Below are 56,784 nucleotides of genomic sequence, written 5' to 3'. Positions count from 1 at the left end.
GAGATCAGTCTGCGCCGGCGCCGCCACCCGGTCTCGGGAGACGACGTGTACGAGGTGAAACTCGGCGACGAGTTCCTGATGTCCAGCCTCTTCACCACCGGCGAGATCGCGCTCACGGAACTCGCCCTGGCGAAACTGCCGCACACCGAACTGGACGTAGCCGTCGGCGGACTCGGACTCGGCTACACCGCCCAGGCTGCCCTGGACGACCCCCGGGTGCGCTCGCTGACCGTGATCGAAGCACTCGCCGAAGTCATCGACTGGCACCAACGGCACCTCGTGCCCCTAGGGTCCCAGCTGACCGCGGACGCCCGCTGCCGCCTGGTGCACGGCGACTTCTTCGCGCTCGCCGCCGACCTCCGCGGTCTGGATCTCAAGGAACCGGGCCGCCGCTTCCACGCCATCCTGCTGGACGTCGACCACTCACCGCGCCATGTGCTCCACCCCCGGCACGCGGCGCTCTACCAGCCTGCCGGGCTCCGCGCTCTCGCCGAACACCTCCACCCCGGCGGGGTGTTCGCTCTGTGGTCGAACGACCCGCCCGACGAGCAGTTCACCTCCGCACTCACGGAGGTCTTCGCACAAGCAGCGGCCCATATCGTCGACTTCGACAACCCCCTGCAAGGCTGCACCTCGGCCAACACCGTCTACCTGGCCGGCACAGCACCGGACACGCCGTAGGACGACGACTCGACCGGATCCGGCGATGCGGCGCACCCGCTCACGTACGGCAGAACAGCCGCTCCACGTGGTAGCCCAGCACCTCCATGGCGGACACCGGGGTGCGCCGACCGACCAGGACACTCGTACCGAGGCCGTGGCTGAGGGCGAGCAGGCGTACGGACTCGATGCTCGGGTCCGCGCGTGCGTCGAGGACACCATCCGTCTGCGCCTGCCGCAGCAGATCGGCGAGCCGCCCCTCCAGGCGCTCCGGGCCCTCGGCGAGAGGCTCGGCGGCGAGTTCGGGGTCGGTCATGGCCAGCATCGCGCAGGAGGTCCACAGGATGTGGAATGCGCGGCTCGCCTCGTCGGTGGGCAGCGCCTCGGCGAGCAGGGCCTCGACAAGAGCACGGGGTGACGGCGGGCTCGGCAGGGCGGCCAGGCGGGCTGCCCAGCGCTCGTGACTTTGCTGTTCCAGATGCCGCAGCGCGGCGAGCATCAGCTGAGCCTTGGTCTCGAAGTAGTACTGCACCAGCCGCACCGACACTCCGGCCTCGGCCGCGACCGCGCGCATGGTCACGGCGTGCACGCCGTCACGGGTGGCGACGCGGACCAGACCCTCGATGATCTGAGCCCGCCGCTGCGCATGGTCAGCGGTCCTCGGCACGCTCTCCCTCACTTCCCCACACCATTTTGATACGCCGTACCATAACGCTGCCGGATCCGATGGAGGTAGCCGCACGCGCCGGATGAGGGAGCTGGATGACGTGAAGGAGCACAGGACGGCACTGAAAGGCATCCCGGAAGTCCCTGGCATCGGACGGCGCCGCGCGAGCTCGGTGCTCGGCCTGGCCTGCGCCGCTCAATTCATGGTGGTACTGGACGTCTCCGTGGTGAACGTCGCCCTGCCGTCGATCCGCTCCGCTCTGGGTTTCGCCCCCGTGGACCTGCCGTGGGTCGTCAACGCGTACGGGCTCGCCTTCGCAGGTCTGTTGCTGCTGGGTGGCCGCATCGCCGATGTCCTGGGCGACCGGCGGGCCTTCGTGCTGGGGCTGGCGCTGTTCTCGGCGGCGAGCCTGGCGGGCGGACTCGCCGCATCGCCGGGCTCGCTGGTAGCGGCCCGCACGGTGCAGGGTGCGGGGGCCGCGCTGCTCGCCCCGGCCACACTGACCGTGCTGACCGGGACGTTTCCCGAAGGGCCGGTCCGGACACGGGCATTGGCCGTCTGGACAGCGGTCGGTGTCGCGGGTGGCGCGGCGGGCAATCTAGTCGGCGGCGCGCTGACCGAGCACCTGTCGTGGCGCTGGATCCTGCTGGTCAACGTGCCGACCGGAGCGGCGGGTGTGCTGCTGGGCGCGCGGCTCCTGCCGGACGGACGGGACGGCAGAGCCGGGCCACGCCTCGACCTCCCGGGGGCCGCGCTCGCCACCGCTGGAATCGCATTGATCGTGCGCAGTGTCAGGCGGTCGAGGCCAGGCGCAGCGGGGCCAGGGAGTCGAGGCGTGGCCTCAGTCGATGTCGAAGAGGGGACCGGTGATGGTCAGCCCCAGGTCATCCCCGGCATAGGAGAAGAAGGCGAGCAGCATCAGCCCCGCCCCGCCCAGCGCGAGGTCCTTGAGGAAGTGGATCATCTCCATTTGCCGCGCCTGAACCTCGTCCTCTTTCCAGAACGCGTGCATCAGCAGCGCGGTCGAGAACACGAAGGCCGCCAGCAACAGCGCCCCGAGATCCGCCCAGATCCCCAGCGCCACGCTGAGTCCACCGGCCAGGATCAGGACCCCGGAGCCGATCGTCGCGGGCACCGCGGCCGGCAGGCCCCTGGACTGGGTGTACGCGGCCATCATCGCGGTCCGGGTGAGGTGATTGACCGCGGACAAGAGGAAGAGGGACGCGAACAAGATGCGCCCAACGAGCACCAGGACATCCATCAGTGGCCTCCAGCCTTGGCCTGCTGTCGATACATGACAATCTTCCCCATAGGTGACGCAACTGGCATGAGCGGCCTGATCGCGGTCGCTGGAGACCCTTTTGCCCTCACGAGGGCGTCACGGAAGGCAGGGCAGGCGCGCAAGCAGCCGGTGGCGGATGTCCAGGACCAGAGGGGGTGCCGGAAGATCAACCGTTGGGGGACTCCTGATCGGCCGACCAGCCCCGTAATGAAACTCAGTAGGGGTCGTTTTCGCCTGCCCCCTCGTCTTCGACCTTGTTGCCGTCCGCGTTGAGCACGTACCACTCGGCGCCGAACTGGTCGAGCCCCTGGCCGGTCGTGTCGCCGGGCTTCCTGTCGCCCTGGAAGTAGTACAGCGGATGTCCGTTGTAGGTGACTTCGGTACTTCCGTCGTCGCGGGTGGTCGTGCCGAGCAGGTCCGCCTTAACGCCTTCACCGGCTTTAGGGGGGCCGGAGGTGGTCAGCGGAGGCCACGCCTGCGCGCAGGCGTCGTTACAGGTCGACTTCTCCGACGTGTCGGCCTCGAACAGGTACAGCGTCCTGCCCTCACCGTCGACCAGGATCCGGCCGAGTTCGCTCGAACGTACGGCCACCGTCGCCTGCCCTGCGGGCGTGCGGGTGCCCGGTGCGCGGGTCGTGGGAGTTGCCGTACCCGTGGGCGTCGTCCCGGTCGGAGTCGGGACTGCTGGCGGAACGGTTGGTTGGTCGTCGTCCCCGCACGCGCTCAATGCGGCGGCGAGCAGTACGGCGCAAACGCCCGCCGCAGTCGTTCTGGCGATGTGATGCATCGAAAGGCTCCTGCTGACGGGAGGTGCCCGGGCGGATTGGATCGGACCGCTGTTTCCCAGCGGACCGGGCGCGGCCCGGCAGTCAACCTGACGGGCGGCCGCCTTCCTCATCCCTACGGTCACGCGCCGGGTGCGGCAATTCGGACAGTCCGTCCGGCGTACACCGTCACCGAGGATCACCGTTCTGGTCAGCGTCATCGCCACCCGCAACAGCCAGCACCTCCACCTCTGGCAGCACGTACTCGGCGAACGACTTGTCTCGCGCCGTGCCCGCGTCCGGCCAGTCCGCTCTACGTCGCCACGGGCACCACCCGGGCACCGGGCCTCGATATCGCCGCCCCGTGGAACGACGGCATCTTCGTGTGGGTGTCCCGGTCGCTGCGCGGACCGTGGCGGTTGGCCGACACGACCGGAATCCGCCCGGGCGCAGCCAAGGGCAAGGTGTGGTCGCCCGAGTTCGTGGGCGAGAACCGGCCCGGGCGCACGGTCGTCGCCCCCTGGCAGCAGTACTGGCACGACGACGAGTTCGGCAAGCGCGGCCAGGTGTGGGCGCCGGAGGTGCACTACGTCCGCGGCCGCTGGTACATCGTCGCGTGCATGGGTGACCACTCCCGCAAGGTCGGCTCGTTCCTGCTGGTGAGCGAGGGCGGGGTCGCGGGCCCGTACCGGCTCGCCAAGAGCAACCTCGCCAAGCCGTTCGGCGAATCGTTCACCGGCGGGCCGTCGTTCATCGCGCCCGGCGCGTACCACCACATCGACGGCAGCGTCTACGCCGAGGGCGACGACGCCTGGCTCGTGCTGCACAACGACCTGTACGCCAAGTTCCGTGACGACATGGAGGGCATCGTCCCCACCACGGACCTCCCGGAGTTCGGGCAGTCGCCCTACTCTCCGGAGCCGTACCTCGAAGGCGCGTACGTCTTCAAGCACGGCGGCAAGTACTACCTCCTCCACGCCGCCTGGAACCGTTCGTCCGTCGCCCCGGACGGCAGCACGCGCTACGCCTACGACCCGCCGGGCACCGGCCGCACGCAATACTCCCGGCGGTGGACCGCGGGCGTCGGCGCGGGCCACAACAACTTCTTCGCCGACCACGCGGGTGGCCTCTGGGCCACGTTCTTCCGCAACCCGACCGCCGGATACTGGTCCCACCCGTCCCGTATCGCGAACGCCGCCGTCCCTGGCGTCGTACGCCTGGAGTGGACGGGCCCGGAGGGCAACCGCCTCTACGTCCGGCGCAGGCAGAACCAACCGGCCGACAGCTGACACGGTCTCGCATAACCCGTCCAGGTGCTCAAGATCTATGAGAATGGGGTGACGTACGTGCTGGAACGAGATGTGCCGAACGCCGAGCGCCGGGCGCATCGCCCGGGCCCCAGCCGGCGGTGGCGCCCTGCTGCTCGCGGGGTGCCGATCGGACGGAGCCGGAGTGCGTGCGGGACCGGTGTGACCGCGTCCACGCTGGCACGCCGCTGTTTCGGGTGCGCAGCGCCTCCTTGGTCTGGCGGCGGGAGCGTCCGGCCCGTCCTGCGAGCCAGGCCACGGCATGCGCAACAAGGGCTGGAACGAACGCGTCCGAGTCGCCTACGAGCACGGCCGTGACCCATGTGAACGGCAACACAGCCATTTCCGGGGCGCGCCCGCGGCGGGCGGCTGCGCACCACCAGGATCGGGGGGCGTTGGCTCCTTCCGCGCCGGACAGGACGGCCGTCACCATCACCGGGGCTCCGGTTCACGAGCACAGCGGGGCACGTACCGGCGTCAGGCCAACCACCTGGCCGAGGCGGAGATGCTGCTGAACCGGGCGAAGTACCAGCCGGTGGGACAGGGGTCTGCCGTCCGCCGCCTCCCATGAGAAGCAGATGGTCGAGTTCCCCGTCGTACGGCCGTGGCCTGGGGCTCCGCCTGGTCATGTGGTGATTCCTTCCTCATCCGCCGGGAAGCTGTCTGCCGCCACCGGCCGGGGTACGGGCACGGGAGCAGGGGTGGATGGTGCGCGGCAGGTGTAGGCAGCGGCATCGAAGCGATTCAGTGAGCGGATGAGCCGGCCGGTGGACCAGGGCCAGCAGAAGGTGTTCCGACCGCTGGAGTGGAAGTAGTAGCTGGAGCAGCCGCCCGCGTTGTACACGGTGGTCCGCAGTGCTTCCTGGACCGCGGTGTTGTAGGCGGCCTGGACAGCTGGTCTGACGTCCATGGAGGCATGGCCTTCGCGGCGCAGGTGCCTCAGTGCGGCACCCAGGTAGGCGAGCTGGGCTTCGAGAACGCTGATGGCGGAGGTGGAGCCGGAAAGGAGGTTGGGGCCCAGGAGGAGAAAGAGGTTGGGGAACCCACTGACGCTGGTGCCGAGGTATGCCTGAGGGCCGTCCCCGGCCCAGGTCTCGTGCAACGTCCGGCCTGCCGTGCCGTGCACGCTGCGGGCCAGCGGCAGCTCACCGACGCGGAAGCCGGTGGCGCTGATCACCACGTCGGCCTCGATCGCGGTGCCGTCGGCACCGATGAGGTGCCGGCCGCGTACGGAGGACAGAGCGGTGGGGTGGAGGTGGACATGGGGCTGGGCCAGGGCTGGGTAGAACGTGCTCGACGTCAGCAGACGCTTGCAGCCCAGGCGGTAGTCGGGCGTCAGCGACCCGCGCAACTCCGGGTCACGGACCGTGCGACGCAGATGAGCCCGGGCCACGGCCTGGAGAGGCGCTTCCAGCCGTGGGTGGCGGAGAACGTAGCCGATGCCCTCCTGCAGGCCGTACTGGCCGGCCCGCAGGGTGCGCCGTATGCCTGGGATGCGGTCCAAACACCAGTTGAGGGCTGGGGAAACCGGCACGTCGGGCTTGGGCAGCAGCCACTGTGCGGTGCGCTGGAAGAGGTGTACGGTCGCCGCCCGGGCCTGGATGGCCGGGACGACCTGGACAGCGGAGGCGCCACTGCCGACGACGGCCACGCGTCGGCCGGTGAGGTCCACGGCGTGGTTCCACTCAGCGGTGTGGAACGCCGGCCCGGGGAACTCGTCCAGGCCCGGCACATCGAGCCGCCGTGGCTCATGCCACGGTCCGGTGGCCAGGACCAGAACCCTGGCGCGGTACTCGCCGTCGGTGCTCTGCACAAGCCAGCGCCCGATGTCCTGGTCCCACCGGGCCTCCACGACACGGACACCGCACCGCAGCACCTCACCGACTCCGTACCGGTCCGCGGTCGTCCGCAGGTAGTCGTGGATCTCCAGCTGCCCGGCGAAGATCCTGCTCCACCGTGGGTTGGGGGTGAAGGAGTAGGAGTACAGCGAGGATGGGACATCGCAGGCGCACCCCGGGTAGGTGTTCTCCCGCCAGGTTCCCCCGAGCTGCGACGCCTTCTCCAGCACCACAAGGTCACGCCAGCCCTCCTGGCGCAGCCGGATGGCGGCGCCGATGCCGGAGAACCCGGCGCCGACCACCACCACCTGCACCTCCCCGCCGCCTCGCGGCCGGGCATCACGTACAGGCTCAGGCAGAAACGACACAGTCCCCCCATGGTGCCGAGAACCGCGAGGCCCTCCCCGGGACCCTGCGGCAGGCCCAGTGTGGGGGAAGCCGGAAGGGCCCCGTCAGGGCGTGAAACCGGCGCACGAGCGGAGTGGTGAGCGACCCGGAGGACGTGCGGCGAGGAAACGCTCCGGCCCAGGACGCGGTTCACCACGGCGGTGCCTCGGCAAGCTGAACGGCTACCTTCGTCCGGCTGATCAGGCTCAGGCGCCTTGCTGCAAGCGCCGCAGCGAAGCCACCAGTTGGTCCACTTCCTCGGATGTGTTGTAGAGCGCGAGAGACGCACGTGCCGCGCTCTCCAGGCCGTAGTGGGCCAGCGCCGGCTGGGCACAGTGGTGGCCGGCGCGGATCGCAATGCCGTCCCGGTCCAGCCAGTCGGCAATCTCCGCCGGGTCGTGGCCCGCGAGGATGAAGGTGAGGACGGCGATCCGGTCGGGTGCGGAGCCCAGCACCTCAAGTCCCGGGACCGTGGACAGGGCCCGCTGCGCATACGCCATCAGTGCGGACTCGTACGCGGCGATGGCGTCCCGGTCGAAGGACGTCAGCCAGTTGAGCGCGGACAGCATGCCGACCACCCCGGAGATATGCCCGGTACCGGCCTCCAGGAGGTGGGGTACGGGGGCGAAGGTGGTACGGCCGAACTCCACCGACTCGATCATGTTGCCGCCGCCCTGCCACGGCGCCATCTCCCGCAGTATCTCCGGCTTCGCGTACAGGGCGCCGATGCCCGTGGGAGCGAACAGCTTGTGGCCGGAGAAGACGTAGAAGTCGGCGTCCAGATCCCGCACATCGACGGGGAAGTGCGCCACCGCCTGCGCCCCGTCCACCAGCACCTTCGCCCCGTAGCGGTGCGCGAGCGCGGTCATCTCCCGCACCGGCGGGACGGTGCCGAGCACGTTCGAGGCATGGCTGATCGCGACCAGTTGGGTCCGCATGGACAGCAGATCGGCGTACTTGTCGAGGTCGATCTGCCCGTCCGGCCGCAGCGGTACGGGGACCACTCGGGCCCGGGTCTCCTTGGCGACCAGCTGCCAGGGAACGATATTCGAATGGTGTTCCAGGACCGGCACCAGAATGTCGTCCCCGGGGCCGAGGTTGGCCCGTCCCCAGCTCTGGGCGACGAGGTTGATCGCCTCGGTGGTGCCGCGTACGAAGACGATGTCGTCCGGGGACTCGGCCCCCAGGAACTGGGCGACCGCCGCCCGGCCCGTTTCGTACGCCTCGGTGGCCTCCCGGGCCATGGTGTGCGCGCCGCGGTGGATATTGGAGTTGGCCGCGCCGTAGAAGCCCGCCACCGCCTCGATCACCTGACGCGGCTTCTGGGTCGTGGCCCCGTTGTCCAGCCAGACCAGCGGGTGCCCGTTCACGGTCCGGTGCAGGATCGGAAAGTCCCTGCGGGCCATCTCGGGTGAGAAGGCGAGGGGTTGACCGGTGGGGAGACCCGAGGTCGGCACGGCCTCTGCGGCCGGCAGGGCGGTGGAGGCCGGTAGACCCCTTGGGGGCACTGCCGCCTCCGAGGTCGTCGGCATAGCGGGCGTCGCCGGTCCCGCCGGCACCGCCGTCGACGGCACGCCCCCCGTAACGTCAGGAGTAGTCATAGTAGTTGGACACCTCGACGTTCTGGAGCACCGCGGTCGCGTCCTCCACCAGCACCGCCGCGTTGAAGTACGCCGTCATCAGGTACGACGTGATGCCCTTCTGGTCGACGCCCATGTTCCGCATCGACAGCCCGGGTTCGACCTCGTCGTTGACCTTCGCGGGACGCAGACCTACCACGCCCTGCTCGGCCTCGCCCACACGCATCAGCAGGATCTCGGTGGTGCCGATGCCCCCGCCACCGGAGAACCGCACCTTGTCGGAGGGCAGCAGCGGGACTCCCCGCCAGGTCAGCAGCGGGCTGCCGAACCGGTTGTCGATGACCGGGGGCACACCCCGCCGCGTACACTCCCGGCCGAACGCGGCAATGGCCTTGGGGTGCGCGAGGAAGTAGCCGGGATGCTTCCAGACCCTCGACAGCAGCTCATCCAGATCGTCGGGCGTGGGGGAACCGGTGCGCGACTGCACCCTCTGTCCCGGGGCGACGTTGCTGAAGAGGCCGAACTGCGGGTGGTTGAGCAGTGAGGCTTCCTGCCGCTCGCGCAGCGCGTGGATGGTGAGGTTGGACTGGGCCCGGGTCTGGTCGATGGGGCCGTTGTAGAGGTCCGAGACGCGGGTGTGGACCCGCAGCACGGTTTGCGCGAGGGTCATGTGGTACTCACGGGGCGTGTCCTCGTAGTCGACGAACGTCCCTGGGAGGTCGGGTTCGCCGTCGTGTCCGGCGCTGAGATCGACCGGCACCTCGACGCCCGCCATCACCTCACCCGTGGTGAGGTAGGCGTCCAGCGCTTCCTGGAGAGCGGCGTCGCGTTCGCACAGCCCGGTAAGGACGCTACGTTCGACACACAGGGCCACGCCGGGAGTGAGCGCCTTGACGCGGTACGGCATGGGCTCGGCACGTGTCCAGGCGCCGAGGTCGAAGAACTGGCCGTCGCCGATCACTTCGAGCAGCGCGTCCTCGCCGTAGCGGCCGCTCGACCGCTTCTCGGCGCGGCCCTGGACGAGCACCCACAGGCGGTCGTGTGTGTCACCGTCCTGGGTGAGCATTTCTCCGGACTCGAAGGTGACCTCCGTGAAGGCGCCGGCCAGTTCGGCGAGCAGCGCGTCGTCCGCCTCCCGCAGGTATGGCAGTTCCCTCAGGTCGCCGGGGATGATGCGCGGCGAACCGCCGTCGGTGTGCGTGCTGATTCGGTCGTCGCCGAGGACGTACGTCCGGCGGCGGTTGACGCGGAAGACACCGGATTCGACGTCCACCCAGGGCAGGGCGCGCAGGAGATAGCGCGGGGTGATGCCGCGCATCTGCGGAGTGGTCTTGGTGGTCGTCGCGAGTTGCCGTGCCGCATCCGGGCCGAGACTCATCCGATCGTTCACAGGTCCTCCTCGGAGACAGGCATGCCGATTGAGCGGCTCACGGCCGAATGGCATGCGGGGGAACTGCTCCCGATCATGTTGACGTAACGCGCCGCCCGCAATAGGCCGGCTTCGGGTGACGGCCTGAATTGCCTGTTTCACCGCGCACACGCATTCCGTATATGAGTGCGACTATCGTGCGTTGCAGCTGCTCTACCACCCGTGGAATTTCCGGAAGAGGTTCCTCCTGCGGCCGAGGGATCATCCCGCCACGCCCCATATGCGGCCAAATTGACTCTCATAACACGCCTTGGGATTTCTGAAAGGCTCACTTATGTCGCGCTTTTGAGGCTGCTTTTCGCATGAGTACGCAACCCCGGAGACCCGGCGCACGGATGTGAACTGTGGGCGCACACAGACCAATTCGGGGCGTGCATGTGATGCGTGCGCCTTAGCGCGGTCGTCAAGATTCGACGCCTTGGCACCTTCCCGGTCACCTGCCGTAGACCCCACGAGGACCTGCGCCGGATGGTGTCCCGTCGAGTGGTGCAGTCACTGGCCGAGCTGATTCGACTTTGGTTCTGGGAGGGCTTGGCGGTCGTCCTCGCTCGGTTTGGGGTTGAGGAGTTCGGCCAGGACCGCGGCGGCGAGCCGGTCGAGGGCGGCGGGGTTGGGGAAGACCTCGCCGATGTCGGCCCGCCGTTTGATTTCTCGGTTCAGCCGCTCCAGCGGGTTGGTGGACCAGATCTTGTTCCAGTGGGCCGGTGGGAAGTCCGCGAATGCGGTGATGTCTGTGGCCGCGTCCAGAAGCATGGTCTTGACCTGGGGGAACTGCCGTCCGAGCATGTCGGCCACCACGTTCCCCGCGAGGCCGCAACACCCTCCCGGGCAAGGTCAGTTACGAGCCGGTGGAGGACTACCTCCTGCAGCCCTCCGCCGACGACTGCAGCAAGGGTGAACGACTCCGCCCAACGGCCCTGCAGTCCCGCTCAACGGGGATGCTCGACGTCGGCCGCCCAGGCAGCGCCGCCCCGAAGGGACAGCACGAGATCCGAATCGCGTCACCGGCACACCAGGCACAGCGTCACCGCGGCTCAAGGCCGCAAGTGGCCCTGTCGTGCTACGTCCTGTCGTCAAATGCCCCGCCACATCAGGAAGGGTGCGAGGGTAAGGGGCTTGGTATGACGAGGGCGGCGGTGCTTCCTCATGTCTCACCGTGAATACTGTTCCGAATTGCCATCACGCCAGGAGGAACATGACCGTCACCAGGCTCTTGAGACCCACCCTCGCCGCCACGCTTCTGGCCTCGGTCACCGCCTGCGGCGCGTCGTCCGTGCCGGACGTCTCGGCGAGCACCGCGACCGGCTCGCGGCCCGCCGAGACGCGTCGCTCGGCAAACCCCGAGCCGGTCACCGCCACCATGCCGGATGTCATCGGCGGCAACGCCGGGCGTGCATACGAGCAGATGGGCTCCAAACTCGACATGACCTTCAAGGACGCGAGCGGACAGGGCCGTCCGGTGGACGACCCGGCGGCGTGGAAGATCTGCAACTCGCAGCCGGGACCGAACCAGCAGATCACCGATTACCCGGTGGTCTTCGGCGTGGTGAGGGTTTCGGAGAGCTGCAAGGATGCGGTGCCGGAGTGACATGTCCGAGGACTTCGGCGTCCCGCCGCGACCGCCGAGCACACCGGCGGTGCCCGGCAGGTGCAGCGCCTGCGCACTCGCCCCCGCCCACCACAGAAACGCTGTGAGCAGCAACACCTGAGGCCGTCCTCGCACATCAGGCGCTCGACCCGCTTGCGGCCGACGTGCAACCGCCCGGCGTCCGACTGGCATGTTCGCTGTCGGGGCCCGTTAGAGTCCTGCTCTCCGGCCGACACCACTCCCCGTGCAAGGCAGGGCCGCAGCGTCGGCTCGCGGGCACAGCGTCGGCGATGGGCCTCTCGTCGAGCCCTCGCCGGAAGCCGGAAACTCAGCATGGCGATCGCCACAACACATCCGGACGAGAAGCCGTGGGACACGGTCGCCGACCGCCGTTCGACCCCGGCACCGTGCGGGAGCGCCTCACCGAGCCGGGCGCACAACCGGCTCACTTCGTTCGTCCCGCGCACTCCGGATCGCTGCCCTGTTCGATTGAAGGGGCATCATAGCGATCGGTACCCCCGCTTACTCCCCGAGCCTCTTCCCGAACTCGCCAGTTCATGGATGAGCCGACCACTCCCCCGCGCTCGTCGCCGAACACCCGCCCTTCCCTGGCCGTCCCGAACGCTTTCAGGCGCGCCCGAAGGAGGGCGACCAGGACGGGCGGGATGGGGGCCGGCCGGTCCGTGTCCGCCTCCCGCTGCTTCAGGCACCGGCGGTCGTGCCGCTCCCCGGAATCGGTCCACTGCTTGCCGGAGACGGGGCGGGTCTCCCGCAGCGTCAACGTGCCCCAACCCGTCTCCGGCAGGTCACAGTCCGACAGCCGCGGTCCGACCACCTCAGCGGGCCGCAGCGCCGCGTAGGAGATGACCGCGCAGAAAGCCACCAGGCGCCGACCACGGCAGCGGTCGAACGATCCGACGCAGGGCACAGCGGTGAGCAACTGCCGCGCCTGCACAGCGTTCACGAGTACGCGTCGGTCCACCACATCGTTGGAGCCGACACTCGGCCGGCCGGTCCGCTGTGGTGAGCCAGTCGTACGGCCTTGAGCTCGGCCGGCGGGTCCTCCCCCGCGTTCGCGGGCACGATCCCCCACCGGAACGGGCCACACGCCTCGGCGGCCCGAAAGCCCCGCCACTAGGGCCCTTCTGATGGATCTCCGCAGGAGAAGGAGCGGCGTTCGGTGCGTGCGCTCGGCGTGCGGTGCGGAGGGTCATGTGGCGGAGCCACCTGGCCCTCCGCACCGTGCGGCGAGCGTGCGTGCCGGGCGTCGCGACGCTGCGGAGATCCATCAGAAGGGCCCTAGGGCACCAAGGCGCGGTGGACACCCCCCTCCACCACGGACCCCCGACCTGTTTTGCATAATGCAAAGGTAAGGAAGGGAAACGATGACCGCGACACCGGCAGCAATGGACGGGGAACGAGTGCCCAGCGCCACAATGACCGGGTTCACGCCAGCACCGAGACTCGGGGGACTGCGCACCGCTCCGTGGGGCCTGATGGCACTGGCCGTCGTGGTCGGCGCCGGGGCCGGTGCGGGCTCGGTCGTCTTCCGCTGGTGCATCAAGGCCTTCACCCAGCTCTTTTCCGGCCACGCCGACTACGCCGCCTCCCCCGGCGCCGACAACCCTCATGCACCCTGGCTCGGCCCGTACTTCGTGCTCCTCGCCCCGCTGATCGGCGGTCTCCTGTACGGGCCGCTGGTGAACCGGTTCGCCAAGGAGGCGCGCGGGCACGGGGTGCCCGAGGTGATGCTGGCCGTCGCCCAGCGCGGCGGGCGGATCAGCCCGAAGGTCGCCGTGGTCAAGACGCTCGCCTCCGCGCTGACCATCGGCTCCGGCGGCTCGGTGGGCCGGGAGGGGCCGATCGTGCAGATCGGCTCGGCGCTCGGCTCGACGCTGGGCCGCGTGACGAAGATGACCGAGGGGCGGCTGAAGCTGCTGGTCGCGTGCGGTGCGGCGGGCGGCATCGCCGCGACCTTCAACGCCCCGCTGGCCGGGGTGTTCTTCGCCATGGAGCTGATCCTGGACACCTTCAGCGCGGAGGCGTTCGGCGCGACGGTACTGGCCAGCGTCACCGCGAGCGTCATCGGACGCGCCGCCTTCGGCGACGTGGCCTTTCTGCACCTGCCGGACTTCCACGTCGACCATCTCGCCCAGTACGGCCTGTTCGCCGTCCTGGGCGTCGTCGCCGCCGTGGCCGGGGTGGGCTTCTCGCGGTTCCTGTACCTGATCGAGGACGCCTGCGACTGGGCCTGGCGCGGTCCGGAGTGGCTGCGCCCGGCGGTCGGCGGACTCGCACTCGGCCTGGTGCTGCTCGCTTTGCCGGAAATGTACGGCGTCGGCTACCCGGTACTGCAGAAGGCGACCGAAGGCGGGTACGCGATCGGCTTCCTGCTCCTGCTGCTCGTGGGCAAGATGCTGGCGACCAGCCTGACCATCGGCATCGGCGGCTCCGGCGGGGTCTTCGCACCCAGCCTGTTCATCGGGGCGATGCTTGGCTCGGTGTACGGGACCGGCGTCCACCACCTGCTGCCACAGTCGGCCGGCGCGGTGGGGGCGTACGCGCTGGTCGGCATGGGCGCCGTGTTCGCCGGGGCGTCCCAGGCACCGATCACCGCCGTGGTGATCCTCTTCGAGCTCACCGGCGAGTACTCGATCATCCTCCCCCTGATGCTCGCGATCGTGCTGGCCACCGCCGTCAGCCGCCTGCTGTCCCACGACACCGTCTACACGCTCAAGCTGCGCCGCCGCGGCGTCGATCTCGAAGGCCCTGCCCGTGGGGCGCCCATCGGCGCTCAGCACGTCGGCGCCGTCATGGAACCGCTGCCCTCCCCCCTGCCCGCGTCCACGACCCTGGCGGACGCCGCCGAACTGCTGAGCCTGTCGGGCCACGGAGCACTCCCCGTGCTCGACGACGGCGGGCATTACCTCGGCGTCATCACCGCCCAGGCGGTCGCCGAGGCGCTCGCGGAACAGCCGGAGGACGCACCGACACTGGCTGGGCAGCTCGCCGAACCGCCCGCTCCCATCACCGCGGACCAGCCTCTCGCCCAGGCCCTGCACGCCCTGCTGTCGGCGGCGGGAACCGGGGTGCCGGTGCTGGATCACAAACAGGGCAAGCCGGTCGGCTGGCTCAGCCACCAAAGCGCACTGCGCGCCGTGCATGCGGCCGCCTAGATGGCGTCGCGGCCCGGCCCTGGAGGACCCAATTTGCACTATGCAACAATGGAGCGGGTGTCCTCTCACGAACACGGGGAAGCGTGTCCGAATCCGACAGCGGCCCCGGCGGTTCAGGCGTCGCGGGCGACCGGGAGGTCCGCCGCCCAGCCCAGTGGGTGCGGCGCCGCATCATCCAGTCCCGGCGCGAGGGGTTCTGCGCCGCCTCCCGGAAAGCACCGAGCACGACGGGCGCGTCTCCACCGCGGCCAGGCCCTTGCCCTCCACATCCCGAACCTCAATCCCGCCCATGGCCACGAGAACCTGCTGCAACTCACCGAGGAAGGTCGGCGGACGGTCGAAGACGTCACCGCCCGGCGTCGCGCCGAGATGCGGACCGAGTGCGCCGGCGCCCCTGAGGCGGCAGGTCGAATCCATGCCCTGCCCACACCGGCCGCCACCCGCCACCGGCGGGTCACACGAGGGCCGCGCGCCGCGCCGCCTCCTGCCTGACCGCCACCGGCGTGGCCGCGACCCTCTCCTCCCGGCGTGGGGCGACCACGCCGCCCCACCACCGGCCGAGCGCACATCCGAACGCCTACCGCTACGCGGTCGAACGCCGCGCTGTTCCCCTCGATCAGGCCATGCTGGTGGCCGTCCACCCATGGGACGTCGACGGCGCCCGGCGGGCAGGGCCGGCCGGCACCTGGCTCCGGCGCGGTGCCCCCGTCTGCCCGGAGTCGCTCACCGAGCCGGCCCTGGCCGCGGAAGACCTCACAGAACTCGCGCGTCTCCTCAGCTGAACGACCACGACGCGGCGGCACTCCGCCCGCCCGGGAGCGAACTGTGGCCGGCTCTCCGGCACACGCACCGCGCGGCGCTGCAGGCGAGCATGCCGCGCAGCGGATCACCGTTTCGGTGAGCGCGCTTACAGTTCCCGTCCGGCCGGGGGACCTACGGTCGGACCATGGTGCTGCGGATCGCGCTCGGTGCGGTGTACACGGCGATGGCCCTCGGCCAGCTCACCTCCTTCCGGCGCATGCCCGACATCCTGTCCGCGTACGGGGTGGTGACCGGTGGTGCCGCGCCTCAAGGACACCGCAGGCCGAGTCACCGAACCGTAAGGCCAACGTCCTCGGGGACAGCGCATAGGCTGCGTATGTTTCCGTGCGGTGATCTGGCGCCGGGGCGGGACGCGTACGACGCTGGGTCCCGGGGACGTTTCAGCAGATGAGGAGCTGACAGTGCGCGCACGTGATCTGGCGGTGGAATACGAGTCGGTGAGCGTCGACAGCGACGCCCTGGACGCGGCCCGGTTGATGGCCGAGCACCAGCTGCCCGGGCTGCTCGTCCTCGATGAGCGCGGGGAGCCGAAGGCCATCCTGCCGGCCTCTCAGATGATCAAGGTGCTGGTTCCCGCCTACGTCATCGAGGACCCCACGCTCGCCGCGGTGGTCGATGAGCGGCACGCCGACCGGCTGTGCGAGGCCCTGTCCGGCCGCCGTGTCGGTGACTGCCTCTCGCGTACGGCGGTCCCGCCGCCGATCGCCGACCCGGACGACACCGCCCTGGAGGTCGCCGCGTTGATGGCACAGGTGCGCAGCCCGCTGGTGGCGGTGGCCGAGAAGGACAAGGCCGGCACGCATCTGCTGGGCGTCATCACCGCCTCGCATCTGCTGCATGAACTCCTGGGCAGGACCGGCACCTTGAGTACGCCCGGCGCCTGATCCGCGCGCGTAGCTCGGCCGGCTCGCGGGTCAGCGGTCGAGCACCGGACCGGCCGAGGTAGCGGCGGCCCACGTCAACCCCGTTCGTGTCGGGCAGCCCGAGCCCGAGGTCGGCGCAAGGCCATCAGTTCCTGGCCAGTTCCCTGAGCGCGATGTTGAGTTCCAGGACGTTGACGCGCGGCTGGTCCAGGAAGCCGAGCGTGCGGCCCTGGGTGTGGTCCTTCACCAGCTTCTCCACCTGGGCGACGGTCAGGCCGTTCGCCTCGGCCACACGCCTGACCTGGATTTCGGCGTACTGCGGCGAGATGTCCGGGTCGATCGCGGAGGCCGAGCCGGTGACCGCGTCCTTGGGCACCTCGGACTCGGGGACGCCGTTGAACTCGGCGACCTGCTTCTTCGCCGCCTTGACGTGCTCGACGAGGGTGGGGTCACTCGCGCCGAGCTGGCTGGAGCCGGTGGCCAGCGGATCGTAGCCGCTGTGGGACGGCCGTCCCTGGAACCACTTGGGGTCCGGCTTGTCGGTGCCCTTGATGTTCCAGCTCTGGCCGATCAGCGAGGAGCCGACCTCCTTGCCGTCGACCTCGGCCATCGAGCCGTTGGCCTTGTCGTGGAAGGCGAGTTGGCCGATGCCGGTGACCAGGAGCGGGTAGAGGACGCCCGTCACCACGGTGAGGACCAGCAGCATGCGCAGGGCCGCCCACAGCATCCGCGCGGTGTTCGTAACGGAAGTGTTCATGTCCTTCACCCGATCCCGGGAATCAGCGAGATGAGCAGATCGATGATCTTGATGCCGAGGAACGGGACGACCAGCCCGCCCAGACCGTAGATCCCGAGGTTGCGGCGGAGCATCCGGTCGGCGCTCATCGGCCGGTAGCGCACGCCCTTCAGGGCGAGCGGCACCAGGGCCACGATGATCAGCGCGTTGAAGACGACCGCGGAGAGGATCGCCGATTCCGGCGACGACAGGTTCATGATGTTGAGCTTGTCGAGCGACGGATAGGCGACCGCGAACATCGCCGGGATGATCGCGAAATACTTCGCGACGTCGTTGGCGATGGAGAACGTCGTCAACGCGCCCCGGGTGATGAGGAGTTGCTTGCCGATCTCGACGATCTCGATGAGCTTGGTGGGGTTGGAGTCGAGGTCGACCATGTTGCCGGCCTCCTTGGCGGCCGACGTACCCGTGTTCATCGCCACGCCTACGTCCGCCTGGGCCAGCGCGGGCGCGTCGTTCGTACCGTCACCGGTCATCGCGACCAGTTTGCCGCCCGCCTGCTCCCGCTTGATCAGCGCCATCTTGTCCTCGGGAGTCGCCTCCGCGAGGAAGTCGTCGACCCCCGCCTCCTCGGCGATCGCCTTTGCCGTCAGCGGGTTGTCGCCCGTGATCATGATCGTCTTGATGCCCATGCGGCGCAGCTCCTCGAACCGCTCGCGCATGCCGTCCTTGACCACGTCCTTGAGGTGGATGACCCCCAGGATTCGGGTGCCCTGGTCGTCCTGGATTGCGACCAGCAGCGGCGTACCGCCCGCCTCCGAGATGCGGTTGGCGATCTCGTCGGCGTCCTCGGCGACCGTGCCGCCCTGCTCGCGCACCCAGGCGACGACCGAACCGGCCGCGCCCTTGCGGATCTTGCGCTCGTCGACGTCCACCCCGGACATACGGGTCTGGGCGGTGAAGGCGATCCACTCGGCGTGCGTCAGCTCGCCCTGGTGCCGCTCGCGCAGCCCGTACTTCTCCTTCGCCAGTACGACGACGGAGCGGCCCTCGGGCGTCTGGTCGGCCAGCGACGACAGCTGTGCGGCATCGGCCAGTTCGGCCTCTGTGGTGCCCCCGACGGGCACGAACTCGGCGGCCTGCCGGTTGCCCAGTGTGATGGTGCCGGTCTTGTCGAGCAGCAGGGTCGAGACGTCGCCCGCTGCCTCGACCGCCCTGCCGGACATGGCGAGCACGTTGCGCTGCACCAGCCGGTCCATGCCCGCGATGCCGATCGCCGACAGCAGGGCGCCGATCGTGGTCGGGATCAGGCAGACCAGCAGCGCGGTGAGCACGATCAGCGAGGTCTGCTTGTCGGCGCCCGCGTAGATCGCGAACGGCTTCAGGGTGACGACCGCCAGCAGGAAGACGATGGTGAGCGAGGCCAGCAGGATGTTCAGCGCGATCTCGTTCGGCGTCTTCTGCCGGGCCGCGCCCTCGACCAGGTTGATCATCCGGTCGATGAAGGTCTCGCCCGGCTTCGTGGTGATCTTGATGACGATCCGGTCCGACAGCACCTTCGTGCCACCGGTGACCGCGGACCGGTCACCGCCGGACTCGCGGATGACCGGAGCCGACTCACCGGTGATCGCCGACTCGTCGACGGAGGCGACGCCCTCGACGACGTCACCGTCGCCGGGGATGATGTCGCCGGCCTCGCACACGACGAGGTCGCCGACCCTCAGCTCCGTACCGGGCACGCGCTCTTCGGAGCCCCCGACGAGCCGGCGCGCCACGGTGTCGGTCTTGGCCTTGCGCAGGGTGTCCGCCTGCGCCTTGCCGCGGCCCTCGGCCACGGCCTCGGCCAGGTTGGCGAAAACGGTGGTCAGCCACAGCCAGGCGGCGATCGCCCAGCCGAACCAGTCCCCCGGTTCCTTGACGGCCAGCACCGTGGTGACCACCGAGCCGACCAGCACCACGAACATGACGGGCGACTTGACCATCACCCGCGGGTCGAGCTTGCGGAAGGCGTCGGGCAGTGACTTGACGAGCTGCTTGGGGTCGAACAGGCCGGCGCCGACGCGGCCTTCGGCCGGCTTGTGCCCGGTCGGTACGTCCTGGTGCGGTGCCCGGGTCGGGGTAACCGTGGACATCGGGTCCCCTTGCTTCTCGGTGTCGGTGGTCATGCCGCCAGCCCTTCGGCGAGCGGTCCCAGCGCGAGTGCCGGGAAGAACGTCAGACCGGTGACGATCATGATGGCGCCGACCAACAGGCCGGTGAACAGCGGCTTTTCGGTGCGCAGGGTGCCCGCGGTGACGGGGACGGGCTTCTGCTCGGCGAGCGAGCCTGCCAGGGCCAGCACGAACACCATCGGCAGGAACCGGCCCAGGGCCATGCACAGGCCCAGCGTCGTGTTGAAGAAGTCCGTGTTGGCGCCGAAGCCCGCGAAGGCGGAGCCGTTGTTGTTGGACGCCGAGGTGTAGGCGTAGAGCACCTCGGAGAAGCCGTGCGCCCCGATGTTCGTCATGGCGGCCTTGCCGTCCGGCAGGGCCATGGCCACCGCGGTGCCGATCAGCACCAGGGCGGGGGTGATGAGGATGTAGCAGGCGGCCAGCTTGATCTCGCGGGTGCCGATCTTCTTGCCCAGGTACTCGGGCGTACGGCCGACCATCAGACCGGCGATGAACACGGCGATGATCGCCATGACCAGCATGCCGTAGAGGCCGGAGCCCACCCCGCCGGGCGCGATCTCGCCCAGCATCATGCCCAGCAACAGGACTCCGCCGGACAGCCCGCTGAAGGAGTCGTGGAAGGAGTTCACCGAGCCGGTCGACGTCATGGTCGTCGACACCGCGAACAGTGAGGACGGGCCTTCACCGAACCGCTGTTCCTTGCCCTCCATCGCGCCGCCCGCCAGTTGCGAGGCGGTGCCCGGGTGGGCGTACTCGATCCAGGTCACCGCGACCACACCGAGGAACCAGATGATCCCCATGGCGGCGACGATGGCGTACCCCTGCTTGACGTTGCCGACCATCTTCCCGAAGGTGCGCGGCAGCGAGAACGGGATCACCAGCAGCAGGAAGATCTCCAGCAGGTTGGTGAAGCCGTTGGGGTTCTCGAACGGGTGCGAACTGTTGGCGTTGAAGAAGCCGCCGCCGTTCGTCCCCAGGTCCTTGATGGCCTCCTGGGAGGCGACCGCGCCGGGGCTGATGGCCTGCTTGTCGCCGGTCAGCGTGGTGATGGTGTGGATGTCGCCGAAGTTCTGGATGGCACCGGCCGCGATCAGCAGCACGGCCGCGACCACGGAGATGGGGAGCAGGATGCGGACGACACCCCGCACCAGGTCGGCCCAGAAGTTGCCCAGGTCCCCGGTACGGGAGCGAGCGAAGCCACGCACCAGCGCCACCGCGACCGCCATGCCCACGGCCGCCGACACGAAGTTCTGCACGGCCAGCCCGGCGGTCTGGGTGACGTGGCTCATCGCCGCCTCACCCGAGTACGACTGCCAGTTGGTGTTCGACACGAACGACACGGCTGTGTTGAACGCCTGGTCCGGGCTGATCGGCTTGAAGCCGAGGGACAGCGGCAGCTTGTCCTGCACCCGCTGCAGCACGTAGAGGAACAGCACGCTCACCGCGGAGAAGGCCAGCACGCCGCGCAGGTAGGCGGGCCAGCGCAGCTCCGCGTCCGGGTTGGCGCCGACCGAGCGGTAGATCCACCGCTCGACCCTGAGGTGCTTGTCGGAGGAGTAGACGGCGGCCATGTAGTCGCCGAGGGGGCGGTGCACCAGGGCGAGCGCGCCTATGAGTGCGGTCACCAGGAGCACGTCGGCAAGGACGGGGCTCATGGGCGTGCTCAGAACCTCTCCGGGAAGATCAGGGCGAGGACGAGATAGCCCAGCAGGGCGACGGCCACGACCAGGCCGGCTGTGTTCTCGGCGGTCACAGCTTCGCCACCCCCTTGGCGACGAGAACCACCAGCGCGAACACCGCGATCGTGGTGACGACGAAGGCCACGTCGGCCATCGCAAGCTCCTGGGTGAGGTACGGAGAACGGACCTCTAGAGGGAAGCGCCTTTTCCGGCGGCTGCGGCCGTCCTTGACGGCTCCCTTACGGCACCCCGGACACCTTTGACGCGCTCCATACGCCTCAGCTGAGCTCGGCGAAGGTCTCCACCGCGTAGGTCTTGCCGGTGACCACGAGGACGTCGCCCTTCTGGACGACCGTGTCGGCGGTGGCGTACGTGAAGTCCTCACCCGGGCGTTTGATGCCGACGACCGTGATGCCGTACTTGCCGCGGACCTGGCTCTGGGCGAGCGGGACGCCGGTGATGGTGTCGGGGGCGACGGTCTTGACCAGGGCGTAGTCGTCGTCGAACTCGATGAAGTCCAGCATCCGGCCGGTGACCAGGTGGGCGACGCGTTCGCCCATCTCGTGCTCGGGCAGGACGACGTGGTGGACGCCGAGGCGTTCGAGGATCTGGCCGTGCTGGCGGCTGATGGCCTTGGCCCAGATGTTGGGCACCTCGGCCTCCAGCAGGTTGGAGCTGACCAGGATGCTGGCCTCGATGTCGGTGCCGATACCGACGACGGCGCTGGTGAACTCGTGGACGCCGAGCTGGTGCAGCACCCCGGGGTCGGTGCAGTCGGCGACCGCCGAGTGGGTCAGGCCGTCGCTGTACTTCTGCACCAGGCGGGCGTCGGTGTCGATGCCGAGGACGTCCCAGCCGCGGCGCATCAGTTCGTTGGCCAGCGAGCTGCCGAAGCGGCCGAGGCCGATGACCGCGACCCGCTGGTCGCCGGCGTGCCGGGCATGCTGGTCGGCCGGGCGCTTGCGGCGGCGTCGGCGAAGGAAACGCAGGTAGTCAGCCAATGACGGGTCGCTCCTCGGGAAGTTCGTAGCGGCGTTTGCGCTCACGCAGGGCCAGCGCCGAGACCAGTGTGACCGGGCCGAGGCGGCCGATGAACATCAGCAGGACGAGGACGAGCTGCCCGGCGTCGGGGAAGTCGGCGGTGATGCCGGTGGACAGGCCGACGGTGGCGAAGGCGGAGACGACCTCGAAGAGGACGCCCTCGAAGGGCAGCGTGGTCATGCTCAGCAGGGCGAGCGTGGCGGTCATGACCAGGCCGACGCCGAGCAGCGCCACGGTCAGGGCCTGGCGCAGGACGTGCGGGGCGAGCCTGCGGCCCAGGACGGCGGAGTTGGGTTCGCCGCGTACCTCGGCGATGATCGCGACGGCCAGCACCGCGAACGTGGTGACCTTGATGCCGCCGGCGGTGCCCGCGCTGCCGCCGCCGATGAACATGAGCATGCAGGTCATCAGGAGCGTGGAGGCGTGCATCGCTCCGATGTCGAGGGAGTTGAAGCCCGCGGTCCGGGTCATCGCGGAGTGGAAGAACCCGTTCAGGAGCTTCTCGGGCCAGTCGTGCAGACCCAGGGTGCGGGAGTTGGTCCACTCCAGCAGGCAGGTCAGCAGGGTGCCGACGGCGAGCAGGCAGACGGTGGTGATCAGGGTCAGCCTGGTGTGCAGGGTCCAGTTGCGGCGGCCGGTGGTGCGGCGGCGGCGCCGGTGGCGGAGCAGTTCCAGGAGCACGGGGAAGCCGAGGCCGCCGAGGATCACGGCCACGGCGATCGGCAGGGCGACCCACGGGTCGTGGGCATAGCGGGTGAGGCTGTCGGCGTGCAGACCGAAGCCGGCGTTGTTGAACGCCGACACGGCGTGGAAGTAGCCGAGATGGACGGCGTCGCCGATGGGGGTGTCGTAGCCGAAGCGGAAGCGCAGGGCGAGGACGGCGCCGACCGCGAGTTCCACGATCAGGGTGGTGCCGGCCACGCCGAGCAGCACCCGGCGGACGTCCCCGATGCCCAGGCTCTTGGTCTCCGCCTGCGCGGTGAGCTGCATCCGCAGGCGCAGCCTGCCGGAGACCAGCAGGGCGAGCAGGGACGCCATCGTCATGATGCCGAAGCCGCCCACCTGGATCAGCGCGAGGATCACACCCTCGCCGAAGCCGCTCCAGTACGTGCCGGTGTCCACGACGGCCAGGCCCGTCACGCAGACGGCCGAGGTGGACGTGAACAGGGCGGGCACCAGCCCGGTGGCCGTACCGTTCTCGGCGGCGATCGGCAGCGCGAGCAGTGCGGTCCCGAGGGCGACGGCGGCGGCGAAGGCCACCACGACGGTGCGTGCGGGGTGCGCGGTGAACAGCGAATGGCGCGCCTGCGCGGTACGTCCTGCCACCGGCTGCCTCTCCTGGGTACGTCGATTCGTCAAGGATTGGTATGAACTTCGCCAGGAGCCCGTCAAACCTGGGCGGCCGTCACACTACCCCGCTGGGACGCGCGTCAGGTGTTCCTGTCGCGGCTCCCGAAGCGGAGTGTGCTCAGGGTGACGAGGACGGCCGCACGACCAGGCGCTATGCCGGATCGGACCGGCCCGCACATTGCCGGAGTCCGGCAATGTTCGGGCCCTCGGAGTGCGCGCCAAGAGCCTGTCAGTGCCGCGTCAAGGACGTGTAGGGTTCCTCGCGGTGTGCCGGGAAGCCTGGTCGGCGGTCTTGAGAGAACTCTCTTCGCTGATCGGGGGTCGTTGTCATGGTGCTCGTCGTGGTCTTCGGGGTGGCACTGCTCATAGCGGTGCTGTTGTCGGGCCTCGCGGCCCGGACCGTGTTGTCGACGTCGTTTCTCTTCCTGGTCGGTGGCGCGCTCGTCAGCGACGGGTTCCTCGGGCTGATCCACATCACACCGGACAGCGAGATCGTGTCCGTGACAGCCGATCTTGCCCTGTTCGCGGTGCTGTTCACCGACGGTATGCACGTCTCCTTCCCGAAGCTGCGGGACAACTGGCGCAACCCGGCCCGCGCGCTCGGGCTCGGCTTGCCGCTCGCGTTCGTCGGGATGGCCCTGATCACGCACTTCCTGGTGGGCCTGGACTGGACGACGTCCTTCCTCGTCGGCGCCGTCCTCGCGCCCACCGACCCGGTGTTCGCCTCCGCGATCGTCGGACGCAAGGAAGTCCCGTCGAAGCTGCGGCAGTTGCTGAACGTGGAGAGCGGCATCAACGACGGGCTCGCCCTGCCGGTCGTTCTCATCCTGATCGCCGCGGCCGGGCCGACCTCCGGACACGCCGAGGCTTCACTGGGGATGATCGCGCTGGAACTGGTCCTCGGACTGGTCTTCGGCGTCGTCCTGCCGTACGTCGTGATCGAGCTCGTACGGTTCCGGCTGCTGGGCGCCGAGCCCAAACTCCAGCCGCTGCTGCCACTCGCGATCGGCGTGATCCTGTACGCGGTCTGCCACCTCACGCACGCCAACCCCTACCTCGCCGCGTTCTCCGCGGGCGCGGTGCTCACGGCCCGCTCCATCGAGGCGAGGGAGGTGTTCGAGCCGCTCGGCGAGGCGCTGGCGGAGCTCGCCAAGTTCGCGGCCCTGCTGGTGTTCGGCGCGCTGCTGACGCCACAGCTGTTCGGTGACCTGTCCTTCGGCGGTTACGTGGTTGTGGTCCTCGCGATCGTGCTGATCCGCCCGGCCTCGCTGCTGCTGTCGTTGGTCGGTACCCGGTTCACCCGTCAGGAGAAGCTGGTCGCGGCCTGGTTCGGCCCGAAGGGCTTCGCGTCGGTGGTCTACGGGCTGCTGGTGCTGCAGGCCGGGATCCCGCAGGGTGAGGAGGCGTTCACGCTCATCGCCGTGTGCATCGCCGCCTCGATCATCGCGCACAGCTCCACCGACGTGCCGATCGCCCGCCTCTTCCACGTCGACGACCTGGCCGGCGTACCCGACGGCGACACCACACCTCGTACCGCGAAGGAGGCCGGCCGTGTCGGCGCGTGACCTCGCCGAGCCCTACCCCTACGTGACCACCGACGAGGACGCCACGCACGCGGCCCGGCGGCCGGCGCTGGAGGATCCGCTGGTCGCGGCCGTGACCCGCGCCCAAGGTTCAGACCCCCTGCGGTCGGGCCGGACGCGAGCGTCACGCAGATCGCGGCCCTCGTGACGCACACCCACAGCCCACCGGTCGCCGTCGTCGAACGCGACGGCGACCAGGCATGGGGGCGGGCGCCGTGACGGCCGCCCGCCTGATCGAACGACTTACCGGAGGATCGTGAACGGCTGGCAGAGCTGGGCGGCCATCATCGTCTTCGTCGCGACGTACGGCCTGATCATCAGCGAGAAGATCCACCGCGTGGGCGCTGCCCTCGGCGGCGCGGCACTGATGCTGGCGATCGGCGCGACCGACGACAAGTCCGCCTTCTTCTCCGAGCACAGCGGCATCGACTGGAACGTCATCTTCCTGCTCATGGGCATGATGATGATCGTCGGCGTACTCAAGAAGACGGGCATGTTCGAGTACCTGGCCATCTGGGCCGTGAAGCGGGCGCGGGCCAGACCTTTCCGGGTGATGGTGATGCTGATCGTCATCACCGCCGTGGCCTCCGCGCTGCTCGACAACGTCACCACGGTCCTGCTCATCGCCCCGGTGACGCTGCTGGTGTGCGAGCGGCTCGCCCTGCCCGCCGCCCCCTTCCTGATCGCCGAGGTGATGGCCTCCAACATCGGCGGCACCGCGACCCTCGTCGGCGACCCGCCCAACATCATCATCGCCAGCCGCGCCGGCCTGACCTTCAACGACTTCCTCGTCCACCTCGCCCCGCTGTCCGCCTTCCTGACCGTGGTGCTCGTCGTCCTGTGCCGCTTGATGTTCCGCAAGTCCTTCGTCTACGACGAGAAGCGCGCCGAGGAGGTCATGGCGCTGGAGGAGCGCGAGGCCATCCGCGACCCCCGGCTGCTTGTCCAGGGCCTGGTGGTGCTCGTCCTGGTCATCGCCGGATTCGTGCTCCACCCGGTCCTGCACTACGAGCCCAGCGTCGTCGCCCTGCTCGGCGCGGGCCTGCTCATCGCGGCCTCCAGCGCGGAGACCGGCGACGTCCTCGCCGAGGTCGAGTGGCCCACCCTCGCCTTCTTCGCCGGACTGTTCATCATGATCGGCGGCCTGATCGAGACCGGCGTCATCAGCGAGATCTCCCGGTCGCTCGCCGACGCCATCGGCGACAACGAACTCGGCGGCTCGATGCTGATGCTGAGCGCCTCGGCCGTGCTGTCCGGCATCGTGGACAACATCCCCTACGTCGCCACCATGGCCCCGATCACCGCCGACCTGGTACAGCACATGGGCGGCGGGAGTGACCACGTCATGTGGTGGGCCCTGGCCCTCGGCGCGGACCTCGGCGGCAACGCCACCGCCATCGGCGCCAGCGCCAACGTCGTCGTCCTCGGCATCGCCGAACGCAACCGCCGGCCCATCACCTTCTGGCAGTTCACCAAGTACGGCCTGGTCGTCACCGTCGTCACCGTGACGCTCTCGGTGCTGTATGTGTGGCTGCGCTACTTCGCCCTCGCGTGAGGGCCTTCGGCCCGTACGGCATGGCGATCGCCACCAGGGCGTACCCCAGTCCTGCCAAGAGACCCGGGCCCACGGTCCGGCTCAACGGTGCTCGGGGTTGTCCGCCCCCGGCCGGCAGCCGGCGTCCCACTCCGAGCGCTGGTTGCCGTAGGCCGGGATGCCCCCGGCGCGTTTGAGCATGGCTGCGAGGTGCATCAGGTTCCAGGTCATGAAGCTGGTGTTGCGGTTGGTGAAGTCGTTCTCCGGGCCGCCCGAATCGGGGTCCAGGTACGAGGGACCGGGGCCCGCGGCGCCGATCCAGCCCGCGTCCGCCTGCGGCGGGACGGTGTAGCCGAGGTGCTGCAGGCTGTAGAGGACGTTCATGGCGCAGTGCTTGACACCGTCCTCGTTACCGGTGATCAGACAGCCGCCGACCCGCCCGTAATAGGCGTACTGTCCCTCGGGGTTCAGCAGGCTGGAGCAGCTGTACGGGCGCTCGATGACCTGCTTGGTGACCGAGCTGTTGTCACCCAGCCAGATGGGCCCGGCCAGCACCAGGATGTCCGCGGCCATCACCTGTTCGTACAGTGCGGGCCAGGCGTCCGTGGCGAAGCCGTGCTCGGTCATGTCCGGGTAGACGCCCGGCGCGATGTCCTGGTCGACCGCGCGGACGAGCTCCGTGGTCACCCCACGCGCGTCCATGATGGCCCGGCTCTTGTCGATGAGTCCTTGGGTGTGGCTGAGCTGGGGGGACGGCTTGAGCGTGCAGTTGATGAAGAGTGCGCGCAGGTCGTCGAAGCGGTAGCCGTCCTCAGTCGACGGGGCGGGCGATGCTGCCATGGCGGGCTCCGGGGTGGAGAGCGGACAGGGCCGAGGGCGGGGAGACGGAATCCCCCGCCGCTCCGGCGGCAGCCTCTCGTGGAATTCGCGCGCTGTCCCGCTGCGACGCACCGGCACGACGGTGCTTTCCCCTGGCAACCGGCAGGTCGTCGTGCGCTCGCCTCCTGCCGCGGGGATCCTGGACGCGGCAGCAGGGTCCCGCGTTCCGGCCTGCGGAGGACAAAGCAGCACGATGACGATCGACGTGTCCGGCGTCGGCAAGGACCTGCGCGACATCGAGCACAGGCTCACCAGACCCTGGGAGGAAGCTTCATGGCGTACGACGAAGGACTGGCTGAACGAGTCAGACAACGGCTGGGCGCTGATCCGGATGTCACGGAGAAGCGCATGTTCGGGGGGATCGCCTTCCTGCACCGCGGCAACATGGCCGTGGGCGTGAGCGGCGACGATCTCATGGTGCGGGTCGGCCCCGACAACACCGACGCGGCCCTGGCCCGGCCCGGCACACGTGTCTTCGACATGACCGGCCGCCCGATGCGCGGCTGGATCCTCGTCGCCGGGGCCACTCTCACGGAGGATGACGCCCTCGGCGCGTGGATCGACGAGGGACGCGCCTTCGCCGAGAGCCTGCCGCCCAAGTAGTCACCGGGAGCGCCGCACCGGGATGCGTCACCCTTCAGTACCGTGATCGCCGGCTTGACGGCGGGGAAGCACGCCGCCCTCGCCGGTGGGGGCGCTACTGCCGGTCCCCCAGGCGAGCAGCGCGAAGCCCAGGGCGAAGCCGAGCATCGTCCATACGCCGCGTGGCCAGAAGATGTGACTGTCGACGAAGGACCAGCCGGCCGCGAGGAGCACTGTGGTGCCGGGCAGGATTCGGGCGCCGTACTTCGGGAACAGCGCGACCGCCGTGGCCACGATGGCGCCGATGAGGGCGTAGGCACCGGCCTGCCCGAGTGCCTCACCCGTGTCGTAGAGCGGGCGCTTGAGCGGCCCGAGGCTCGCTGTCTCGCCGGCGTGCTCGACCGCGGTTCCGGCCCCGATGCCGGCGACCGCGTCGAGACCGGTGTAGAAGGCCGCGTAGACGAAGGAACCCGCCCAGGCCACCACGGTGGCGAAGCCCACGAGGCCGAGCCGGGGCCGATGCCACAGAGGGACCAGGAGACCGACCGTGAGCAGGGGAAAGACCGGCAGCAGCGCTATGTGCAACTGCACCCAGTCCGCGGCCGTCGATCGGGACAGCCCGTGCGGATGCGCGATGCCCGCCGCGGCCAGCACGAGTGGGGCGGCGGTGACGAGGGCGATGCTTCGGATGGTCAACACGCCTGCGAGCGTAGGGGCGTGAGGCCACCGGATGCGGCCGCGTAAGGGTTCCGTAAGACCTTTGCCGTCCTCAGGCCGATGACGCGCGGAAGCCCCGCCTCTCTGTCACCCGGACTCTCTTACGAGAGTCTGACGCGAGCATCGTTCCGCATCGGCACACCGCTCCCTCTGGCCACTCTGGTGCCGTCCACAGCCGTGGACCGCACTTGGCAGCCACAGAGGAACGGGACGTGACCATGCACAGCAGCCCCAGGGACCACCGCCGCACGGGTCGGCCCGCCGGGATACGCGGCGGGCACCGGGCGAAGTCCAGGACACGGCGCATCGTGATCGGCGGCGGGGCCCTCGCCTCCGCGGCGGCGATCACCGTGGCCGTGACCGTGGCCTCGGCAAGCCAGTACTCCGAGAGCACTGCCGGGGCCGACCACGCCGTCTTCGTTCAGGGCAACGAGCTGGACGGCAACACCATTCATGTGTTCGCGCGGGACGACGACGGCAGGCTGAGTCCCTCGGGGACCTACGCGACCGGCGGCGAGGGCGGCGACCAGGTCGACGCGCCCACTGACTCGCTCGCCTCCCAGGGCTCGCTCGTCTACGACGACACTTCAGGCATGCTGCTGGCCGTCAACGCGGGCAGCGGCACGGTGACCTCCTTCCGCGTCGAGGGACAGCAGCTGAAGGACCGGCGCGTCGTGGACTCCGGCGGCGAGTTCCCCGCCAGTGTCGCGGTGCACGGCACGATCGCGTACGTCATGAACGCGGGCGGCGAGGGCAGCGTCCAGGGCTTCAAGATCACCAGCAAGGGGCTGAAGCCGCTGAAGGGGTCCCATCGTTCCCTGGGCCTGGACAACGAGGACGTACCGCTGTTCTCCAGCTCGCCCGGCGAGGTCGAGTTCACCCCGGACGGCCGCAACCTGGTCGTCACCACCAAGTCCAACAACACGGTCGAGGTCTTCCCGATGAAACGGAACGGCCTCCCGGCCGTCGCCGAACCGGTCATCAACAAGTCCGCGGGAGGCGTGCCCTTCGCGATCAGCTTCGACAAGGCGGGCAAGCGCATGCTGGTCGCCGAGGCCGAGAAGTCCACCGTCACCACGTACCAGGTGAAGCACGACGGCAAGCTGAAGGTCGTTCAGGAGCCGCTGGCCAACGGCCAGGAGACCCTGTGCTGGCTGGAGCGCGCGGGCAACTACTTCTACGGCGGCAACACCGGCAACTCCACGGTCACCGGCTACCGCATGGACAAGCGAGGCAAGTTGGCCCTGACCAACGAGGTGGGCATCGCCACCCCGCCCTCAGCCAACTCGCAGGGTGTGATCGACCTCGCCGTGACCGAGGACGAGAAGTTCGTCTACGTCCAGAACGCCGTCTCCGGCACCGTCGACGGCTTCCGCGTCGAAGCCGACGGCGCCCTCACCAAGGTCACGACAGCCGACGGCCTGCCCGCCTTCGACGAGTCCGGAATGGAGGGCATCGCCGCCGTCTGACACGGAGACGACCGTCGCGGAGGGCCCTTTCGAGGCACGGAGGAGTTCCGCGGCGGTCCGGAGGAATCGGCAAGCCATGGCTTCAGCAGGATGCCCGAGAGCCATACTTGCCATGCGGGGACCATCCCGTGAGGGCTCGACACGGGAAAGGCGGCAGTCCGGTGAGCAGCGACAGCCAGGGCATGGGGAAGGCCGAGGTGCGGCTCAAGTGGGACCCGAGTCCCTGGAATCGGCAACCTCATCATCTCGACATCATCGCCGCGACCTACTCGGCGGACGACTTCTATGGGCAGCCGGTGTACGTCGTCCACTACGACAGCCGCTCACCGGACGGCACCATCAACATGAGCCGGCACAGCCAGACCGGTCAGGGCTTCGGCTACGTCGAAACGATGACCCTGGAGCTCGATCGCCTCGCGTCCTCCTTCTCACGGGTGGTCGTGGGCGTGGCGATCCACCAGAACAGCGGTCCCAAGACCTTCGGTGACATATCGAACGCCGGAGTTCTGGTCGTCGAGGGCTACAAGGAACTGTTGCAGAACGACTTTGCGCAGATCGCCGGTTCCACCGCCGGGACGGTCGCGGAGTTCACCAGGGATGCCGCCGGAGCGTGGGAGTTCCACGAGATGATCCGAGGGTTCGACAGCGATCCTGTGCTCTTCACCGCGGAGATGGGCAGCGCCGCGCGGCCCTGACCGGGACGGAACAGGTGGAGCCTGGACGGCGGTCCTGCCTTCACCGTGGGAATCACAGGCGCGGCTTGATCTCGAACCGAGGTCCCAGGTGAACGGCCTCACCCTGGTGGTCCTGCTGCGCTTGGCTCAGCGCCTGGAAGACCTGCTCATCATGAGAGAGCGCTCCTTGCCGTGTGCTGGTTCTCGGGCCACCGTGTCGCTTCAGCGGTCCAGCTCTTCCTCCACCGGCGCCTTGGCCACCTCGCGCAGGTGCTGCGACAGGCCCGGCTTGCCACCTTGGCGGGCCTGTTCGGCGCGTTGGGCCGGGCTGTGCCCCAGGTCCGAGTCGGGGTCGGTCCGTGTGGAATGGACGATGTCGTCGCCTGAGGCGGGCCGTGCCGAAGGCAGGGGTGGGCCCCGGAGCCGACGTGAATCGGTTCCGGGGCCCGTTCTGCTTCACATTCAGTGTTCAGCGGCCGGTGTACTGGAAGATGTAGAGCCCGTAGTCGCGGTCGGAGGCGGCGACGTACTCCCTTCCGAAGTGTTTGAAGGCCTGGACGCCCCAGAAGTTGCTGCCGTCCTCGTCGATGAAGCGGCCGACCTCGACGAGCTTGTCGTGCTTGACCTTCGCGACTCGGAAGCCGCCCGCGTAGTAGGAGAAGTACGCGAGGTCGGGCCGCACCTGGGAGGTGGCAACCTCGTGGATCGACAGGTCACCGAAGCCGGAGGCGTACTCCGGGTCGTGCGCCTCGTCGATGGCGTAGGTGTCCAGCTCGGTCATCTTCCCGCGCTCGTTGCGGTACAGGTGCACGTAGCCCCAGCCGTCGAAGAAGGAGGAGAAGGTGAGCCGGTCGCCCTTGGTGCCGATGTCCACCGGCAGGGTGGCCGGGCCGGTTCCGGCTAGGCAGGCGTCGTTGTCGTAGGGCTGGTCGAAGACGGCGAAGCCCTGGCCGCGCGGGGAGACGCCAAAGGTGGGCAGGTTGCCCTCGGCGATCATGCCGGCCTGGCTGTCGCAGGCGTCGGTGCCGGTGCGGTTGACGACGAGGACGGCGTCGTAGCCGCCGGCCGCCTCGATGTTGGCGACCTTCTCGCTGTAGGTGCACACGCCGCCTTCGACGTGGGAGCCACGTTCGACGACGGCGATGTCCATGGCGGCGGGGTCGCCCGGAGGGACGGCCGGGCCACCATGGCAAGCGAGGCCGACGTACGTGGTGCCGCCGGTGACGGTCTGCTCTTCTTTCAGAGCGATGCCCTGTGTGGCGTTGACGGTGGTGTCGTCGTCGGTGTTGCGGGCCGAGACCTGGTACGGGGCGAAGTCCTCGTCGGAGGCGATGACAAAGCGGTTGTCGAGGGTGAACTCGGCCTGGTGGGCGTTGCCTTCGGGCGCCACGTCGAGTCCGCTCTCGGCGGCCTCGGGGTCGGGGTCGGTGAAGTCGGTGTCGCCGAGGTACGTGATGTTCTTCGGGTCGGTCACGTCGACGGCTATGTAGCCGCCGTCCCAGTACGAGGCCAGCAGCACCTGGCGGCCGCGGATCTTCTTGACCACCATGTCGTGGAGGAAGATCTCCCCCAGGTTCTCCGGCGCCGCCTGCACGATCTGCGGGAACGTCTCCGTCAGGTCGTACTCCGCGACGAGTCGCGGCTTCGCCGGATCGGTGATGTCCATGATGTCGGTGTCGGCGGCTTCCTGGTTGTCGACGATCATGGCGTACGCCTTGTCGCCGGCGTCCCAGGCGAAGACGCTGTGGATGTCGTTGGCCTTCTCGGACTGCTCGCCGCCCAGGGTGAAGTCGCCGACGCCCTCGGCCAGCACTTTGGGCTTGGCGGGATCGGTGACGTCGTAGAGGTTCATGCCGCCGACGCCGCCGTCACCGCAGACCTCGTTGTTGCTGACGAGGACGTCGCCGGTGAAGGCGGGCGTGGACAGGCGGACGGTCTGGATGCCCTCGCCGGGAGCACTGCCGACCGGAGCCGGGATGAAGCCGGCGACCTTCGGCTTGCTGGGCTTGCGGATGTCGACGACGTGTACGCCGGTGTTGTCGCAGCCCACGCCGCCCCAGGAGGCGAGGTAGGCGTATCCCTTGTAGACGTCGACGTCGGCGATCTTGCCTTCGGTGACGTTCGGCAGCTTCAGCTTGCTGATGAGGCGGACGTTCTTGTCGGTGGCCGGGAGGTGCCCCTCCTCGCCGCCGTGCTGGTGGTCGTGGTCATGGGCGGCGCCGTTGTCGACAGCGTCGTCCGCGGCGGGGACGCCGTGTCCGTACGCGGTGCCGGCGAGGCCGGTGACAGCGAGGGCGATCGCTGTGACGAGGCTGGTGGCGGCCCGTCTGTGGCCGTTGTGCATGGATCCTCCACTCGGGACTGGTCAGTCCCCCGAGGCGTGTGCCGGTTCGAACGACCGGCAACGGCAAGGTACTTGATGCTTCAAGCGAGTGCCCGGTCTTCAATGTGCCTGTATCGCAGGGAAGTTGAGGAGACAACGTGCAGGAGAGTCCCGGGAAACATCGAAAACCGATCCTGGCCTCGTACCCCAACAGGGATGAAGGTCATGGACCACAAGGCGACGCTGCACTGCCTGACGGGGTGCGCCATCGGCGAGATCCTCGGATGGTCATCGGCACCGCCCTGCTGCGGGGCAATGTGCCGACCATGGCCCTCGCGATCACGCTCGCCTTCGTGTTCGGCTACTCGTTCACGCTGTTCGCCGTGCGCCGGGCCGGCCCGGACTTCAAGACCGCGATCAGGGTGGCCCTCGCCGCCGACACCACCTTTCCGACGGGCTGTTCTGGTCCGCCCTCCTGGGCGGGTCGCGGTCGCCTTCCTGATCACCACGCCCGTGAACAAGTGGATGATCGGCCGCGGCAAGGGCCACGCGGTCGTCCACGCCTACCACTGACAAGCCGCCGCCCGAGCAGCACGCGGGTCAGGGCGCCCTGGAGGAAGCAGCAGGTACGGAGCGTTCAGCCGGAGGCTGCCGTCGTCGGCCTGGTTGTCGTCGTGGAACAGCGCGGCCGGGCGGCCCGCGCTTGGTCCCAGCGGCCGCGTGCACGCGTGCGGGCTCGCCCCCCAGCGGGTCGGGGACGGGGCCTGTGGCGGGTCGTCCAGGTGGGCGAGGACAGTGGGGCGATCCGGCCCATCACACCGTCAGGCGTCCAGGAAGGCACGGCGATCACTCCCCCGGGACGGCAGACCCGGACCACGTCCCCCACGACGAACCGCGCCGAGCCCGCCAGTCCGGGGCCTCGCGTGTGCGGGTTGCGGCGACCCGCAGCAGGCCGGGCTCTGCCATGAGCCGAGCCGACGGGTAGACCCTCTGCCGCTGCCGCCCCTGGCTACTCAGCGACCTCGTCCAGGAGCTCGGGGCCGTTGTTGTGGACGTTGTTGACGGCGGTGGAGACGGGCCGGGCCCGCAGGTGGCCGTTCGCCGGCTGGGTCAGCAGTGCGCGCAGTTCGTCCGGGTCCTGGTGGTGGGGGTCGAGCCAGGCGCCGTAGTGATCGGGCGTGAGGGCGAGTGGCATGCGGGGGTGGACGCGGCCGGCCGCGTCGGTGGCCTCGGTGGTGAGGACGGTGCAGGTCATCAGCCAGGCGGCGGGGTCGTCGTCCCGCTTCACCGCCGGGTCGCGCCAGTATTCGTACAGCCCGGCGAGCGCCATCACCTGCTCGTCGTCGGGATGGATGAAGTAGGGCTGCTTGCGGGCCTTGCCCCTGCCCCTGCCCCTGCCCTTGATCTGCTGCCACTCGTAGAAGCCGTCGGCCGGCAGCAGGCAGCGGTGCTTGACGAACGCGCGGCGGAAGGCGGGCTTGTCGTGCACGGTCTCGACGCGTGCGTTGATCATCCGGGAGCCGATCTTCGTGTCCTTCGCCCAGGACGGCACCAGGCCCCAGCGCAGCGGCCGCAGCTCCCTGCGCACCGACGCGGCCTCCTGCTTGTCGCGCGGGGTGCGCTCGAGGACGGCCCACACGTCGTCGGTCGGGGCGACGTTCCAGTTCGGCTCCAGTTCCTCCTCCGGGCGCCATTCGGTGACCCGGAACAGCTGAACCAGGTCCTCCGGGCTACGGGTGGAGACGTACCGGCCGCACATACCGCCACTGTGCCACCGGAGGCGCCGGGGCGGCACGCCGTCGGATGCGTGTCATGGGGCAACCACTCTCACCACCCTGGCCGTGCTCTGCCTCGTGGCGTTTCCTGCGGCTGGACTGGCTGATGTGGTTCGCCGCCCGCTCCCCCGCGCACGCCGCGCCCTGGCTCCCGGCCTTCCTCGTCGCCCTCCTCGACGGGCGCCTGGTGGGACCGGACGCTCGTGGGCGACTACCTTCCGCCCGTCACCAAGGCGCCCGCCACCGCCGTACGGAAACAACAGGCAGAAAACGGAATTTCTTGACAATTCAGGGCGTTAGTTCTTATTCACTTCTTAGGACGCAGATGGAGGAGAGGACCATGGCACGTGCAGTGGGAATCGACCTCGGCACGACGAACTCGGTGGTCTGCGTGCTGGAGGGCGGGGAGCCGACCGTCGTCACCAACACGGAGGGCTCGCGGACGACCCCGTCGGTGGTCGCCTTCGCCAAGAGCGGCGAAGTGCTGGTCGGTGAGGTGGCCAAGCGCCAGGCCGTCACCAACGTGGAGCGCACCGTGCGCTCCGTCAAGCGCCACGTGGGCGAGGCTCAGTGGCACTTCCCGGAGACGGGAAGCATCGACGGCAAGCGGTACACCGCCCAGGAGATCTCCGCACGGGTGCTGCAGAAGCTCAAGCGGGACGCGGAGGCGTACCTGGGCGAGGACGTCCACGAGGCGGTCATCACCGTACCGGCGTACTTCAACGACTCCCAGCGCACGGCGACCAAGGAGGCCGGGGAGATCGCCGGCCTGAAGGTGCTGCGCATCATCAACGAGCCGACGGCCGCGGCCCTGGCCTACGGGCTGGACAAGGAGAACGACCAGACCATCCTCGTCTTCGACCTGGGCGGCGGCACCTTCGACGTGTCGCTCCTCGAGATCGGCGAGGGCGTGGTCGAGGTCAAGGCCACCAACGGCGACACGCACCTGGGCGGTGACGACTGGGACCAGCGGATCGTCGATCACCTCGCCAAGCAGTTCAAGAACAACTACGGCGTGGACCTGACCAAGGACAAGATGGCGGTGCAGCGGCTGCGGGAGGCCGCCGAACGGGCGAAGATCGAGCTGTCGTCGTCCACCGAGACCACGGTGAACCTGCCCTACATCACCGCGTCCGCCGAGGGTCCGCTGCACCTGGAGGAGAAGCTCACCCGGGCCCAGTTCCAGCAGTTGACCGCGGACCTGCTGGAGCGCTGCAAGGGCCCCTTCCACCAGGCCGTCAAGGACGCCAGGATCAAGCTGGCCGACATCAACCACGTGATCCTGGTGGGCGGTTCGACCCGCATGCCTGCCGTCACGGAGCTGGTGAAGGAGCTGACCGGCAAGGACCCGCACAAGGGCGTCAACCCGGACGAGGTCGTGGCCGTGGGCGCCGCCCTGCAGGCCGGTGTCCTCAAGGGCGAGGTCAAGGACGTCCTGCTGCTCGACGTCACCCCGCTGTCCCTCGGCATCGAGACCAAGGGCGGCATCATGACGAAGCTGATCGAGCGCAATACGACGATCCCGACCAGGCGTTCGGAGATCTTCACGACGGCCGAGGACAACCAGCCGTCCGTGCAGATCCAGGTCTACCAGGGCGAGCGCGAGATCGCGGCGTACAACAAGAGGCTCGGGATGTTCGAGCTGACCGGTCTGCCCCCGGCGCCGCGCGGCGTCCCGCAGATCGAGGTCTCCTTCGACATCGACGCCAACGGCATCATGCACGTCACCGCGAAGGACCTCGGCACGGGCCGGGAGCAGCGCATGACGGTCACCGGCGGCTCCGCCCTGCCGAAGCAGGACATCGACCGCATGATGCGCGAGGCCGACCAGCACGCCGAGGAGGACCGGCGCCGGCGGGAGGCCGCCGAGACCCGCAACCAGGCCGAGCAGGTCGCCTACCAGACCGAGCGGCTGCTCGCCGACAACGCCGACAAGATCCCCACGGACGTGAAGGGCGAGGTCGAGAGCGCGCTGTCGGAGCTCAAGGAGACCCTCAAGGCCCAGCCGGCCGACGGCGACAACACGGCTGCCCTGCGCCAGGCGACGGAGAAGGTGATGGCGGCGGCCCAGAAGGTCGGCACCGCCATGTACGCCCAGGCACAGGGTCAGCAGACCGCCGCCGGCGGCGGTGCGGGCGGCACCGCGGCAGGTGACACTGGCCAGGAGGACGAGGACGTCGTCGACGCGGAGATCGTCGATGACGACAAGCGGCAGGAGGGTGCCGGATGAGCCGTCCCGGCGGGACCCACCGACCTGGCGAACATCCGCTGACGATCGTCCGGAGCGAGGACCGGCGGAAGACGGAGGGGACCCTGGAGCCGCGGCGACGCGGCGACATCGAGTCCGCCCCGCAGGCCGCGGCGGCCCCCTCCGAGACCGATCTGCTGCGGAACCTGCTGCGCGAGCGGACGGCGGACCTGCAGCGGCTGAAGTCCGAGTACGACAACTACCGCAAACGGGTCCGCCGCGACCGCCGCTCGGTCGGCGAGATAGCGGTGGCCAACGTGCTCGCCGGTCTCCTCCCCGTGCTCGACGCGCTGGACGAGGCCCGCAAGCACGGTGAGGTCACCGGCGGTTTCCAGCAGGTCGCCGACGTACTGGAGACCGAACTCACGACGCTGGGCCTGGAAACCGTCGGCACTCCGGGAGACCCTTTCGACCCGGCCCTGCACGAGGCCGTCTCCTGCACCCGCGCCGACCACGTCGACCGGCCCACCTGCACCACGATCCTCCGCCCCGGCTACCGAGTCGGCGACCAGTTGCTTCGGCCCGCGCAGGCAGAGGTCACCGAGCCGCCGGCCGACTAGCCTCCCTGTCCATGCGAATGTGACGCGGCTCCTATGCGAGCTTTGCCCAGTGTGCGGAGGATGTGGCTTTCAGCCTGTCGCCCGGTCGGCGGGCTCGCGGGAAGGAAGTCCGCCCATGTCCGAGCATGTGCACGTCCGCATCAACAAGGGTCCGGGAGTCACCGAGAGCGGTGAGCTCGTGGAGCACTTCTCCTGCCGCTGTGGGGCCACCTGGACGAGGACCTACCAGGTCCGGGACGAGGATTCCGAGTAGGAAACAGACGGCGGGGACGGCCGATGGGGTGAATCGCGCCGGGTCGCGGTGTCGTCTGTGCCGGGTGGGGCGGACAAGGGCGGGTAGCGTGCCACCGCCGCAGGCGTCGGCCGTGATCGAAGGAGAGGCATGCTGTGAGGAAGTCCCCGCTCGACCGGACCGCCGGTCTGCCTCATGGCGCCGCGCCCGCATACCCACCCGCCCGGCCGGTGGAAGGATCGCCGGACAACCTGGACCGAGGTGCCGGTGAGGCGACGGCGGAACAGATGGTCGGCATGATCTGGACCTCCGCCATCCTGGCTCGGCATCGTTCACGAGGTTGACGGCACCCGTCGCGCGTCGCGGGACCCTCTCATGGCTTCCACACCTCCGGTCCTCCCCCGTGCCACTCGATGAGCCCCGACTCGGCGACGTCCACCTCGTCCCAGTTCGGCAGACCGGCGTTCCGCAGGAGCGTGGTCAGGTCGTGCAGGCTGTACGCGGTGCCGAGAATTTCTCCGTCGACGTCCACCTGGCGGCCTCCGGTCTCGGACGGCGGGAAAACGATCACACGGCGCTCAGACATGACTCCAGCCTGACCCGCGGTCCACGGCATCTGCATCCTGACCGCCGCCACCCGTAGGCAAGACGTCCCTGATGGCGACCGCCGAATGCGCGATGAAGGCATCGGCGCGATGCTGGTACCGGAGGGACGCAAGCGAGACACGCGCGGCGCGGATCGTTGCAACAGGAGGTCGGCGAGCAGCTGCGCCGCGTCGCCACCGCCCCGGACCAGCCGGACACCGGTGTGCGGATGGAGTACCGGGAGTTCCTCGACCGCGTCGCCCAGCGCGCGGGCGCCGACCGGATTCTCTTCGCCGGAAGTACCGGCAGCGTCACCTGAGGAAGAACGGAGGAACCGGCGATGGAGGAGCACTTCGTCTGGGTGACCACGCGCCGCCTTCGGGCGGACACCCTGGAGGAGTTCGAGAGGGCATGGCAGCCGCCCTCCCACCCGAGGGGTATGAGCCGCGCCTTCGCGTACTGGTCCGAGGACGGACAGGAAATCACCGGGGTGTCGTTCTGGGACTCCAAGGAGGCATGCGACTCCTGGCGGGCCTCCGAGCCGGAGGCGCAGCGGCGCGCGAGCATGGCCCCGTACGTCGCCGAGGAGCGGGAAGCCTTCTACCGCGGGCGTGAACTCGCCATCCCTCAGCGGTAGCCGCGGCGAGCAGGGCCGCGGCTACGACTGCGGCCCCCTGCCCCTACTCGCACGGCGGCGCAGGCCCGCCGGATGGCGGGTGCCTCACTTGTTGGGGTCGGCGGCGCTGATGTCGCCGAGCGCCGATTGCGGGTCGCGGTCGACGGCGAGGTCGCCCAGCGAGACGACGCCCACCGGCCGGTCCTCCTCCTCCACGACCGGCAGCCGGCGGATCGCCCGCTCCCGCATCAGCTGGATCGCGCGGTCCACGTCGTCGTCCGGAGAGACGGTGATCATCTCCGCGCTGCAGACCTCCCGCACCGGTTTGCTGCTGATGTCGGCTCCCTCGGCAAGGGCCCGCACCACCAGGTCCCTGTCGGTGACCACACCGCGCAGGTGGTCTTCTTCGATGACCAGTACGTCACCGATGTTCTCGTCCCGCATACGGCGCGCGACCTCGACCAGCGGCGTCTGCGGCGATACCGCCACAGGGTCTCTCGTCATGACTTCCCGAACCTGCTGAGCCATCGGATCCTCCTTCACCCGGACTTCGCGGAATCCCCCCAGCGGTTTCGGTCCCGGACCGAGTACCCGGCCGACCGTGCCGCTCACCTGGATGGGTCCCGGTTCCTGGGGCTCTCGGCGCTACAGCACAGGACGGCGGACTTATCGTGTTTAGAGCACAGCTCCTACCGTGCTGCTCCTGCCGTCCGCGGGAGGGCGACATGAAAGTCGAACTGGTCCAGCAGGCCGCCAACGCACTGTTCGACGTTCCGGACAGCGTGCACGAGGAGATCATCACGCTCATCGAGGCCGTGGCCGAGGACCCGATGATCCAGGTCCCGGATCTGGCCGCGGCGTTCGGTGAATGGTGCTGGCTCGTGTACACCATCCACGGTGACGTGGTCGAAGTGCTGGACGTCGGCTGCGCGCGATGACGTCGGCCGAGCATGGGACCGACCTATGCGGATACTCGTGGAGTCGGTGAGTGACTGACGTCTGCATCGGAAGCGGTTGAGTATGGCGGTCGTACCCAAGCCCGGCATTCGGACGGCGGCGGCGGACAACGACGCCCGTACGGGGGCGGCTGCGGAACCCCTCGTGTCGCCGGTCAGCTCACACAACGAGTGGGACCCGCTGGAGGAGATCATCGTCGGGCGACTCGACGGCGCGACGATTCCCTCCGACCATCCGGTCGTGACCTGCAACATCCCGCCGTGGGCTGCGCGCGGGCAGGGGCTCGCCGCCGGCTTCAGGTACCCGCGCAGGCTGATCGATCCGGCGCGGCACGAGCTCGACGAGTTCATCGCGCTCCTGCGGTCCCTCGGCGTCACGGTCAGACGCCCGGACCCGGTCGACCACAGGAGACGCTTCGGCACCCCCGACTGGTCGTCGCGCGGTTTCTGCAACACCTGCCCGCGCGACAGCATGCTCGTGATCGGCGACGAGATCATCGAGACCCCGATGGCATGGCCGTGCCGGTACTTCGAGACCCACTCCTATCGCTCGATCCTGAAGGACTACTTCCGGCGCGGCGCGCGCTGGACGGCGGCGCCGAAACCCCAGCTCACCGACGAACTGTTCGAGGCGGATTTCCGTGTCCCCGAGGCCTGTGAGCCCATGCGCTACATCCTCACCGAGTTCGAGCCGGTGTTCGACGCGGCGGATTTCGTACGCGCGGGACGCGACCTGTTCGTGACGCGGAGCAACGTCACCAACCAGATGGGCATCGACTGGTTGCGCCGCCATCTCGGACCCGGCTATCGCATCCACGAGATCGAGAGCCGCTGCCGTACGCCGATGCACATCGACACGACGTTCGTCCTGCTCTCGCCCGGCAAGGTGCTGGTCAATCCCGAATACGTCGACGTCGACCGCCTGCCCGAGGTCCTGCGTTCGTGGGACGTCCTCGTCGCCCCCGAGCCCAACCCGATCGACGAGCGCCTGCTCAAGATCACCTCGATGTGCGGCAAGTGGCTCAACATGAACGTTCTGATGATCGACGAGAAACGGGTGATCGCGGAGCGGCATCACACCGGCATGCTGCGCGCGCTCGAAAAATGGGGGTTCGAGCCGATCCCGTGCGACCTGCTGCACTACGCGCCGTTCGGCGGATCGTTCCACTGCGCGACACTCGACGTCCGGCGCCGCGGCACGCTCGAGTCGTATGTCGATTGAGGGCGGCGCGTTGAGCACCCTCTCGACGGGACAACTCGGTAGGTTTTGTCCGCATAAGCATCCGAACCCCTGCTGACGAGGCGGCCGCAGCCGACCGCGTGGGCGAGACTCCCGGGAAGGCGCTACGTGGTACCCAACGGCTGTGACCGCTCGCTGCGGCGTCCGATGCGGCGGAGGTGGCTGCAGGCACTGACCGCGGGTCTTGTCCTGGCGACCGCTTCCGGCTGCGAATACACATGGCAGGACTTCCCCCGGCTGGGGATGCCCACCCCGGTCACGGAAGAGGCGCCGCGGATCCTTTCCCTGTGGCAGGGCTCGTGGGCGGCCGCGCTCGCCGTCGGTGCCCTGGTGTGGGGACTGATCCTGTGGGCGGTCATCTTTCACCGGCGCACCAGGACCAAGATCGAGGTTCCCCCGCAGACCCGGTACAACATGCCCATCGAGGCGCTGTACACCGTGGTCCCGCTGCTCATCGTCTCCGTCCTGTTCTACTTCACGGCCCGCGACGAGTCCGAGCTCCTCGAACTCTCCGAAAAGCCGGCTCACACCATCGGCGTGGTCGGCTTCCAGTGGAGCTGGGCCTTCAACTACATCGAGAACGTGGACGGCAGAACCGACACGGGCGACGCGAAAGCCGACCCGGACCTGGGAGTCGTTCCGGACAGGTACCGCAGGGCCTTCCCCGAGGGTGCCGAGGGTGTCTACGACGTCGGCACCCCTGCCACCCGCAACCCGCAGACCGGCAACCCCGGCCCGACGCTGTGGCTGCCGAAGGGCGAGAAGGTCCGCTTCGTCCTTTCCTCCCGGGACGTCATCCATTCCTTCTGGGTGTTGCCGTTCCTGATGAAGCAGGATGTCTTCCCCGGCCACAACGTCAACGCCTTCGAGGCGACGCCCAGCCGGGAGGGCACCTTCCGGGGTAAGTGCGCCGAGTTGTGCGGCGTCGACCACGCCCGGATGCTCTTCAACGTCAAGGTCGTCTCCCCGGAGCGCTACCAGCAGCACCTGAAGGAGCTGGCCGCGCAGGGACAGGGCGGCTACCTCCCGGCGGGTATCGAGATCACCGACCCGGCCAGAAACACCGAGCCACGCAAGCTGTGAGGAGCGACAGAGCAGCGGGTTCGCCCGTTGTCCTGCCGTTTCCGCTGGCCAGGGCGGGGGACTCGCCATGTGTGGTCGCGTATGGAGCGGAGCAGCGGGTGCGCGTTCCCGCGCTTCGCGCCGGCTGGCTGAGGCAGACATTCGTCCACTGGCCCTTCCCACCGGACGATGTCCAGGCGCTGCTGCCCGAGGAACTGGTGGTGGACGAGTACGAGGGTGCGGCGTGGGTGGGTCTCACCCCCTTCGTCATGGCCGACGTGCGCCCTCCCGGCGTACCCGCCGCGCTGCCAGGTCTCCCGACGTTCGCGGAGACCAACCTGCGGACCTACGTCCGGCACCGGAACGGGCGGGACGGGCTCTGGTTCCTGTCCATCGAGGTGGCCTGCCCGCTGATGCTGGCGGCTCGGGCAGTCGGCGCGCCGTACAACCCCGGCACCTTGCGCGTTTCCGTGAACCGGGATGCCGTCTCCTACACGGGTTCGAGGTGGGGCGGTGGAGCCTCCTACCGCCTGGTCGTCCGCCCCGGCGGCCCGGTCACACCCACCGAGCGGGACGTATGGCTCACCTCGCGCTGGCGGGCGTACACACGTCGGCTCGGCAGGCTCTGGGTGACACCTGTCGAGCACGAACCCTGGCCGCTGGCGGATGCCGCCGTCGACGTACTCGAGGAGACGCTGACCACCGCGGCGGGCCTCCCCGCGCCCACGGCTCAGCCCCTGGTGCACTTCTCGGAAGGGGTCCGGCATGTACGGCTCGGGCCTTCCAGGCCTTGTGCCCCAGGTCCGGGTCCTTCCTGACCCCGGCTCGGGAGCAGGGGGATGAGCCGGAGGCTCGGCCCCGCCGGACGGCCGCCGCGGCTGCGCTTCGACGGCTGGATCGCGGGCATGGGCACCTCCTCCGGGACGCGCCTGGTGCTGGGCCACTGGCAGCGGTCGCCGTTCGGGCCGTTCAGCGACGTGATGATCGAGCGGGCCGGCGGGGAACGGCTGCTGCTGGCCCCCTCGCACCGGACGGCGGCCTTCGTCAGCGGCACGTACAGCTTCGACACGGTGCATGTCGTGCCGGTCGACGTGAGCGTCTCGGACGACACCTGGTCCGTCGGCGCAGGGCCGCTCAGTCTGCGCTTCACCACCGGCCGCCGAGGGATTCTGGGGCTCGTGCCACGGGCCGTGCCGGACGTACTCGCCGCCCGTCCGGCATGGGCCGCGCTGACGGACCTGCCCGCCCGCCTGCTGCCGGCCGACGTGCGGACCCGCGGCAGTGCCGATTCGGGCCGCCGCGAGTGGTACGGCGTGCGGGATCTGCGGCCGGTCGGCGCGGTGTCGGCGGTCTTCGAGGGCCATGACCTCGGTGTCGTGGCGCCCGTCGAACCGCCCGTACGTTTCGGGTTCGGTTCGGTGCCCCGGAAACCCACCCTCACGCGGGTCACGACGACGGTGGAGCTGCGCGCGTGACCCTGCGGTTGACCGGCCGCCGCGCGGCGCCGCCGTCGGCGCATCCGCCGGTCAGGAGTGGGTGACCTCGATGCCGGAGATGCGGACCTCGCCGTAGTTCTTGTCGGCGCACGGATCGGAGTTGTCGCAGTTGGCCTGCGTATAGGCGCCCGCCTTGAAGTAGTTGGTGTCGCCGTCGTGGGAGATCGTGGTCTCCAGCTTCCCGTTGTAGTACACGTCGATCTCGCCGTCCTCCGCCACGAACTTGGCCTCGAACTCGGTGCCCAGTTCGTAGTCGTCGGTGACGAGGTGGTGGTGGCGGTCGTCGCCGTCGGTGATGTAGAGGCTGCTGCCTTCGAGGCGGAAGACCGTGACGTCGTCGTCCCCGCCGTGGACCTGCGCGCCGACCAGGTGCGGCTTCTCCTCGGGCAGTGCCGTGAACGCCTCGGTGACCACGAGGGTGTGGGTGCCGTCCGTGGTGGACCAGGCGGCTTCGTCCTCGCCGTCGTCGGTCATCTCCCGCAGCTCGGCGCGCGGGTAGCTGGAACCTCCCGTCGTCACACCGTTGACGGCGGCCCGGAACCGGACCGCGTCGCAGGCGCCGTGGGCCTGGAACCAGGGAGCCGCGGAGAAGGTCGCCAGCTCGGGCTGGGTGATCTCGGTGGGATCCTCGTCCTCGCCGGTGGGCAGGGTCAGCTTCCAGTTGGTCAGGTCGAGGACCTCGGACGGGTACGCGCACCGGGCTGCCGCCCGCTCGTGCGCGGCCGGAGTGGCGGCCTGGGCGGACAGCGTGAGCACGGCGGTCGAAACAACCGCGGTGACGCCCGCCAGCACGCAGGTGCGGGTGCTTGGCATGGAGGGTTTCCTCCCTGTCGGGGGTTCGGTTCGGGCCGCGGTGAACCGTAGTCGTCGTTGTCGGGACCGGTCCCGGAACCTTGGAGCGATACGCATGAGTCATGAGTGCGACTGATGAAGACTCTGGGTAGACACTGCGTACGGTCGCCGTACGCAGTAGGTTCGATCCGCGCGCGGCCCGTGGGCCGTGTGCGTTCTGGACTCGAACGAGGGGGAAGTTCCGTTGCGTTCCGGGGACGAGTTCGCCGGCCGCTATGTCCTCAAGGAGGTCATCGGCGCGGGGCGAAGCGGCAACGTGTGGCTGGCCCACGACACCGTGGTGGGGCAGGACGTCGCGCTGAAACCGGAGCGGATCGAGGGCGACCGCCAGACCGCGGTACGGCGACTGCTGGGCGAGCCGCGGGCCATGGCCAAGTTCCGCGACCATCCCCACGTCGTGACCCTGTACGACGTCGTGACCGTGCCGCAGGACGGGAACGGCGGCGGGGACAGGCACGGGGACGGGGAGGGCGCGGACACGTACTGGTTCGTCATGGAGTACGTGCCCGGCGGCGGCCTGGACCGGCAGCCGCCGATGTCTCCGCTCCGGGCGGCCCGTATCGGTGCCCAACTCGCCGAGGCCCTCGCCGCCTTGCATGAGGCGGGCATCGTCCACTGCGACGTCAAGCCCGCCAACATCGGCCTGTCGCGGCGCGGTACCGGGAAGTTACTGGACTTCGGCGCCGCCTACCGGGTCGGCGGCACCGAGACCATCACGGCCAACGGCCCGTTCAGCTTCACCCCGGACTACGCCGCCCCCGAGCTGGCCCGGGGCAACGTCCCCCGGCCGGCCTCGGACGTGTTCTGCCTCGCCACCACCCTCCACGCCCTGGTCACCGGCTCACCACCGCGCGGCGGCGAGACCGAGAAGGACGGTGACCCCAGCAGGAAGGGGGAGGACGCCGAGCGCCTCAGGTACTGGAAGGCCGAGCAGGGCGTCGTCGAGATCGACGCCGCCGCCGTAGGCCCCCTGGCCCCCGTGCTCACCGCCATGCTGCAACGCGATCCGCGCCAGCGCCCCGACGCGGCCGAGGTCAGACAGCTCCTGGAAGCCATCACCGGACCCGAGCCGACGACCCGCCAGGGCACGTCCGCCCGGCGCCCGCGAAGGCACCGGCGGCTGCTCGCCGCGGTCCTCGGCCTCAGCGCCGCACTGGCCCTGGGGCTCGTCGCCCTGCCGGACCAGGCCGACGGCGACGGCGACGGCGGCGGCGGCGGCGGCGGCGGGCAAGCCACCCACGAGTCCGACCGGAGCCGGCTCGATGAAGACACCTCGATCGCCAAGCAGTCGGCTCTGATCGGGGATCCGCACACCGCCGACCTGTGCGCCCTGGCCGACCCCACCTCTCTCGGCCGGTTCGGTGAGGCCCAAGTGGACGCGGAATACGGGAACTTCGACCGCTGCGACGTACTCATCCGCCCCGACGACAAGACCCGTATCGACGTGTCGATCCGCTTCCGCCGGGGCTCTCCGCCCGAGACGTCGGAACCCGCTCGCACCATCGGGGAGATCGGCATCCTGGAGGATCCGCCGGAGAGCGACGAATGCGGGCTGGCCCTGCTGCCGCCCGTCGGCGATGTCAACGGCATCCTCGTCGGGATCCGCGTCAACGTCGAGGACGGCTCCGTGGCGGGCGGCACCGCGACGCTCTGCACGATCGCCGACGCGGCCGCCCGAAGCGCCGCCGAGGTCCTCAACCAGGGCCCGCTCCCCCGCCGTTCCACGCCCTATCCGGACGCGTCGCTGGCCTGGGTGAACGCCTGCGAGCTGCTCGACGCCAAGGCGCTGTCCGTCATCCCCGGCATCAGGGCCGCCGCGCCGGAAGTCGGCGTCGGGAACTGGGACTGCGAATGGTTCAGCGACGTCGACGACCTGGAGACCGAGGTGAGCTTCTACCGCGATCAGGTGTCCGCGGAGTACGGCGCCCCCATCCGGCTCAGCGGCTACGACGCCTTCGTCGTCCCCGAACGCAACGGCGAGGACACCTGCACGGTCTTCGTGAAGTACCGCGAGTACGGCGACAACAACGCCGAGACGGCCGCCGAAATGCTGCGCCTGTACGTCGGCGGGCAGCGCCCCATGGACGAGCTCTGCGACATGGCCACCGAACTCACGGCCTCCGCCGCCGCCGAACTACCCGCGCCACCCGCACGCTGACACACGGGCAGGGCGGCGACCCGGGGCGCCTGGGTCCCGGTGATGTCGCGGTGCTGTGCGGGGGCGCGCCGTATGTGCTCGCGCGGCCCGGCGAGGATGCCGCCGTCCAGATACCTGCCGGCGGCCGGGGTTCGTGGCGAGGCGGCGGCAGGTTGCCGCCACCGCCGCCGTCAGGTCGGCGCGTTCGCCGGGCGGCGCCCACAGTTCGGCGATGTTCGCGGCGAGTGTCAGGTACGGCTCGATCACGGCGTCGGACGTCTCGGCCGCCAGGACCGCGGTGAGGCACCGTCCGGCTTCCGCCGCCGTGGCCTCGCCGGTCGTCAGCATGTCCCACACGGTGGCCGCGGCCACGCCCCGGGAGATGGCTGTGGGCAGCTGTGACGCCGTACGGAAGAGGGCGTCCCTGGTCGTGGGGTCCGGGCGGGTCGTGGCGAAGGTCAGGTCGTCGTCGTTGATCAGCAGGACTTCCGCAGCAGGCGGGAGGCCGGTGACCGGGGTGCGGGTCTGTGTCACCTCTACCCGCACCAGCGCCCTGCGTTCCAGGGCTTCGCCATTGCCGCCGTACGCGCCCACCGCCAGCACCTGCGGCCGCGGGGTGTCGGCGGCCACCAGCGTGACCGTCTCGCCGTCACGCTCCAGTGAGAAGCGGTCGGTGCCCGCCGTCTCGAGCCACGCCGTGCGCCAGGCGTCCAGGTCGCGTTCGCCGGCCTCGGAGAGGGCGTCGATCAGGTCCTGGAGTGTGGTGTTGCCCCATGCGTGGCGGGCGAAGTAGGCGGTCATGCCGGGTCTGAAGCGCTCTTCGCCTACGTACGCACGAACACCTGGTCGTACTTGCGCTGCGGGAACGGCATCGCGAAGGCCTCGCCGAAGAAGGCGAGGCCCTGGCTGGTGAGGGTGAAGATCTCGTCGGCGTCGCGGTCGAGGATCGGGGCGAGGGAGCGACGGGCGTAGAGGCCGAGGTCGTGGTCGTCGGCCTCGCGGCGGATCTCGTGGAAGGGGCCCGCGTTGACGACGGTGTTGTACGTCGACAGGGGCGGGGTGTCCGGGAAGGTCCAGCGGCGGGCCGAGTCCAGCTCCTCGACGCGCGGGTCGCCGGAGTTGCTGGTGACGGTCCATGCGGGCGGGGCCGTGACGGTGAACGCGTGCGGGGCCTTCAGGTCGGGTTGGTCGAAGCACGCCCAGACGAACCTGGCCTCGTCCGGTTCGAAGCTCATCCACACGTAGACCTCGCCGTCCGCGGGGTCGATCGCCTTGTGCACCCCCTCGCCCGTGGCCGTGTCGGCCTGGACGCTCTCCACACGCAGCACGTTGTGCTCGGCCAGGGCGGTGAGGGGGATACGGCCGTCACCGGTGGGGGTGAGGGCGGTGCCGTTCAGCGTGGCGCTCCGCACCTGTGCCGCGCAGTCCACGAAGGTCTCCGCGCCCGGCTCGTGGCAGGTGAAGGTCACGGTGGAGACGCATCGGACGTCCGGGCCGTCGGGCAGGGCGGTGAGGTCGATGTCCACGTCGTACCGCTCGACCGTCAGCAGCGCGGCCCGTCGCTCCGCTTCGGTACGGGTCAGGCTTCGGATCCCCATGCGTCCTCCCTCGGCAGACAGCGGACGTCAGCGTACGACGGAGATCGCCGGTGACCGCAGGGGTTTTTCGGGGACCCCAATGACCGGCCATGGACAGACGGCTCGGCTGTTCAGGCTCTTCAACTGTTGTGTGCTACCGAGGTCCACCCCCTCACCCCGAGGTTCGGACCCCACCGTGACGGCACACGGCCACGCCGCGCCCGAAAAGCCTGAAACCCTCAGGCACACACAGAGTTTCCGAGACGCTCCTACCGGACTCTTACTCGCGTCACGACTCCAACCCCATGCCAGATGGTTAGGTTTGCCTACGCTAAGCCCACCTTGGCCCGAATGTGGCCCTGCCGTGGCATGCCGAGGGGAGTTCTCTGGTGTGGGACAACGCGCTGCCGAGTTTTTTGATCGGGCTGCGTGAGGGGCTGGAAGCCGGGCTGATCGTTTCGGTGTTGGTGGCCACTCTGGTGCGGGCCGGTCAGCGGGCGCGGCTGCCGCATGTGTGGACCGGGGTGCTTGCCGCCGTGGGTGTGTCCATGGGGTTTGGGGCGGTGCTGACCTTTACCTCCGCCGGGCTTTCCGGGCAGGCTCAGGAGGCTTTCGGCGGTGTGCTCAGTGTTGTCGCCGTCGCCTTTGTCACCGCCATGGTGTTCTGGATGCGCCGGTCGGCGCGGAGTTTCTCCGGGGAGATCAAGGAGAAGGTCACCGACGCCCTGGGTGCCGGGCCGGGTACGGGCACGGGCGCGGGGTTGCTGGTCGTCATCTCCTTCCTCGCCGTTGGGCGTGAAGGGCTGGAGACTGCCCTGTTTCTTTGGACCACGGGGCAGGCCGCCGGGGAGTCCGCCGGGCCGCTCGTCGGGGCGGGGGCCGGGCTGGTGTTGGCCGGTGGGGTTTGTTGGGGGCTGTATCGGCGTGTGCTTCGCCTGAATCTGACTCGGTTCTTTACCTTCACCGGCGTCGCGCTCATCGTGATCGCGGCCGGGGTGCTCGGTTATGGGATGCGCGATCTGCAGGAAGGCGGCTTGCTGCCGGGCTCGGCTGCTTACGCCTTCGATTGGTCGGGGAGTATCGGTTCCGGGTCCTGGTACGCCACGTTGGCCAGCGGCACGCTCAACCTGACCCCGCAGATGACCTGGCTTCAGGTCACGGCCTACGGCTCCTATCTCGCCGTGGTCCTGGCGTTGTTCGTGCGGGGAGTGCGGGGAGTCCGCGGAGTGCGTGCCGCACGCCTGCCTGCTGCGGCTCCGTCCACCCCGGCGCCCGCCCCCGTACCCGAACCGCCCGCCCCGCGACGCCTGCCCCGCTGGGTAGTCCCCACAGCCGCCCTCGCCGTCCCCGCCCTCCTCGCCGGCGTCCTCGTGGCCGTCAGCGGCGGCAAACCCCCCGCCACCACCGTCACCGTCTCGCCCGCCGACTGCGGCAAGGGATTCGCCGCCCCGAAGCCCGGCCGCCGGTCCTTCCAGGTGCGCAACACCGGCCGGAGCACCGTCGAGGCGTACCTGATCGATCCGGCCACGGCCGCCGTCTACGGCGAGGTGGAGGGCATCGCTCCCGGCACCACCCGCACTCTCACCGCCACGATCGGCAGCGGGAGTTACGCCTGGCGCTGCGTGCCGGCCAGTGGCGGCGCCGTCACCTCCGCCGCCGTCCGGGTCACGGGCGGCGGTGCGGAGACGGCCGTACTCCCCGTGAGCGAGAAGGATCTCGCCGCTCCGCTCGCCTCCTACCGTGCCTACGTCCAGAAAGGGTTGACCCTCCTGCTGGCCCAGACCCGGACCCTTCAGCACGACATCGAGGCCGGGCACCTCCACCGCGCCCGCGAGGACTGGCTTGCGGCGCACGAGGAGTACGCCTCGCTCGGGGCCGCCTACGGCACGTTCGGGGACTTCGACTCGGAGATCAACGGAACTACGGCCGGGCTGCCCCACGGCGTCAAGGACGCCGGGTTCACCGGATTCCATCGCGTCGAGTACGGGTTGTGGCACGGTGAGTCGGCCGTATCCCTCCGCATCCCCGCCGAGCGGCTCGCCTCCGACGTCGCCGGGCTGCGGAAGGACTTCCCGCACCAGGACTTCGACCCGGGCGATCTGCCGCTGCGTACCCACGAAATCCTTGAGGGCACCCTCCAGCAGGAGCTGACCGGCGCCACCGACTACGGCAGCGGCACCACCCTCGCCACCGCCGAGGCCAACATCAAGGGCACCCGGGTCCTGCTCGGGCTGTTGCGGCCGTTGATCGAGCGTCGCGACCCGAAAGTGCTTACGGCCGTGGACAGGTGGATGCGGCGTACCGAGCAGCTCGTGCTCTCCGCCCGCCACAAGGACGGCAGTTGGGCACCCGTCGACGGCCTGCCCGCCGCGACGCGCGAGCGGCTCGACGGGGCCATGGGGCAGCTGCTGGAGGAACTCGCCCCGATTCCTGACCTGTTGGAGATCCGCAGGGCCGCCTGAGTCCACGGCCCATCAGCACAGAGAGGACCCCACACCCATGACGTCCCAGCCGCCCGCCCCCACCCCGGGCCCCGAGGGCGCCGCCTGCCCCACCGGCCGTCGTACGTTCGTCAAGACCGCCCTCGTTGTCGGTGCGGCCGGGGCGGGCGGGTTCGCCGGGGCCGAGCTCACCGGCAGCGACACCGCCGCCGCCGCGGAAGGCGACGCAGCCACAGGCCCGGTGCCCTTTCACGGCGTCCACCAGGCCGGCATCACCACCCCGCAGCCGACCGCCGCCGCCTTCGTCTCCTTCGACGTCATCGCCGAGAACCGTGCCGAGCTGGCCGATCTGCTGCGCACCCTCACCGACCGGGCCCGCTTCCTGACCACCGGCGGCGCCCCAGAGGGCCTCGGCGTCGGGGCTCCTCCCTCCGACAGCGGTATCCTCGGCCCCGTCGTACCCGCCGACGGCCTGACCGTCACCGTCGGCCTCGGCGCATCTCTCTTCGACGACGACAACGGCGACCGCGGAAGCCGCGGCGACCGCTACGGCCTCGCCACCGCCAAACCACGGCATCTCACCCCGATGCGTACCTTCCCCAACGACGACCTCGACGCGGCCGAGTGCCACGGCGACCTGTCCCTCCAGATCTGCGCGGGCCACTCCGACACCGTGCTGCACGCGCTGCGCGACATCGCCCGGCACACCCGGGGCGCCATGCAGGTCAAGTGGCGTATCGACGGTTTCCAGAACCCCTCCCGGCCGTCCGGCGCGCAGCGCAACCTCCTCGGTTTCAAGGACGGCATCGCCAACCCCGACACCTCCTCCGCGCGCGAGATGAACAGGCTGGTGTGGGTGACCGGGGCCGACGGCGAGCCGTCCTGGGCGGTCGGGGGCAGCTACCAGGTGATCCGGATCATCCGGATGCGGGTGGAGTTCTGGGACCGGGTCTCGCTCACCGAGCAGGAGCAGATGATCGGCCGGCGCCGCGACACCGGCGCCCCGCTCGACGGTGGCCGCGAGACCGACACGCCCCACTACGCCAAGGACCCGCACGGCCAGGCGATCCCGCTCGACGCCCATATCCGCCTCGCCAACCCGCGTACCGCCGGGACGGACGCGTCGCGCATCCTGCGGCGCGGCTACAACTACGACCGGGGCGTCGACAAGGTCGGCAACCTCGACATGGGGCTGGTGTTCTGCTGCTACCAGCAGGACGTCAAGCGGCAGTTCGAGGCCACCCAGGAACGCCTCATCGACGAGCCCCTGGTCGACTACATCACCCCTACCGGCGGCGGCTACTTCTTCGCCCTGCCCGGCGCGCGCGACCGCTCCGACTGGTTCGGCCGCTCCCTGCTGCACGGCTGACCCCGCCGGTCAGCCGGTCAGCCGGTCACGCGGTTCAGGCCTCATGCCGGTCTCAGGCGTCCACCGCGGCGTCACAGGCGCGGCTGCGGGGTCCTCGGCCGCATCCGCGGCTGAGGACCCCGTGCGGCTGTCACCTATGGGTCACATCCGTCACATGTCGGTGGCGTCCACCACCGCACCGAGGTCGACGAACTTGAAGCCGGTCGCCGTCCGCGTGCCGCCCTCTCCGTCCGGCACCTCGGGGCTCTCCTGGCCGTCCTGGACGACGAGCAGGCCGCGCGGGTAGCGGGTGCCGAGCGGGGCGTTCAGTACGGCCGCTCCGTCGGACTCCTCCACGCTGTCGAGCGTGTCCGTCGCGGCGCCGATCCGGAAGCCGCCCTCGTACTCGTTGCTCTCGCTGACTTCGCGGTCGTACAGCGCGAACGTGTTGTCGCCCTGGCTGGAGGCGAGCAAGTAGCCGTCTCCGCCCTTCTCCTGATAGATCGTCAGACCCTCGACGTCGGCCGACAGCCGCGTGCCGCCGTAGCCGGGGTCGGCGCCCGGTGTGCACTCCTCGGTCGCCTCGTCGTACGTGCCCGGGACGCCGTACTCCCTGGTCCTGTCGATGAGCACCGGCTTGTTGGTGAGGTCGGCGCGCAGCCGCCAGATGCCGATGTCCTCCTGGCCGGCGTAGAGCGTGCCGGTGGCCGGGTCGACGACCATGCCCTCGATCTGCGGGAGCTCGCCGGGCTCCAGGCAGGGGGTCCAGGAGGTGCCGTTCGGCAGGCGGAAGGAGGAGGGGAGGTCGAGGGTGCGGACCTTGCGGTAGCCGACCGTGCCGTTCGCGGTGGGGACGAGCTCCAGCAGGGCGAGGCGGGTGCGCTCGCGTTGGCTCGCCAGCGCGTAGGTGCGGCCCGTGGACTTGTCCTTCCAGGTGGCGAGGCCGTACGCGGTGCGCTGGTCGTTGATCTCGGTCTGGTCGGCGGAGAAGACGGGGGCGGCGGCCGGGTCGGTGATGTCGGTCAGCGGGCCGCCGGGGCGGGACGGGTCGATGCGGTAGATCCGCAGGCGGTCGTTGCCGCGGTCGCTCACCACGGCCACGTCGGCGAGGCCGGTCGAGGTGCGCTGGCCGGAGACGAGGTCGACGTTGTTGAAGCGGCCCGGGGCGTCGTCCTCGGCCGGAGGCTTCGGGGCGGCCGGCGACTGCACGAGGCGGGCGTCCAGGTCGTAGACGCGCAGGCCGCCCTCCTTGGCGGTGGCGACGACGAGGCTGCGGGCCGGGTCGGCGGGGTTGCGCCAGATCGCCGGGTCGTCGGCGTCGGAGTTGCCGCCGGCCTCATCGTCGTAGAGGGCGGCGCTCTCGCTGGTGGCGGTCACCGTCGGCAGGTCGGCCGCCCCGGCCGGGGAGGCTGCGAGGAGGGTGGCCAGCGCGGTGCCCGAGGCGGCGAGGACTGCGGCTCTGCGCGCGGTGCGGGACGTTCTCACAGGGGCTTCCTTACGGTCGAGGGTCGAGGGTCGAGGACGCGCGGGCGGCACGCAGATGGTGCGGGGGGAAGGTTGCCTTCAGGAGGACGTGATCTGTACATGCCGCCACGGGATGTACGACAGTGCGACGGGGTGTACGAGAGTGGGATGGGGTGCACGAGAGTGGGATGGGGCCGTACGGCAGCGCGAGGGGGCGTACGACAGTGCGTCAGTGTCGTACGGAGTACGGAGTGTCGTCCGGATCGCGCAGTCAAGCTGCACGCCGCCGCATTGCGGCGCATGGTGGTGGCATGGATGAGCACCCGCCCGTGATCGTGCTCCCGCCCTCACCGGACGGTGGGCGGGAGGTGACGATCCACGGCGAGCGCGCGGGCACCGCGTACAGCCTGTTCGACGTGATGGAGTACCTGCACCGCGCGGGCCTGCCCGCCGAGGACATGGCCGTCGACGACCCCGAGCTGATCGAGTGGCGCGGGGGTGGGCCGTACGACTGGAACGGCAGTGGGTAGCCGCCGGCCGCCGGAACGACAGCGCATAGCCGCCGGCCGCCGCAGGAGCACCCTCAGCCCTCCTCAGCCGCCCCACGCCCGAATCGCGTACGTCACCGCGCGGCCCGGCGGCACCTGACCTAGCGTGAAGACGCCCGACAGAACCCACGCACGCCGCACATGCCGCAAAGGGGGCAGACATGCCCTGTACGGTCATGGCCGCCGTCGCCCGCCCGGACCGACCCGAGTTCACGCTCGAGCGGCTGGTACTGGACGATCCCCGGCCCGACGAGGTCCTCGTCCGCTACGAGGCGGCCGGTCTGTGCCACACCGACCTCGAAGCCGCCGTCGGCCATGTGCCCACCCCGCTGCCCGCCGTGCTCGGCCACGAGGGTGCCGGGGTCGTGGAGGCCGTCGGCAGCGCGGTCACCGGGCTGCGGCCCGGGGACCGGGTGCTGGCCGGCCTCGACTCCTGCGGGAGCTGCCCGAACTGCCTCCGCGGTCTGCCCATGTACTGCGAGCACCACATCCCCCTCAACTTCGGCGCGCGGCGCGCCGACGGCAGCACGGGCTTGGCCGACACCGACGGCACACCGGTGGGCGACCACTTCTTCGGCCAGTCCTCCTTCGCCACCCACGGCCTGGCCCATCCCCGCTCCCTGATCCGCGTCGACGACGACATCCGGCCGGAGGTGCTCGCCCCGTTCGGCTGCGGGGTCATCACCGGCGCCGGGGCGGTCCTCAACTCCCTGCGGGTGCGGCCCGGCAGTACGGTCGCGGTGTTCGGCCCCGGTGGGGTCGGATTCAGCGCGCTGATGGCCGCGGTGGTGGCGGGAGCCGCCCGGATCATCGTGGTCGGCCGGGAGGCGGACCGGCTGGCGCTCGCCCGCGAGTTGGGCGCCACGGACACCCTCGACACCGGCGACACCGACCCGGTCGAGGGGGTCCTGGAGCTGACCGGGGGCCGCGGCGTCGACCACAGCGTCGAATGCACCGGCTCGCTGCGGATCATGCGCGCCGCCACCGACGTACTGGCCCCGCTGGGCTCGGCGGCCGTCCTCGGCGTCACCGAGGCGGAGGCCACGTTCGAGGTGAACGCCTGGGAACTGCTCAAGGGCCGCACCGTCACCGGCTCGGTGATGGGCCACCAGGACCCGGCCGTCCTGATCCCCCGTCTGCTCGCCCTCCACCGGGAGGGGTGCTTCCCCGTCGACCGGCTCGTCCGCACCTACCCGCTGGCCGACATCAACACGGCCGTGAAGGACGTGCGGGCAGGGCAGACCGTCAAGGCCGTCCTGACCATGTGAACGGGGTTGTCTCCAACAGGGGGGAGGCCATGCGGGCGGTGTCGTACCGGGCACGGATTGGTTGCGGCCCGGCCTTTTCGGCGCCGTCGCCGTGGCGCTGCGGCAGCATGCGGCGCATGGGCTCGAGGCAGTCGTCCACGAACGGATGCGTCCGGGCGTCGGCCTTCGGCCTGCCTGGGCGCTGTGGCTCGGGTTGGCGGCGAGCGTGGGCGCCCTGGGCCGGTTCGCCGTCCAGGGGTTCGCGGACGAGGGGCGGTTCCCCGTGCTGCCCGCGCTGGGGCTGGCGGCGGGTCTCGCGCTGGTGCCGCTGTCCGGGCGGCGGGCGGGAGTGCGTCCGCCCCGTCGGCCGGAGGGTCCCCAGCACGCTCTGGAGGAGGCCGCCTGACGGCCTCGTCGGCCTGCCCGACCGGCGGGAAAGGGACCGTGTGACAAGATGCTGCGGCCAAGCCCCGCCAGAAAGGGACGATTTCCATGTCCAGGGTCGAGCTGACCACGAACTTCGGCCGCATCGTTCTCGAGCTCAACGACGCCGAGGCCCCCAAGACCGTCGAGAACTTCCTGACGTACGTCCGCAATGGGCACTACGACGGCACGATCTTCCACCGGGTGATCCCGGGCTTCATGGTCCAGGGCGGCGGTTTCACCCCGGACATGGTGCAGAAGCCCACCATGGCGCCGGTGCAGAACGAGGCCGACAACGGCCTGAAGAACAACGCCTACACGGTGGCGATGGCGCGGACCAGCGACCCGCACTCCGCGACCGCGCAGTTCTTCGTCAACGTCTCGGACAACGACTTCCTCAACTTCACGTCCAAGAGCCCCAACGGCTGGGGCTACACCGTCTTCGGCCGGGTTGCCGAGGGGCAGGACGTCGTCGACCAGATCAAGCAGGTGCGGACGGGCACCAGCCGCGGCCACCAGGACGTTCCCACCCAGCCCGTCATCATCGAGGGCGCGAAGGTCCTCGGCTGACGGACCGACAGGGCTGACGGGACCTGCGGCCGCGGAGTCGTCGTTCGCGCGGTGCGCAGGTCACGCGGTCCGTTTGCCGGCGGCCGTCTTCTTCGCCGGTGTCTTCTTCGTCGTTGACTGCTTTGCCGTCGACCGCTTCTCCGTCGACTTCTTCGCCGTCGCGCTCTTGGCGGTGGTCTTCTTCGCCGTGGTCTTTGACGCAGCGGTCTTCGATGAAGCTGTCTTCTTCTCCCCCTGTGCCGACTTCGCCGTCGTCTTCTTCGCGGAGGCCGTCGTCTTCTTGGCGGCCGTCTTCCTCGCCGTCGA

At 69.7% G+C, this 56,784-nt stretch carries 52 protein-coding genes and 4 pseudogenes (2 of these 56 running past the window's edge); 31 read left to right on the top strand and 25 right to left on the bottom strand.

What is annotated here, in order from left to right; translation table 11 throughout:
- A protein-coding gene (locus tag ABT063_RS35605; RefSeq protein ID WP_351064268.1) for a polyamine aminopropyltransferase crosses the window boundary here: on the top strand, positions 1–681 show its 3' portion. Its footprint begins 48 nt before the window's first position; the window shows 681 of its 729 coding nt (coding positions 49–729); its start codon lies beyond the left edge, outside the window; its stop codon occupies positions 679–681.
- A gap of 40 nt (positions 682–721) precedes the next feature.
- Here the strand turns inward: ABT063_RS35605 and ABT063_RS35600 are convergent, their stop codons facing one another.
- A complete protein-coding gene (locus tag ABT063_RS35600) occupies positions 722–1,327 on the bottom strand; it encodes a TetR/AcrR family transcriptional regulator (protein ID WP_351064266.1) in 606 nt (201 codons plus the stop codon).
- 82 nt (positions 1,328–1,409) lie between these two features.
- On the opposite strand from ABT063_RS35600, the pseudogene ABT063_RS35595 reads away from it, so the two are divergent.
- Positions 1,410–2,048, top strand: a pseudogene (locus ABT063_RS35595) (MFS transporter); the annotation flags it as partial.
- A 120-nt stretch (positions 2,049–2,168) separates the two neighbouring features.
- Here ABT063_RS35595 and ABT063_RS35590 read toward each other — a convergent pair.
- Both ABT063_RS35590 and ABT063_RS35585 read right to left on the bottom strand, forming a co-directional pair.
- Positions 2,169–2,588, bottom strand: coding sequence for a DoxX family protein (locus ABT063_RS35590; protein WP_351064265.1), 420 nt, complete (start codon positions 2,586–2,588; stop codon positions 2,169–2,171).
- 235 nt (positions 2,589–2,823) lie between these two features.
- Complete coding sequence (locus ABT063_RS35585) at positions 2,824–3,201, bottom strand: COG4315 family predicted lipoprotein (protein WP_351064263.1); 378 nt, start codon at positions 3,199–3,201, stop codon at positions 2,824–2,826.
- 480 nt (positions 3,202–3,681) lie between these two features.
- Here ABT063_RS35585 and ABT063_RS35580 point away from each other — a divergent pair.
- Positions 3,682–4,662, top strand: a pseudogene (locus tag ABT063_RS35580) (family 43 glycosylhydrolase); the annotation flags it as partial.
- 643 nt (positions 4,663–5,305) lie between these two features.
- On the opposite strand, the gene ABT063_RS35575 reads toward ABT063_RS35580, so the two are convergent.
- The 4 genes and pseudogenes from ABT063_RS35575 to ABT063_RS35560 form a co-directional block, all read right to left on the bottom strand.
- Positions 5,306–6,826, bottom strand: a complete 1,521-nt coding sequence (locus tag ABT063_RS35575) for a flavin-containing monooxygenase (protein WP_351064262.1) — start codon at positions 6,824–6,826, stop codon at positions 5,306–5,308.
- 285 nt (positions 6,827–7,111) lie between these two features.
- Positions 7,112–8,506: a SufS family cysteine desulfurase gene (locus tag ABT063_RS35570; protein WP_351064260.1), complete on the bottom strand. Its 1,395-nt coding sequence runs from the start codon at positions 8,504–8,506 to the stop codon at positions 7,112–7,114.
- On the bottom strand, positions 8,493–9,875 hold the full coding sequence (locus tag ABT063_RS35565) for a family 2B encapsulin nanocompartment shell protein (protein ID WP_351064259.1): 1,383 nt from the start codon (positions 9,873–9,875) through the stop codon (positions 8,493–8,495). Before ABT063_RS35565 ends, ABT063_RS35570 begins: the two co-directional genes overlap by 14 nt.
- A 531-nt stretch (positions 9,876–10,406) precedes the next feature.
- Positions 10,407–10,715: pseudogene (locus ABT063_RS35560) on the bottom strand (transposase); the annotation flags it as partial.
- Between the two features lie 394 nt (positions 10,716–11,109).
- On the opposite strand from ABT063_RS35560, the gene ABT063_RS35555 reads away from it, so the two are divergent.
- Complete coding sequence (locus ABT063_RS35555; protein ID WP_351064257.1) at positions 11,110–11,502, top strand: hypothetical protein; 393 nt, start codon at positions 11,110–11,112, stop codon at positions 11,500–11,502.
- A 445-nt stretch (positions 11,503–11,947) separates the two neighbouring features.
- Here ABT063_RS35555 and ABT063_RS35550 read toward each other — a convergent pair whose 3' ends face one another.
- Positions 11,948–12,466, bottom strand: coding sequence for a site-specific integrase (locus tag ABT063_RS35550; RefSeq protein ID WP_351064256.1), 519 nt, complete (start codon positions 12,464–12,466; stop codon positions 11,948–11,950).
- A gap of 532 nt (positions 12,467–12,998) precedes the next feature.
- On the opposite strand from ABT063_RS35550, the gene ABT063_RS35545 reads away from it, so the two are divergent.
- The 3 genes from ABT063_RS35545 to ABT063_RS35530 all read left to right on the top strand — a co-directional run bounded on the left by ABT063_RS35545 (position 12,999) and on the right by ABT063_RS35530 (position 16,384).
- Positions 12,999–14,678 (top strand): chloride channel protein, encoded by a 1,680-nt coding sequence (locus ABT063_RS35545; protein WP_351064274.1) that lies wholly within the window; start codon positions 12,999–13,001, stop codon positions 14,676–14,678.
- Positions 14,679–15,181: 503 nt separating this feature from the next.
- The gene (locus ABT063_RS35535; protein ID WP_351064254.1) at positions 15,182–15,460 is read left to right on the top strand and encodes an HAD family hydrolase; all 279 of its coding nucleotides are present in this window, start codon (positions 15,182–15,184) and stop codon (positions 15,458–15,460) included.
- Positions 15,461–15,901: 441 nt separating this feature from the next.
- The gene (locus tag ABT063_RS35530; RefSeq protein WP_351064252.1) at positions 15,902–16,384 is read left to right on the top strand and encodes a CBS domain-containing protein; all 483 of its coding nucleotides are present in this window, start codon (positions 15,902–15,904) and stop codon (positions 16,382–16,384) included.
- A 124-nt stretch (positions 16,385–16,508) separates the two neighbouring features.
- Here ABT063_RS35530 and kdpC read toward each other — a convergent pair whose 3' ends face one another.
- The 6 genes from kdpC to ABT063_RS35500 all read right to left on the bottom strand — a co-directional run bounded on the left by kdpC (position 16,509) and on the right by ABT063_RS35500 (position 23,316).
- Complete coding sequence (gene kdpC / locus ABT063_RS35525; protein WP_351064251.1) at positions 16,509–17,120, bottom strand: potassium-transporting ATPase subunit KdpC; 612 nt, start codon at positions 17,118–17,120, stop codon at positions 16,509–16,511.
- A 5-nt stretch (positions 17,121–17,125) separates the two neighbouring features.
- The gene (gene kdpB / locus ABT063_RS35520; protein WP_351064249.1) at positions 17,126–19,264 is read right to left on the bottom strand and encodes a potassium-transporting ATPase subunit KdpB; all 2,139 of its coding nucleotides are present in this window, start codon (positions 19,262–19,264) and stop codon (positions 17,126–17,128) included.
- Positions 19,261–20,925 carry a potassium-transporting ATPase subunit KdpA gene (kdpA, locus tag ABT063_RS35515; RefSeq protein ID WP_351064247.1) on the bottom strand — a complete coding sequence of 555 codons (1,665 nt, stop codon included), beginning with the start codon at positions 20,923–20,925 and terminating at the stop codon, positions 19,261–19,263. Before kdpA ends, kdpB begins: the two co-directional genes overlap by 4 nt.
- A gap of 8 nt (positions 20,926–20,933) precedes the next feature.
- A complete protein-coding gene (gene kdpF, locus ABT063_RS35510; protein ID WP_351064246.1) occupies positions 20,934–21,023 on the bottom strand; it encodes a K(+)-transporting ATPase subunit F in 90 nt (29 codons plus the stop codon).
- Positions 21,024–21,227: 204 nt separating this feature from the next.
- Entirely contained in the window at positions 21,228–21,950 is a 723-nt protein-coding gene (locus tag ABT063_RS35505) for a potassium channel family protein (protein ID WP_351064245.1), read from the bottom strand.
- On the bottom strand, positions 21,943–23,316 hold the full coding sequence (locus ABT063_RS35500) for a TrkH family potassium uptake protein (RefSeq protein ID WP_351064244.1): 1,374 nt from the start codon (positions 23,314–23,316) through the stop codon (positions 21,943–21,945). Before ABT063_RS35500 ends, ABT063_RS35505 begins: the two co-directional genes overlap by 8 nt.
- Positions 23,317–23,669: 353 nt before the next feature.
- Here ABT063_RS35500 and ABT063_RS35495 point away from each other — a divergent pair, with 353 nt between their 5' ends.
- The 3 genes from ABT063_RS35495 to ABT063_RS35485 all read left to right on the top strand — a co-directional run bounded on the left by ABT063_RS35495 (position 23,670) and on the right by ABT063_RS35485 (position 26,478).
- Positions 23,670–24,905, top strand: coding sequence for a cation:proton antiporter (locus tag ABT063_RS35495; RefSeq protein ID WP_351064242.1), 1,236 nt, complete (start codon positions 23,670–23,672; stop codon positions 24,903–24,905).
- Entirely contained in the window at positions 24,892–25,071 is a 180-nt protein-coding gene (locus ABT063_RS35490) for a hypothetical protein (protein ID WP_351064241.1), read from the top strand. Before ABT063_RS35495 ends, ABT063_RS35490 begins: the two co-directional genes overlap by 14 nt.
- 108 nt (positions 25,072–25,179) lie before the next feature.
- The gene (locus ABT063_RS35485) at positions 25,180–26,478 is read left to right on the top strand and encodes an ArsB/NhaD family transporter (protein WP_351064239.1); all 1,299 of its coding nucleotides are present in this window, start codon (positions 25,180–25,182) and stop codon (positions 26,476–26,478) included.
- An 81-nt stretch (positions 26,479–26,559) separates the two neighbouring features.
- On the opposite strand, the gene ABT063_RS35480 is transcribed toward ABT063_RS35485, so the two are convergent.
- Positions 26,560–27,297 carry a flavodoxin family protein gene (locus ABT063_RS35480; RefSeq protein ID WP_351064237.1) on the bottom strand — a complete coding sequence of 246 codons (738 nt, stop codon included), beginning with the start codon at positions 27,295–27,297 and terminating at the stop codon, positions 26,560–26,562.
- Positions 27,298–27,609: 312 nt separating this feature from the next.
- Here ABT063_RS35480 and ABT063_RS35475 point away from each other — a divergent pair, with 312 nt between their 5' ends.
- Positions 27,610–27,939 carry a TfoX/Sxy family protein gene (locus ABT063_RS35475; RefSeq protein ID WP_351064235.1) on the top strand — a complete coding sequence of 110 codons (330 nt, stop codon included), beginning with the start codon at positions 27,610–27,612 and terminating at the stop codon, positions 27,937–27,939.
- Positions 27,940–27,966: 27 nt separating this feature from the next.
- Here ABT063_RS35475 and ABT063_RS35470 read toward each other — a convergent pair whose 3' ends face one another.
- Positions 27,967–28,617: a hypothetical protein gene (locus tag ABT063_RS35470; RefSeq protein ID WP_351064233.1), complete on the bottom strand. Its 651-nt coding sequence runs from the start codon at positions 28,615–28,617 to the stop codon at positions 27,967–27,969.
- A gap of 236 nt (positions 28,618–28,853) precedes the next feature.
- Between ABT063_RS35470 and ABT063_RS35465 the strand changes: the two genes are divergently transcribed.
- Positions 28,854–30,104 carry a lactonase family protein gene (locus ABT063_RS35465; protein WP_351064273.1) on the top strand — a complete coding sequence of 417 codons (1,251 nt, stop codon included), beginning with the start codon at positions 28,854–28,856 and terminating at the stop codon, positions 30,102–30,104.
- A 161-nt stretch (positions 30,105–30,265) separates the two neighbouring features.
- Complete coding sequence (locus tag ABT063_RS35460) at positions 30,266–30,799, top strand: TerD family protein (protein WP_351064231.1); 534 nt, start codon at positions 30,266–30,268, stop codon at positions 30,797–30,799.
- 448 nt (positions 30,800–31,247) lie between these two features.
- Here the strand turns inward: ABT063_RS35460 and ABT063_RS35455 are convergent, their stop codons facing one another.
- Complete coding sequence (locus tag ABT063_RS35455) at positions 31,248–33,122, bottom strand: LVIVD repeat-containing protein (RefSeq protein WP_351064229.1); 1,875 nt, start codon at positions 33,120–33,122, stop codon at positions 31,248–31,250.
- 195 nt (positions 33,123–33,317) lie between these two features.
- Between ABT063_RS35455 and ABT063_RS35450 the strand changes: the two are divergent.
- Positions 33,318–33,674, top strand: a pseudogene (locus ABT063_RS35450) (DUF4396 domain-containing protein).
- 436 nt (positions 33,675–34,110) lie between these two features.
- On the opposite strand, the gene ABT063_RS35445 reads toward ABT063_RS35450, so the two are convergent.
- A complete protein-coding gene (locus ABT063_RS35445) occupies positions 34,111–34,860 on the bottom strand; it encodes an SOS response-associated peptidase (protein WP_351064227.1) in 750 nt (249 codons plus the stop codon).
- Between the two features lie 356 nt (positions 34,861–35,216).
- On the opposite strand from ABT063_RS35445, the gene dnaK reads away from it, so the two are divergent.
- From dnaK to ABT063_RS35430, 3 genes are all read left to right on the top strand, one after another.
- On the top strand, positions 35,217–37,106 hold the full coding sequence (gene dnaK, locus ABT063_RS35440; protein ID WP_351064226.1) for a molecular chaperone DnaK: 1,890 nt from the start codon (positions 35,217–35,219) through the stop codon (positions 37,104–37,106).
- Positions 37,103–37,684, top strand: coding sequence for a nucleotide exchange factor GrpE (gene grpE / locus ABT063_RS35435; protein WP_351064224.1), 582 nt, complete (start codon positions 37,103–37,105; stop codon positions 37,682–37,684). Before dnaK ends, grpE begins: the two co-directional genes overlap by 4 nt.
- A gap of 115 nt (positions 37,685–37,799) precedes the next feature.
- Complete coding sequence (locus ABT063_RS35430; RefSeq protein WP_351064222.1) at positions 37,800–37,937, top strand: hypothetical protein; 138 nt, start codon at positions 37,800–37,802, stop codon at positions 37,935–37,937.
- Positions 37,938–38,289: 352 nt separating this feature from the next.
- Here ABT063_RS35430 and ABT063_RS35425 read toward each other — a convergent pair whose 3' ends face one another.
- Complete coding sequence (locus ABT063_RS35425; protein ID WP_351064220.1) at positions 38,290–38,502, bottom strand: hypothetical protein; 213 nt, start codon at positions 38,500–38,502, stop codon at positions 38,290–38,292.
- A 156-nt stretch (positions 38,503–38,658) separates the two neighbouring features.
- On the opposite strand from ABT063_RS35425, the gene ABT063_RS35420 reads away from it, so the two are divergent.
- A complete protein-coding gene (locus ABT063_RS35420) occupies positions 38,659–38,820 on the top strand; it encodes a hypothetical protein (protein ID WP_351064219.1) in 162 nt (53 codons plus the stop codon).
- Between the two features lie 21 nt (positions 38,821–38,841).
- Entirely contained in the window at positions 38,842–39,138 is a 297-nt protein-coding gene (locus ABT063_RS35415; protein ID WP_351064217.1) for a hypothetical protein, read from the top strand.
- A gap of 84 nt (positions 39,139–39,222) precedes the next feature.
- Here the strand turns inward: ABT063_RS35415 and ABT063_RS35410 are convergent, their stop codons facing one another.
- Positions 39,223–39,645: a CBS domain-containing protein gene (locus ABT063_RS35410; RefSeq protein ID WP_351064215.1), complete on the bottom strand. Its 423-nt coding sequence runs from the start codon at positions 39,643–39,645 to the stop codon at positions 39,223–39,225.
- Between the two features lie 197 nt (positions 39,646–39,842).
- Here ABT063_RS35410 and ABT063_RS35405 point away from each other — a divergent pair, with 197 nt between their 5' ends.
- The 5 genes from ABT063_RS35405 to ABT063_RS35385 all read left to right on the top strand — a co-directional run bounded on the left by ABT063_RS35405 (position 39,843) and on the right by ABT063_RS35385 (position 43,850).
- A complete protein-coding gene (locus tag ABT063_RS35405) occupies positions 39,843–40,055 on the top strand; it encodes a hypothetical protein (RefSeq protein WP_351064213.1) in 213 nt (70 codons plus the stop codon).
- A gap of 82 nt (positions 40,056–40,137) precedes the next feature.
- On the top strand, positions 40,138–41,295 hold the full coding sequence (locus tag ABT063_RS35400) for an amidinotransferase (protein ID WP_351064211.1): 1,158 nt from the start codon (positions 40,138–40,140) through the stop codon (positions 41,293–41,295).
- A gap of 126 nt (positions 41,296–41,421) precedes the next feature.
- Positions 41,422–42,396, top strand: a complete 975-nt coding sequence (gene ctaC / locus ABT063_RS35395) for an aa3-type cytochrome oxidase subunit II (protein WP_351064209.1) — start codon at positions 41,422–41,424, stop codon at positions 42,394–42,396.
- 98 nt (positions 42,397–42,494) lie between these two features.
- On the top strand, positions 42,495–43,193 hold the full coding sequence (locus ABT063_RS35390; protein ID WP_351064207.1) for a YqjF family protein: 699 nt from the start codon (positions 42,495–42,497) through the stop codon (positions 43,191–43,193).
- Between the two features lie 21 nt (positions 43,194–43,214).
- Complete coding sequence (locus ABT063_RS35385; protein ID WP_351064205.1) at positions 43,215–43,850, top strand: hypothetical protein; 636 nt, start codon at positions 43,215–43,217, stop codon at positions 43,848–43,850.
- Positions 43,851–43,901: 51 nt separating this feature from the next.
- On the opposite strand, the gene ABT063_RS35380 is transcribed toward ABT063_RS35385, so the two are convergent.
- Positions 43,902–44,684, bottom strand: coding sequence for a polysaccharide lyase family 7 protein (locus ABT063_RS35380; RefSeq protein ID WP_351064203.1), 783 nt, complete (start codon positions 44,682–44,684; stop codon positions 43,902–43,904).
- A 223-nt stretch (positions 44,685–44,907) separates the two neighbouring features.
- Between ABT063_RS35380 and ABT063_RS35375 the strand changes: the two genes are divergently transcribed.
- A complete protein-coding gene (locus tag ABT063_RS35375; protein ID WP_351064201.1) occupies positions 44,908–46,881 on the top strand; it encodes a serine/threonine-protein kinase in 1,974 nt (657 codons plus the stop codon).
- On the opposite strand, the gene ABT063_RS35370 is transcribed toward ABT063_RS35375, so the two are convergent.
- A complete protein-coding gene (locus tag ABT063_RS35370) occupies positions 46,858–47,661 on the bottom strand; it encodes a M1 family aminopeptidase (RefSeq protein WP_351064199.1) in 804 nt (267 codons plus the stop codon). The genes ABT063_RS35375 and ABT063_RS35370 overlap by 24 nt on opposite strands.
- A gap of 23 nt (positions 47,662–47,684) precedes the next feature.
- Positions 47,685–48,458: a M1 family aminopeptidase gene (locus ABT063_RS35365; RefSeq protein ID WP_351064197.1), complete on the bottom strand. Its 774-nt coding sequence runs from the start codon at positions 48,456–48,458 to the stop codon at positions 47,685–47,687.
- Between the two features lie 368 nt (positions 48,459–48,826).
- Here ABT063_RS35365 and efeU point away from each other — a divergent pair, with 368 nt between their 5' ends.
- Together efeU and efeB are read left to right on the top strand one after the other, a co-directional pair.
- Positions 48,827–50,899 (top strand): iron uptake transporter permease EfeU, encoded by a 2,073-nt coding sequence (gene efeU, locus ABT063_RS35360; protein WP_351064195.1) that lies wholly within the window; start codon positions 48,827–48,829, stop codon positions 50,897–50,899.
- Positions 50,900–50,936: 37 nt separating this feature from the next.
- Positions 50,937–52,247, top strand: coding sequence for an iron uptake transporter deferrochelatase/peroxidase subunit (efeB, locus tag ABT063_RS35355; RefSeq protein WP_351064193.1), 1,311 nt, complete (start codon positions 50,937–50,939; stop codon positions 52,245–52,247).
- Between the two features lie 150 nt (positions 52,248–52,397).
- On the opposite strand, the gene ABT063_RS35350 is transcribed toward efeB, so the two are convergent.
- Positions 52,398–53,711, bottom strand: a complete 1,314-nt coding sequence (locus ABT063_RS35350; protein ID WP_351064192.1) for a phytase — start codon at positions 53,709–53,711, stop codon at positions 52,398–52,400.
- A 290-nt stretch (positions 53,712–54,001) separates the two neighbouring features.
- Between ABT063_RS35350 and ABT063_RS35345 the strand changes: the two genes are divergently transcribed.
- From ABT063_RS35345 to ABT063_RS35330, 4 genes are all read left to right on the top strand, one after another.
- A complete protein-coding gene (locus ABT063_RS35345) occupies positions 54,002–54,220 on the top strand; it encodes a hypothetical protein (RefSeq protein ID WP_351064191.1) in 219 nt (72 codons plus the stop codon).
- A gap of 179 nt (positions 54,221–54,399) precedes the next feature.
- Positions 54,400–55,506, top strand: a complete 1,107-nt coding sequence (locus tag ABT063_RS35340) for an NAD(P)-dependent alcohol dehydrogenase (protein ID WP_351064190.1) — start codon at positions 54,400–54,402, stop codon at positions 55,504–55,506.
- A gap of 61 nt (positions 55,507–55,567) precedes the next feature.
- The gene (locus tag ABT063_RS35335) at positions 55,568–55,891 is read left to right on the top strand and encodes a hypothetical protein (RefSeq protein ID WP_351064188.1); all 324 of its coding nucleotides are present in this window, start codon (positions 55,568–55,570) and stop codon (positions 55,889–55,891) included.
- 86 nt (positions 55,892–55,977) lie between these two features.
- The gene (locus tag ABT063_RS35330; RefSeq protein WP_502990944.1) at positions 55,978–56,478 is read left to right on the top strand and encodes a peptidylprolyl isomerase; all 501 of its coding nucleotides are present in this window, start codon (positions 55,978–55,980) and stop codon (positions 56,476–56,478) included.
- A 60-nt stretch (positions 56,479–56,538) separates the two neighbouring features.
- Here ABT063_RS35330 and ku read toward each other — a convergent pair whose 3' ends face one another.
- A protein-coding gene (ku, locus tag ABT063_RS35325; protein ID WP_502990943.1) for a non-homologous end joining protein Ku crosses the window boundary here: on the bottom strand, positions 56,539–56,784 show its 3' end. The gene runs 867 nt beyond the window's last position; 246 of the gene's 1,113 nt are visible here — the last part of the coding sequence; the start codon falls outside the window, past its right edge; it ends in the stop codon at positions 56,539–56,541.

The sequence above is a fragment of the Streptomyces sp. NPDC002838 genome (assembly GCF_040295365.1).
Classification (GTDB): Bacteria; Actinomycetota; Actinomycetes; order Streptomycetales; family Streptomycetaceae; genus Streptomyces.
The sequence above is the reverse complement of the archived record's forward strand: the minus strand, read 5'-3'. Positions and strand labels throughout refer to the sequence as shown.

Bases quoted from the DNA above. Each gene is read 5' to 3' on its own strand.
- ABT063_RS35400 (WP_351064211.1), top strand. From the start codon at position 40,138: ATGGCGGTCGTACCCAAGCCCGGCATTCGGACGGCGGCGGCGGACAAC.
- kdpC (WP_351064251.1), bottom strand. From the start codon at position 17,120: ATGAACACTTCCGTTACGAACACCGCGCGGATGCTGTGGGCGGCCCTG.
- dnaK (WP_351064226.1), top strand. From the start codon at position 35,217: ATGGCACGTGCAGTGGGAATCGACCTCGGCACGACGAACTCGGTGGTC.
- grpE (WP_351064224.1), top strand. From the start codon at position 37,103: ATGAGCCGTCCCGGCGGGACCCACCGACCTGGCGAACATCCGCTGACG.
- ABT063_RS35410 (WP_351064215.1), bottom strand. From the start codon at position 39,645: ATGGCTCAGCAGGTTCGGGAAGTCATGACGAGAGACCCTGTGGCGGTA.
- ABT063_RS35430 (WP_351064222.1), top strand. From the start codon at position 37,800: ATGTCCGAGCATGTGCACGTCCGCATCAACAAGGGTCCGGGAGTCACC.
- ABT063_RS35385 (WP_351064205.1), top strand. From the start codon at position 43,215: ATGAGCCGGAGGCTCGGCCCCGCCGGACGGCCGCCGCGGCTGCGCTTC.
- ABT063_RS35545 (WP_351064274.1), top strand. From the start codon at position 12,999: ATGGCACTGGCCGTCGTGGTCGGCGCCGGGGCCGGTGCGGGCTCGGTC.
- kdpA (WP_351064247.1), bottom strand. From the start codon at position 20,925: ATGAGCCCCGTCCTTGCCGACGTGCTCCTGGTGACCGCACTCATAGGC.
- ABT063_RS35480 (WP_351064237.1), bottom strand. From the start codon at position 27,297: ATGGCAGCATCGCCCGCCCCGTCGACTGAGGACGGCTACCGCTTCGAC.
- ABT063_RS35405 (WP_351064213.1), top strand. From the start codon at position 39,843: ATGAAAGTCGAACTGGTCCAGCAGGCCGCCAACGCACTGTTCGACGTT.
- kdpB (WP_351064249.1), bottom strand. From the start codon at position 19,264: ATGACCACCGACACCGAGAAGCAAGGGGACCCGATGTCCACGGTTACC.
- ABT063_RS35365 (WP_351064197.1), bottom strand. From the start codon at position 48,458: ATGGGGATCCGAAGCCTGACCCGTACCGAAGCGGAGCGACGGGCCGCG.
- ABT063_RS35465 (WP_351064273.1), top strand. From the start codon at position 28,854: ATGCACAGCAGCCCCAGGGACCACCGCCGCACGGGTCGGCCCGCCGGG.
- ABT063_RS35570 (WP_351064260.1), bottom strand. From the start codon at position 8,506: ATGACTACTCCTGACGTTACGGGGGGCGTGCCGTCGACGGCGGTGCCG.
- ABT063_RS35370 (WP_351064199.1), bottom strand. From the start codon at position 47,661: ATGACCGCCTACTTCGCCCGCCACGCATGGGGCAACACCACACTCCAG.
- ABT063_RS35555 (WP_351064257.1), top strand. From the start codon at position 11,110: ATGACCGTCACCAGGCTCTTGAGACCCACCCTCGCCGCCACGCTTCTG.
- ABT063_RS35455 (WP_351064229.1), bottom strand. From the start codon at position 33,122: ATGCACAACGGCCACAGACGGGCCGCCACCAGCCTCGTCACAGCGATC.
- ABT063_RS35330 (WP_502990944.1), top strand. From the start codon at position 55,978: ATGTCCAGGGTCGAGCTGACCACGAACTTCGGCCGCATCGTTCTCGAG.
- ABT063_RS35345 (WP_351064191.1), top strand. From the start codon at position 54,002: ATGGATGAGCACCCGCCCGTGATCGTGCTCCCGCCCTCACCGGACGGT.
- ABT063_RS35590 (WP_351064265.1), bottom strand. From the start codon at position 2,588: ATGGATGTCCTGGTGCTCGTTGGGCGCATCTTGTTCGCGTCCCTCTTC.
- ABT063_RS35415 (WP_351064217.1), top strand. From the start codon at position 38,842: ATGGAGGAGCACTTCGTCTGGGTGACCACGCGCCGCCTTCGGGCGGAC.
- ABT063_RS35380 (WP_351064203.1), bottom strand. From the start codon at position 44,684: ATGCCAAGCACCCGCACCTGCGTGCTGGCGGGCGTCACCGCGGTTGTT.
- ABT063_RS35495 (WP_351064242.1), top strand. From the start codon at position 23,670: ATGGTGCTCGTCGTGGTCTTCGGGGTGGCACTGCTCATAGCGGTGCTG.
- ABT063_RS35475 (WP_351064235.1), top strand. From the start codon at position 27,610: ATGGCGTACGACGAAGGACTGGCTGAACGAGTCAGACAACGGCTGGGC.
- ABT063_RS35445 (WP_351064227.1), bottom strand. From the start codon at position 34,860: ATGTGCGGCCGGTACGTCTCCACCCGTAGCCCGGAGGACCTGGTTCAG.
- ABT063_RS35340 (WP_351064190.1), top strand. From the start codon at position 54,400: ATGCCCTGTACGGTCATGGCCGCCGTCGCCCGCCCGGACCGACCCGAG.
- ABT063_RS35425 (WP_351064220.1), bottom strand. From the start codon at position 38,502: ATGTCTGAGCGCCGTGTGATCGTTTTCCCGCCGTCCGAGACCGGAGGC.
- efeB (WP_351064193.1), top strand. From the start codon at position 50,937: ATGACGTCCCAGCCGCCCGCCCCCACCCCGGGCCCCGAGGGCGCCGCC.